The organism is Amycolatopsis sp. cmx-11-51 (assembly GCF_047608665.1).
Classification (GTDB): Bacteria; Actinomycetota; Actinomycetes; order Mycobacteriales; family Pseudonocardiaceae; genus Amycolatopsis.
This window is the reverse complement of the sequence record NZ_JADNQO010000006.1, coordinates 229,233-285,581: the sequence shown is the minus strand read 5'-3', so window position 1 is coordinate 285,581 and position 56,349 is coordinate 229,233. Positions and strand designations below refer to the sequence as shown.

Sequence of the window (56,349 nt, the reverse complement as noted above, 5' to 3'; positions counted from 1 at the left end):
TGCGAATCGACGAGCGGCATCGGCGCGAACCGGATCGACGAACCCTGGACGGCGACCTCGGTGACACCCGCCGCGCGGCAGGTGTGCCGGAACGCGGCGACCGCGAGCAGGCGCCGCACCGCCGCGGGCGGCTGGCCGTAGCGGTCGACGAGTTCTTCGCGCACCGCGTCGAGCCCGGGCCGGTCGGGCGCGGCCGCGATCTTGCGGTACGCCTCCAGCCGCAGCCGCTCGCCGGGGACGTAGTCGTGCGGGATATGCGCGTCCACCGGGAGATCGACCCGGACATCGGCGAGTTCTTCCTCTTCCGCCGTGTCCGCGCCGGCGTGCCGCCGGAACGCGTCGACCGCTTCGCCGACGAGCCGCACGTACAGATCGAAACCGACGCCCGCGATGTGCCCGGACTGCTCCGCGCCGAGGATGTTGCCCGCGCCGCGGATCTCCAGATCCTTCATCGCGACGGCCATTCCCGCGCCCAATTCGGTGTTCTGCGCGATGGTCGCCAGCCGGTCGTGCGCCATTTCGGTGAGCGGCGCCTCCGGCGGATACAGGAAGTACGCGTACCCACGCTCGCGTCCACGCCCCACCCGGCCGCGCAACTGGTGCAGCTGCGCGAGACCCAGCAGGTCACCGCGTTCCACCAGCAGCGTGTTCGCGTTCGAGATGTCCAGCCCGGTCTCGACGATCGTGGTGCAGACGAGCACGTCGTACTCGTTCTCCCAGAAACCCTGGATGATCTTCTCGAGTTTGTCCTCGTTCATCTGCCCGTGCGCGGTGACGACGCGCGCCTCCGGCACCAGCTCGCGAATACGCTTCGCGGCCTTCTCGATCGAGGAAACCCTGTTGTGCACGTAAAAGACCTGGCCGTCGCGCAGCAGTTCACGCCGGATGGCGGCGCCGACCTGTTTGTCGTCGTACGCGCCGACGTAGGTCAGGATCGGGTGCCTGTCCTCGGGAGGGGTCAGGATCGTGGACATCTCGCGGATCCCGGCGAGCGACATCTCCAGCGTCCGCGGGATCGGCGTCGCCGACATCGTCAGAACGTCGACATGCGTACGCAGCGCCTTGATGTGTTCCTTGTGCTCGACGCCGAACCGCTGCTCCTCGTCGACGATCACCAGGCCGAGGTCCTTGTACCGGATCCCGGTCTGCAGCAGGCGGTGCGTGCCGATCACGACGTCGACGTCACCCGAGGACAGCTGCTCCAGGATCGCGTCGGACTCGACCTTGTTCGTGAACCGGGAAAGACCCCGGATCTTCACCGGGAACGAACTCATCCGTTCGGTGAAGGTGTTGAGGTGCTGTTGCGCGAGCAGCGTCGTCGGCACCAGCACCGCGACCTGCTTGCCGTCCTGCACCGCCTTGAACGCCGCGCGTACCGCGATCTCGGTCTTGCCGTAGCCGACATCGCCGCAGATGACGCGGTCCATCGGGACACCGCGTTCCATATCCGACTTGACCTCGTCGATCGCGGCGAGCTGGTCGTTGGTCTCGGTGAACGGGAAGGCGTCCTCGAGTTCGCCCTGCCACGGGGTGTCCTGTCCGAACGCGTGCCCGGGCGCCGCCTGCCGCGCGGCGTAGAGCTGTACCAGTTCGGCGGCGATCTCCTTGACCGCCTTCTTCGCCTTGGCCTTGGTGTTCTTCCAGTCGGACCCGCCGAGTTTGTTCAGCGTCGGCAGCTCGCCACCGACGTACCGGGAGACCTCGTCGAGCTGGTCGGTAGGGACGAACAGCCGGTCCCCCGGGTGCCCGCGCTTGGAGGAGGCGTACTCCAGCAGCAGGTACTCGCGCGTCGCGCCCGCGACGGTGCGCTGCACCATCTCGACGAACCGCCCGATGCCGTGCTGGTCGTGCACGACGTAGTCGCCCGTCTTGAGGGCGAGCGGGTCGACGGCGTTGCGCCGCCGCGACGGCATCTTGGTACTGAAGTCCTTTGTGGACGTTCCGGCGCCGGAGCCCCGGCCGGTCAGGTCCGACTCGGACAGCACCACGAGTGCGCGCTCCGGCGAGACGAAGCCGTCCGAGAGTCCGCCGCAGGTCACCGTCACGACGCCGGCCGTCAGCGGACCGGTGAGACCTTCCGCCAGCGACGCGGGCACGTCGCCCGCCGACAGCTGCTCGACCGCGCGGGCCGCGGTGCCGTGCCCGGCGACGACGAGCACGGCCGTCCCGCCCGCCGCCGTGTGCGCGCGCAGGTCGGTCGTCGCCCGCTCCACCTCGCCCCGGTAGTTCGGCGCGGCTTCGATCGCGACGCGGTAGACGTCGGGGTCGTCGCTGGCCAGCTGCGTCAGCGTCCACCAAGGGCGCTTCGTCTCCTGAGCGTGCTTCGCGATCTCAGCGAGGTCTCGGTACGCGGACGCGCCGAGATCGATCGGTGCCTGACCGCCCGCGGCGGCCGTGGTCCAGGACGCTTCGAGGAACTCCTGCCCGGTGCGGACCAGGTCCGCCGCGCGGGCACGAATCTTTTCCGGATCCGCCACCAGCACGTGCGTGCCCTCGGGCATCGCGTCGGTGAGCAGGTCCAGCTCGCCCTCGCATAGCACCGGGATGAGCGCCTCCATGCCCTCGACGGGGATTCCGCCGGACAGCTTGGTGAGCATCTCGGTGAGCTGGGCGTCCGCCTCGTACGTCGTCGCCAGCTCGGCGGCCTTGGCGCGCACCTGCTCGGTGAGCAGCAGCTCACGGCACGGTGGCGCGCTGACGTGCTGGATCTCTCCTGGCAGCGACCGCTGGTCGGACACCGCGAACGCGCGGATCTCACTGACCTCGTCGCCCCAGAACTCGACGCGCACCGGATGCTGCGCCGTCGGCCCGAACAGGTCGAGGATGCCGCCGCGCACGGCGAACTCGCCGCGCTTCTCGACCATGTCGACCCGCGTGTAGGCCAGCTCGACCAGCTGGTCCAGCAGCCCTTCGAAGCTCTGTTCCTTGCCGACGACCAGGTCGATCGGAGGGAGCGAACCGAGCCCGGGCGCCATCGGCTGGATGAGGCTGCGGACGGTCGCGACGACGACACGCAGGTCGTCGGCACCCGTCTTGAGCCGGTGCAGCACCTCCAGCCGTCGTCCGACGGTGTCCGCGCGCGGGGACAGCCGCTCGTGCGGCAGCGTCTCCCAGGACGGGAAGTCGGCGACGGCGCCTTCGCCGAGGAACGACTTCAGCGACGCGGTCAGTTCGTCGGCCTCGCGGCCGGTGGCGGTCACCGCGAGCACGGAGCGCCCGGCGCCCTCGTCCGCGGCGAGGGCGCCGGCGACCAGCTGGCGGGTGGCGATCGCGCCCTGCAGTTCGAGCAGCGGGGCGCCGGCCCGTTCGACGACCCCGCGAAGGGCCGGATCGGGAAGGATGGAATGAAGGAGTCCGGACAATGGAGCGTTTGTCACCGTCCTAGCCTACGTGGGGCCACCGACAGTTCGCCGCGCCATTACCTGGGGAGTGCTTCGACCACCTTCGGAAGCTGCTCGTCGAACTCGGCCGGTTCCTGCGTGGCGATGCGGATCAGCACGTGTTCGGCACCCGCGTCCGCGTATTCGCGAAGCCTCTCGGCGACCTCCTCGCGACTGCCCGCGATCTGCACTTGGATCTTCTCGACGAAGTCCAGCGGAGCGCCGTAGTTCCGCCACGCGTAGTCCTCCAGCCGTTCGCGGGCCCGGATCGGGTCGTCCTCGATGAGCACCGTCGCGAAGAGCGCGGGCGTCACCGGACGTACAGCTGCTTCGCGGATCTTCGCGAGGCCATCGACGTAATCGGTGACGTCGGGCGGGTACGGCAGCCAGCCGTCGTAAAGCCGCCCCGCGCGCTCCAAGGCGCCTGGCGTGAACGCGGCCAGCCACACCGGCGGACCACCGGGCCGGTGCGGCTCCGGGTACTCCGGAAGCAGGTCGTAGTGCAGGACCTCACCGTGGAACGGACCGCTCTCGCCGCTCCACACGTGCCGCCACAGCGCGACGATGTCGTCGAGCCGCGCGCGGCGGCGCTCCCACGGGACGCGGGTGAAGGCGAACTCCGGTTCGCTGCGCCCGGCGAACCCGGCGCCGACGCCGAGGGTGATCCGGCCCTGGCTGATCAGATCGAGGGAAAGGATCGCGTTCGCGGACAGCAACGGATCCCGCAATGCCGGGAGCAGCGCGGCGGTGCCGAGAATGACCCGTTCGGTTCTGGCGGCGAACGCGCCGAGCAACGTCAAGGGATCGATAGGGGCCTTCGCCAAGGTGTCGCCGACCCAGACCGAATCGAGGCCGAGGCGTTCGGCTTCGACCGCGATGGCGACCATTTCCGGCGCGGTGCGCCCGGCGTCGAGGATGGACCGATAAGTGGGGACGACCAGACCGAATTTCATGCCAGGAGCATCTCCGCGCCGGGGAATCGGCTCAATTCCTTCGAGGGAATGGCGGCACCGAGTGCGTCTCGGCCAGGATGGCGACCATGGTTTCCGGATTCGGCCCCGCGCTCCGAGGCTGGCGCGAGCGGCGCCGGCTGTCCCAGCTGGAACTGGCACTACGGGCCGGGACCACCCAACGGCACGTGAGTTTCCTGGAAGGCGGCCGGTCGATCCCAGGCCGCGGCCTGGTGCTGCGCGTCGCCGAATCACTCGAACTCCCCCTCCGCGAACGCAACGGTTTGCTGCTCGCGGCCGGTTTCGCGCCCGGTTTCCCCCAAACGTCGCTGGACGACCCCGTACTCCTTCCAGTCCTCGAAGGCATGCGGCGGCTGCTCGACGGGCACCGCCCGTACCCGGCCATCGTGGTCGACCGGTACGGCGTCCTCGTCGCCCGCAACGACGCGCTCGACCTGCTCTTCGAGGACGTGGCCCCGGAACTCCTGGAGGAACCGGTCAACACCTTGCGGGTCGCGCTGCATCCGAACGGGATGGCGCCGCGCGTCCGGAACCTGGCGGACTGGGCCCGGCACATTCTCGAACGGCTGACTCAGGAGATCGCGCACGCGCCCGACGAGCGACTGACCTCGCTGCTGGCCGAACTCGAAAGTTACGTTCCGGCTCCCGAACCGCCCGGACCCGATCACCTCGGGTTCGCCGTCCCGATGAGGTTGTCCACTTCGGCGGGCGAGCTGCGGCTGATCACGGCCATCACGACGTTCGCGACGGCCACCGACGTCACGGTGTCGGAACTGAAACTGGAGACGTTCCTGCCCGCCGACGCCGAAACGGCGAAGATCCTGACCGGATGACCGGTTCGTTCCTCGCGGGCGATTGAGCACGATGGCATGCTGATGCCATGCGCACTACCGCCGTCGTCGCGATCATCACCCTGTCTTTACTGGTCACGGCCTGTTCCGGGGCGTCGAGCGAACCGGTGCAGAGCGCGCCGCCGGTCACCTCGAAACCCGCCGTGACGAAACTGAAGGTCGAGCAGGTGACCGCCGGGCTCGAACACGGCTGGGACGTCGGCTTCCTGCCGGACGGGAAGATCCTCGTCACCCAGCGCCCCGGGAAGCTGGCCCTGATCGACAACGGCACGAAGCGCGACGTCACCGCCGATTTCTCCGACGTCCACGTACGCGGCGAGGGCGGCCTGATGGGAATGGTGATCAGCAGGGACTTCGCGACGTCGCGCGAGTTCATCACCTGCCAGACCCACAAGGAAGCTGACAACGCCGTCGACATCCGGCTGGTCACCTGGAAGCTGTCCGAGGACAGCGCGAGCGCCACCAAGGTCAAGGACCTGCTGACCGGGCTGCCGGTGACCTCGAGCGGACGGCACTCGGGCTGCCGCCCGGCGTTCGGCGCGGACGGCGCGCTGCTCGTCGGCACCGGCGACACCGCGCGCCCCGCCTTCCCACAGGATCGCAAGAACCTCGGCGGCAAAGTGCTGCGCGTCGACGCGAAGACCGGCAACCCGTTGCCGGACAACCCTTTCATCACGTCGTCGGACCCGAACGAACAGCGCGTGTTCACCTACGGGCACCGCAACGTCCAGGGCGTCACGGTCCGGCCGGGTTCCGGGCAGGTGTTCACCGCCGAGCACGGGCCGACCATCGACGACGAGGTCAACCTGGAACGCGCCGGCGGGAACTACGGCTGGGACCCGTCCAAGGGCGGCACCGAAACCAGCTATGACGAAGGCGTTCCGATGACCGACACGCGGCGGTTCCCGGACGCCGTCAGTCCTGTGTGGACGACCGGCGAGATCACCGAGGCGATCTGCGGTGCCGAGTTCCTCACCGGATCGCGGTGGGGTGCGCTCGAAGGCTCGCTCGCCGTGACCGCGTTGAAGGGGCAGAAGCTGCTGCTGTTCCGCCTCGACGACGCGGGCAAGGTCACCGAGGTGACGCTGCCGCCGGAGTTCGACGACAAGTTCGGCAGGCTGCGTGCCGTCCGCAGCGCGCCGGACGGCGCACTCTACGTGACGACCTCGGAAGGCAACGACGACAAGCTGCTGCGCGTCACCCCCGGCGCCTGACGGCCGAGGTACGCGCTCGCTCCACCGCGTCCGGGTCGGCGGCGTCGAACGGGACAGGGTTCGCGCCGAGCAACGTCGCGGCCTCGGTGAGGACCTGCTCGCGGCGGCCGGTGTTCGTCACCCGGTCGCCCCGAGCGGCGAACGCCGCGACCGCGTAACCGATTCCCGCTCCACCGCCGGTGATCACTAGGCTCCCGCCATGACGAAGATTGACCCGGCGACGACGGCGCTCGTCCTGATCGACCTCCAGACGCGGATCGTCGCGTTGGAGACAGTCCCCCTCGAAGGCGCTGAAGTCGTCTCGAACGCCGTCCTGCTGCGAGACGCCTTCACCGCGGCAGGCTCCCCGATCGTCCACGTGCGGGCGCACCGGCCGGACGTCGACGAACAGCCACCCGGCAGCGAACTGGTCGCCGAGTTGACACCGCGCGACGGCGAACACCTGATCACCAAGCACACGATGGGCGCGTTCTACGGCACCGGACTCGACGAAATCCTGCGCGGGTTCGGCGTGAAGACGCTGGTGCTCGGCGGGATCGCCACGGAGTACGGCGTCGAATCGACACTGCGTGCCGCGTCCGACCACGGCTACGAGACCATCGCCGTTTCGGACGCGATGACCGGTATCGCCGCGATCTCCCACGAATCGGCGATCACCAAGGTGTTCCCGAGGCTGGGCGAAGTCCTGACGACCGCCGAGACCGCCGCGGCGCTGGGCTGAGCCGTGATCGACAAGATCGCGTGGCTCCACCTGCGGGACGGCCGGATCCTGAGCACCCGCTCACGCGGCAAGTCCGTCTTCTACCTGCCCGGCGGCAAACGCGAAGCCGGCGAAACCGATACGGAAACACTCGTCCGCGAGGTCCGCGAGGAACTGACCGTCGAGATCACCGCGGCGAGCATCGCGTCCGCCGGGGTCTTCGAGGCACAGGCCGACGGGCACAAGGCAGGCGTCGTGGTCCGGATGACCTGCTACACCGCCGAATTCACCGGAACGCTCGCGGCCAGCAGCGAAATCGACGAGGTCGCCTGGCTCGGCTACGCGGACAGGGACCGGGTCTCCGCGGTGGACAAGATCATCTTCGACCACCTGCGGAAGACCGGCCTCCTGCGCTGAACCACTTCTTGAGGTCGTCCAGGCACAGCACCTGTTTGTCCGGGAGCAGCCCCCCGCATTCGGCGTTCTCGATACTGTCCGCGTCGTTGACGTCACCCTTGAGACAGGCGCCGACTTCGGCGCTCGACGCCGTGAAAGGATCCGCGACGAAAACCCCGACCAGGACGATGACGCCGAGGATACCCAAACGGATGACGGGCTTCAGCCACGTCTCTTCCGCGGCACCAGCGGTTGCACGGCGGGCGCAAGATAGTTTTCCACGATGTTCCCCCAGCTGAACGATCTCTACGGGGGACCTACCGCTCACCGGCCGGGAAACGTCACCGCCACGCGACTGACACCTCAGTACACGCGCAGCCTCGGTTTGTGCTCCAAATTGGACAGACCGTTCCAGGCCAGGTTGACCAGATGCGCGGCGACCTCGTCCCGCTTCGGTTTCCTGGCGTCGAGCCACCACTGCCCGGTCAGCGCGACCATCCCGACGAGCGCCTGCGCGTACAGCGCGGCCAGCTTCTCGTCGTAACCCCGCGCGGCGAACTGCTGCGCGAGGATGTGCTCGACCTGGCTGGCGATGTCGTTCAGCACCGTGGAGAACGTGCCCGTCGAACTCGCGACCGGCGAATCCCGCACGAGGATGCGGAAACCGTCGCGGGAATCCTCGACGTAGGAGAGCAAAGCGATCGCCGCCTGCTCCAGCATCACCCTCGGGTGTCCACCGTGGAGGGTCGAGACCATCCTGTCGAGCAGGAGCTGCGTTTCACGGTCGACGACGACGGCGTAGATGCCTTCTTTGCCGCCGAAGTGCTCGTACACCACCGGTTTGGAGACGTTCGCGCGGTGCGCGATCTCCTCGATGGAAGTGCCTTCGAAACCCTTCTCCGCGAAGAGGGCTCTGGCGACGGTGAGAAGTTGCTGCCTGCGCTCGGTCCCCGTCATCCGCACCCGGGCCACCGGAGCGACAGGACGCGCCCCGGTGACCACTTCACGTTTGGTTCGCCGTCTCCCCGCCATTGCAGAAGACTAACGTGACCTCGCTATTTGCTGTCGGCGGCGATGCGCGCGAGGCGCTGCGGGGTCGGCCAGCGCACGTCGTAGGCCCAGCCGAACTTCTCGAAGATCCAAATGAGCCGCGCGGAAAGATCGATCTGACCGCGTTGCACACCGTGCCGAGCCGAGGTCGGGTCGGCGTGGTGCAGGTTGTGCCACGACTCGCCGAAGGAGAAGATCGCCAGCGGCCAGAAGTTGGCCGACTTGTCGCGGGCGGCGAACGGGCGCTCGCCGATCATGTGGCAGACCGAGTTGACCGACCAGGTCACGTGGTGCAGCACGCAGACGCGCACCAGCCCGGCCCAGAAGAACGCGGTCAGCGCGCCCCAGAACGACCAGGTGATCAGGCCGCCGAGCACCGCGGGCAGGACCAGGGTGAGCAGGCTCCACAGCCAGAACAGGTCGTCGACCTTCTTGATGGCCGGATCCTTGACCAGGTCGGGCGCGAAACGCTCCGCGTTGGTCTGGTCGCGCTCGAACAGCCAGCCCATGTGCGCGTGCCAGAACCCCTTGGCGATGGCGAGCGGCGAGCTGCCGAACAGCCACGGCGAATGCGGGTCGCCGTCGCGGTCGGAGAAGGCGTGGTGGCGCCGGTGGTCGGCGACCCAGGTGATCACGGGGCCCTGGACGGCCATGCTGCCGGCGATCGCCATCGCGACGCGCAGCCACGGCTTGGCCTTGAACGAGCCGTGCGTGAAGTAGCGGTGGTAGGAGACGGTGATACCGAGTCCGCTGATCGCGTAGAACACCACGAAGATGCCGACGTCGACCCAGGTCAGTCCCCAGCCCCAGGCGAACGGGACGGCCACGAGCAGCGCGGCGAGCGGGAAGATGACCCCGAGGTAGACCGAGAGCTGCACGGCGCTCGATCGGTGTCCGTCGATTACCGGCTTGGGGCCCTTCGCGGGCTTCTGAGAACGGTCGAGGGTAGCCGTCATGCAGTCACTTCTTTTCTACGCGCAACCCTTGAGGGTTTCCCTAAGGGTGACCTTACCTACGATGCCGTAAGTTACGGTACAGGAGGTTTCGTCCCTTGTGGAGTGCTCGCGACTGTGACGCAACCCCCGGGCGCACAGGGAGGTCTCCGGCATGGCTATCCTGACCAGGATCGATCCGCCGTAGTGTAATCGGCAGCACTTCAGATTTTGGTTCTGACAGTTCAGGTTCGAATCCTGGCGGCGGAGCAGACGAACAGATGACCAGCGGCGTTTTCAACGGTGGGGGTGTGTGCGGCTGACCGAGGACGCGACGACCAGTAGCAGGCGGCCGGCGCTTGCGGAGATGTCCGACGCCTGGCTCTACGGTCGCGCGCGCGAACTCGGCGCGGCCATCCAGCGCGTCAGCTTCGCCGAGCAGCTGGACATCGTCACCAGCCTCGACGAACTCCTCGACGAGACACAGCGCCGCGGCGAACCTCTGCTGGTCGCCCAGCTGCTGCGCTACTCGGCGATGGCCAGGCTGGTCACCCGCGGTCTCGCCGCCGAAGCCGAACCCAGGCTCGACGAGATGCTCGCGCACACCAGACGGCACGGTCTCGCGCTGATGCGGGCCGACGCGCACGCCATGCGCGGTCGCCGGCTGGTGATCGCCAAGCAGGAGGACGCCGCCCTCACCGAGATCGCCAGGGCGCTGGCCATCCTCGACGACTCCGCGGTCCCGGACCGCCAGGTCGGCAGGCGCAACTGGGACAGGATGCTGTCCACCACTCTGGTCGACTGCTGGCTGGTGCTGAACCAGCTGGGCGTCTACGAGGCGGCCGAAGAGGCCATCGCCCGCGCCGCGCAGGCGATCCGCGACAGCGCGAGCCCGCACGAGATCGCGCTCCAGCTGATCAACCGGGTCAAGATGCTGCTGGGCTGGGGCCTGCGGCTCGAACGCATCGAGCGGTACGACGAGGGAGCGGACAAGTTCCGCACCGCCGCGTCGATGGCGCAGGCCGCCGAAGGCCCGTTCACCGAGTCGCTGTTCCCCCGCAAGGCCAACGTGCCCGCGATCGACCAGGTCGGCGTGCTCGCCGCGGCGGCCGCGCTGGCGTCGCCCGATTCGTCTCATATCGAGCGGCTGAACGCGCTGCTGAATCCGGAACTGGTGTTCCCGCACGAACGCGAGATCATCGCCATCGCGCTGGCCCGCTGCTTGGACAACGCCGGCCGCCGCGAAGACGCGTTGCAGGTGCTCAAAGAGGTCCGCGAGGACAACGAGGACGGCTCGCTGCCGTCGATGCGGCTGAACCTCGCCCGCGAGCTGGCCAGGCTCGACACCACCCCGGACTACGCGTCGGGCGCGAGCCAGTCCCTGATCGACTACGCGACCATCCTCGAATCGGAGATGTGGTCGCTGCGGGAATCACAGATCGCCACGCTCAACGCGCGCCGGGAACACGAACGGCTGTCCGCCGAGCACGGCGCGATCACCCAGCAGGCCTTGCAGGATCCGCTCACCGGACTCCCGAACCGCCGCGCGCTCGACGAAAAGCTGCGTTCGCTGGCGTCGTCCGCGGACGCCCAGCCGCTCGCCGTCGCGCTGGTCGATCTCGACGGTTTCAAGGATGTCAACGACAAGCAGTCGCACGCCGAAGGCGACAACGTGCTCCGTGTCATCGCGAGCACGCTGCGCGACGCCCTGCGCGGCGACGACGTCGTCGCCCGATACGGCGGAGACGAGTTCATCGTGCTTCTACCTGGGGCTCCGGCGTCAGCGGCGAAACAAGCACTGGGCCGTTCTGTGAATGCCGTCGCATCTTTGCCGCACCATCTTTCGCACGGTGTCACGCTCTCCGTCGGCCTTGTCTCACTCCGCCCGCAGGAGCGGGCCGAGCAGGTCCTGGCACGTGCCGACGCGGCCATGTACCAGGCGAAACGCGGCGGCGGGAACCAGGTGTCGTCGGTGAACTCGATGGCCATCGATCCGATGACCGGATGGCCCGGTGAGGATGCTCCGACCGACCCCGCGTGGGACGCCGGGCAGCCCACGTAGGATCAACGCCCGACAACCACCGTTGGTGAAATGTTGGGAGTGCCGTGACCGGCCCGCTGAGCACGTTGATCCTCGCCGCGGGTGAGGGCACCCGCATGCGTTCGTCCACCCCGAAGGTGCTGCACCCGATCGCCGGCCGTCCGCTGGTCGAGCACGCGGTCCGGGCGGCGGCGGGGCTGAGCCCGGAACACCTGGTCGTGGTCATCGGCCACGGTCGCGACTCGGTCGGCGCGCAGCTGGCGAAGGTCGGCGAAGCGCTCGGGCGCGAGGTCGTCACGGCCGTCCAAGAGGAGCAGAAGGGCACCGGGCACGCCGTCTCGTGCGCGCTCTCGGCACTGCCGGGCGGACTGACCGGCACCGTCGTCGTCAGCTACGGCGATGTCCCACTGCTCGACACCGAAACACTCGCTTCCCTGGTCACGGAGCACACCTCGGCCGGTAACGCGGTCACCGTGCTGACCGCGGTCGTGGAGAACCCGACCGGTTACGGCCGGATCATCCGCGACGAGAACGGTGTCGTCACCTCGATCGTCGAGCAGAAGGACGCCACCCCCGAACAGCACGAAATCGCCGAAATCAACTCCGGCGTCTACGCCTTCGACGCTTCGGTGCTGGTCGATGGTCTCTCGAAGCTTTCGACCGACAACGCGCAGGGCGAGCTCTACCTCACCGACGTCCTCGGCATCGCCCGCGGCGACGGCAAGGGGGTCGGCGCGCTGGTCATCGACGACCCTTGGGTGACCGAAGGCGTCAACGACCGTGTGCAGCTCTCCGTTCTCGGCGCCGAACTGAACCGGCGCATCGTCCGCGGCTGGCAGCGGGCGGGCGTCACCGTCGTCGACCCGTCGAGCACGTGGATCGACGCGGGCGTGACCCTGTCGCGCGACGTCGTCATCGAACCCGGCGTGCAACTGAAGGGCTCGACGTCGGTCGGCGAAGGCGCGCAGATCGGCCCGGACAGCACGCTGGAGAACGTCTCCGTCGGCACGGGCGCGTCGGTGGTGCGAACGCACGGTTCCGATTCGGAACTGGGCGATGGCGTCAAGGTCGGCCCGTTCACCTACCTGCGTCCCGGCACCAAACTGGGGACCAAGGCCAAGCTGGGCGCCTTCGTCGAAACGAAGAAGGCGGACATCGGCGCCGGGACGAAGGTTCCGCACCTGACCTACGTCGGCGACGCGACCATCGGCGAAAACAGCAACATCGGTTGTTCCAGCGTTTTCGTCAATTACGACGGCGTGAACAAGCACCACACCACGATCGGCTCCCATGTGCGGCTCGGCGCGGACAACACGTTTGTCGCCCCGGTGACCATCGGCGACGGTGCCTACAGCGGGGCAGGCACCGTGATCAGGCAAGACGTGCCCCCGGGCGCGCTCGCCGTCTCCACCGGGCCGCAGCGCAACATCGAAGACTGGGTGACCCGGCGCAGGCCGGGCACACCCGCGGCGGAAGCAGCTTCCGCCGCGAAGCAGGACACCACCGCCGTGTCCGATTCAGATAAGGGAAACGACGGGGAGTCGCCAGCATGAGTTCGAAGTCCGGCACACCGAAGAAGAACCTGATGCTCTTCTCCGGGCGCGCACACCCGGAGCTCGCCGCAGAGGTCGCCAAGCACCTCAACGTGACGGTCGTCCCGCAGACCGCGCACAACTTCGCCAACGGCGAGATCTTCGTCCGGTTCAACGAATCGGTGCGCGGGACCGACGCGTTCGTGATCCAGAGCCACCCGGCGCCCATCAACGAATGGGTGATGGAGCAACTGATCATGGTGGACGCCCTCAAGCGGGCGAGCGCCAAGCGGATCACCGTGATCATGCCGTTCTACCCGTACGCGCGGCAGGACAAGAAGCACAAGGGCCGCGAGCCGATCTCCGCGCGCCTGATCGCGGACCTGTTCAAGACCGCGGGCACCGACCGGATCATGACGGTCGACCTGCACACCGCACAGATCCAGGGCTTCTTCGACGGCCCCGTCGACCACCTGCTCGCGCAGAACGTGCTTGCCGCGCACATCAACAAGACCTACCACGGCGAGAACATCACCGTCGTCTCGCCGGACTCGGGCCGCGTGCGGCTCGCCGAGAAGTGGGCGGCGCAGCTGGGTGATCGGCCGATCGCCTTCATCCACAAGACCCGCGACCCGGACAAGCCGAACCAGGCCGTCGCCAACCGCGTCGTCGGCAAGGTCCGCGGTCAGCTGTGCGTGTTGATCGACGACATGATCGACACCGGCGGCACGATCGTGAAGGCCACCGAGGCCCTGCTCGACGAAGGCGCCGCCGACGTCGTCATCGCCTCGACGCACGGCATCCTGTCCGACCCCGCCACCGAGCGGCTGTCGAACTGCAAGGCGCGCGAGGTGATCGTCACCAACACGCTGCCGATCCCCGAGGAGAAGCGGTTCCCGGGCCTGACCGTGCTGTCCATCGCGCCGCTGCTGGCGCAGGCGATCCAGCAGGTCTTCGAGGACGGGTCGGTCACGTCCCTCTTCGACGGCAACGCCTGATCCCATCGAAGCGAGGGACCTTTGCTCCCGCTCTCTTCCGGAGAGTGAGAGCAAAGGTCCCGTGCTTCGTTTTCAGCTCCTCGCGAAACGACGCGCGCCGGACCTCCCGGCGTGACTAGGTTGCCGTCCATGGGGAAATTTAAGTTCGGCGTGAACCTGTGGGGCGCCGAGAACCGCGAAGATTGGGTCGCGAAGTGCCTCCGCGTCGAGGCCCTCGGATACGACGTCATCTCCGTGCCCGATCACCTCGGGCCGGGACGGAACGCGCCTTTTCCAGCCTTGACCATGGCTGCCGCAGTGACCCAACGGCCGCGCGTAGGCACTCTCGTCTCCAACGTGTCTTTTTACAACTTCGCGCTCTTCGCACGCGAAGTCGCCACAACGGTGAAGATGACCGATGACCGGCTGGACCTTGGCCTCGGCTCCGGCCACATGAAATCGGAATTCGACAGTGCCGGCCTGCCGTGGGTTCCCGCCAAGGAGCGCATCGAGTATCTCACCAAGAGCCTCGACCACCTGCGTGAGCACTTCGACAACGAGGGGATCACGCCCCCGCCGCTGCTCCTCGCGGGCAACAGCGACGGCGTGCTCTCTCTCGCCGCCCGTCACGCCGACATCGCCGGCTTCGCGGGTCTTCGTCAAGCACCAGGAAAACCACCGGGCACCTTCCAACTCGACGACGCCGAGCGCATGGACGAACGTGTCGCCTACTTTCGCTCACACACGAACGGCCGGGATCCCGAACTGAACATGCTCGTCCAGCGAGTCGTCGTCACGGCCGACCGGCGCGCGGCCGCCGAATCCTGGCGTGTCGACGACGAGGACGGTCTCGACGTGGACGCCCTGCTCGAAACGCCCCAATTGCTGTTCGGGACGGTCGACGAGATCGTCCGGCAGCTCCAGGAACGTCGCGAACGGTACGGCTTCTCCTACATCACGGTGTTCGAGCCGATGCTGGAAACGTTCGCGCCGGTCGTGAAGGAACTGTCAGGTCAGTAAGCGACGCAGAAGCGCTGGCGGCGGTGCTCTGGCTTGTCGATCTCGTCGACGAACGCGATCGCGTAGTCGGCACCGCTGATCTTCGACCTGCCGTTTTCATCGTTCAGGATCACATCGCTCCCGAGTCGGAAGTCGCCGATGCGCTCTCCCTCGGTCCACGCGCCGAACTCGGGGGCCGGGCTGAGGTAGAACCATTCGACATCCTCGGGAAGCGCCCGGAACGCTTCCAGCACCTCGACGTGTGCCCCCGCTTCGCCCTTGTACTCGTCCGGGAACTCGGGGGTGTCGATCAGCCGGGGCCCGCCCTCGGTCACGTACAGACTGCCCGCCCCGCCGACCACCCCGATCCGCGCGCCGTTGTCCTTCGCGACCTGAGCGATCGAGGGCACCGCCTCGAGCAGGCCACTCTGCCCCTGGACCGCGATGACCAGCACGTCGGCGCCCTTGGCGACTTCGGCGAGGAAGGCCTCGTCGTACAGCGATCCGGCCCTGGTCCCCTCACCTTCTGCGTTCCTCGCTATCGCCAGGACCTCGTGACCGCGATCGCGTGCTTCCGCGACGACCTTCGTGCCCGCGTACCCGGTTCCTCCGAACACAACCAATTTCGCCATCACGTTCTCCCTTTCATCGGTGACGACCCCGATGTTAAGAACGCGAGATCGGCTACTTCAACGTATGCAACGCACCCCGGGGTGAGCGTGCAGGTCAGCCGCCCAGCGTGGCGAACTCGGACTTGAGCTTTTCACGGGCACCGTTGACGTCGACGGGAGCCCGGACCTCACCGCGGGCCGACGGTTTCGCCTGGACCTGGTAGCTGGCGTTCCGATTCGGCAGTCTGAACTTGACCTCACAGGTCATGCTCGTCGTGGTGTCCGGTGCCGCGTTGGCGTCCGCCGTGCAGGTCTGCCCCCCGAGGGACTGGGCGGTGAACTCGACGGTCAGTGTCAGGCGCACGGGTGTCCCGCTCACGCCGCCGATGACGGTGTTGGCGACGTCGATGGTCGCCCGGCAGCTTCCGACGAAGTCCGTACAGTCCAGTTTGTCGTTGACCACGCTGACGCTGACCTGGGTGAGCGCGTCGAACGGTTGCCCGACCCCGCCGATCGCGCCGTCCAGATCGGTCTGGAGCTTTTTGAGCGCGTCCCCGGCGAGCGGCTCGACCCGCATCTCGGCACCGAGCGTCTTGCCGCCGGCGGCGTCGACGAGGGAAGGCGCGAAACTGACCACGCGATGCGGCGCCGCGGTGGTCACCTGGAGCGCCCCAGGCCCACTCCGGATGTCATAGACCTCGGTTCCGTCGGGCAACTTCGACCGAACCGGATCGGTCAGCGGTTTCATCGCGGACACCGCGGTCCGGAGTGTCGACGCCGCCTTGCGCGGGTTGAGCACCTCGACGGCGTTCACCGGCAGGTCCGTGCTGTCGGTCCGGACCCAGTTGGTGCCGTACTGGTCACTGTTGCCGAGCCCGTGCGCCTTCCAGTACTCCGGCGTCGCCGCGAGGTACAACTGCTTGTCGGCCGAGACGACCTGGACGGTCTGGCCGTCGACCGGCAGCGCGCCGTGTGCGCTGCCGTTGCGGGTGATGCGAAACAGCAATTCGGCGGGTTTACCCGAAGCATCCTTGATTGTCGACTTATAGACAACCGCGGGTGCCTGCTCCAGCGCCTTCAACGCGCTCTCCACAGCGCCACGCTGCTCGGCGCGCCGGTCGACCCGCTGCTGCTCGGCGGGCGAGATCCCCGCGGCCCCGTCGATCGCGACGTCACAACCGGCCACGAAGCAGCACAAGAAGGCGACCGCGCCGATCCTCAACCGTCGTGCCGGCATTCCGCCCCCTGTGTCTCGCGTGCGAAGAGATCACACCTTAGGAAAGGGGTCACGCACCACCGCATCCGCGGGTTCCCAAAGCAGCTGTCACCGACTTGTCACCTGAACGAGCCACCCGGCGGGACCCCGGCACGACAGGTTGGTCTACACTTTCCCGGTCTCGGCGAGGCGGGTTCCGTGAGCACCTGGTGCCCGACGTGATCGACGCGGCGGCTTGAGTGGCCACACGCGATCGAGCACGCCCGTGGAACTCGCCGCCGAACACCAGAACCGACCCGAACCATCCCCACCTCAGCATGATTTCGCTGAACATGTTGGTGAATTGAAGGAGTGCTACACCGTGTCCGAGGTACGCCTATCCGTTGAGCCCCGCACCGAATTCGGCAAGGGTGCCGCGCGCCGCACGCGTCGCGCCGGCAAGATCCCCGCGGTGCTGTACGGGCACGGCTCGGACCCGCGCCACTACGCCCTGCCCGCCCTCGAGTTCGCCCGCGTCGTGCGTGAGAACGGCGGCAACGCCGTCATCACCCTCGAGCTCGAGGGCAAGAGTGAGCTGGCGCTGACGAAGACCATCGTCGTCCACCCGCTGAAGAACTACATCGAGCACGTCGACCTGCTGGTCGTCATTCGCGGCGAGAAGGTCACCGTCGACATCCCCGTCGTCGTCACCGGCACCCCCGGCCCGGGCACCCTGGTCACCACCGACCTCGACGCCATCCAGATCGAGGTCGAGGCACTGCACATCCCCGAGCAGGTCGAGGTCTCGGTCGAGGGCGTCGTCGCCGGCACCCAGATCAACGCTTCGGACGTCATCCTGCCGAAGGGCGCCTCCCTGGTCACCGACCCTGATGCCCTGGTCGTCGCCGTGAACGAGTCGCCGTCCGAATCCGCGCTCGAGGGCGAAGACGCCGACGCCGAGGCGGAGACCACCCCCGCCGAGGACGCCGAATAAAGTCACTCGCGTGACCGAAGCAGTACTTCCCGGGGCCAGCGAGCAGATCCTGCTCGCCGGCCTCGGCAATCCCGGCCCTCAATACGCTGGCAACAGGCACAACGTCGGCTTCATGGTGCTCGACGAACTCGCCGGCCGTGTCGGCGGCAGGTTCAAAGCCCACAAAAGCGGCGCCGAGGTCCTCGAAGGCAGGCTCGCCGGGCAGCGGGTGGTCCTGGCGAAGCCGCGCTCGTACATGAACCTTTCGGGCGGCCCTGTCGTCGGCGTGGCCCGGTTCTACAAGATCCCCCCGGCCGGTGTCGTGGTCGTCCACGACGAGCTGGACGTCGACTTCGGCGCGCTCAAGATGAAGCTGGGTGGCGGTGACAACGGCCACAACGGCCTCCGCTCGATCACCAAATCCCTGGGCACGAAGGACTACTACCGCGTCCGTTTCGGCGTCGGCCGCCCTCCAGGACGGCAGGATCCGGCGGATTTCGTGCTGAAGGACTTCTCGACGGTCGAACGCAAAGAACTCGCTTTCGAGGTCGATCGCTGCGCCGACGCCGTTGAAGCGCTGATCAGCACCGGTCTCGTCGCAGCCCAGAACACCTTCCACGCTGGGTGAACCCGATCACATGGCGGTGTGTTACAACTCGTCACTCGAAGGCGTTCACCACGCCCCTGATCGAGTCGTGAAATAGCGCGAGCTCTTCCGGGGAACTCTCAAACCCGTTAGGACGGAATGCGGAGATCACATTCCCACCGAAACCGGAGAGAGTTTCATGTCGTTTACGGCCGAAGACATCACCGGCGCCACTTTTCCGAACGCCCCGATCGGGCGGCGCGGATACGCCAAACACGAGGTCGACAAGTTCCTGGAGCGGATCGCAAACACGATCTCGGACCGGGACGACCTGACGGCGGCCGAGGTCCACCACGTCATGTTCTCGCGTCCACTGATCGGGAAGCGCGGCTACGACGAACGCGAAGTCGACGATTTCCTCGACAAGATCGAAGGGCAACTCGCCCAGCGGACCGGCCAGCAGGTACTCGGTGTGCCCGGCGTGCGTGAGGAGAACCAGGCGACCGCCGAACGCGCCGTTCCGGACCGCGGCCTCGTCGATTTCCTGCGGGAACGCTAGTGCCCGTCACCTCGTTCGAGGCGAGAACCCGGCAGTTCGACCGGGCGCCGATCGGCGCCCGGGGCTATCACGAACCCGCGGTCGATGCCTTCCTCGAACGGGTCGCCGCCACGCTCGACGGCGACGACGACCTGTCGGTTTCGGACGTCCACAACGTGGCGTTCGCCAAAGCACCGCTCTCGAAACGAGGCTACGACCCAGCAGCCGTTGACGCGTTCCTCCGTGACGTCGAAGGCACACTGGCCGGGCGTTCCCAGTCCGCCGGCTACTACATTGCGCCGGCTTTGGAACACACTCACACCCGCAGGCCGCTCTGGCGACGCCGCTGACCCACGGAAACACGGCGAGAGGGCCGGCCCGCGATCCTCGCGAGTCCGACGCTCCCGTGTCAGGTGGTCGCCGCGTTCTTGGCGATCTTGTTCGCGAACTGGGTGGCGGTCGCGGCCCGCTTCACCTTGCCCGACGGTGTCTTGGGCAGACTTCCCGCCGGAAGCACCACAACCGCGAAGGGCCGCATGTCGACCGCGTCGCGCACCTTGGCCGCGACTTCCTTCGCCAACGCCTTCTCGGTGTCCGGATCCCCGGCGAGTTTCGATTCGACGACGACGGCGAACCGCTCCCGGCGGCTACCCGCGTCGATCCGCACGGCCACGGCGTTCCCAGCTCGAACCCCCTCGACCGACATCGCCGCCCGTTCGATATCGGTCGGGTACAGGTTCCGGCCACCCATGATGATGACGTCCTTACGACGACCGCAGATCACGATCATGCCGTCGATCAGGTAGCCGAGGTCACCGGTGAGCAGCCAGCCGCTCTCGTCCTGTGTCGCGACCGGACCCTCCATGGTCAGGTACCCCGGCGTCACGGCCTCGCCGCGCAGACGGATTTCTCCGACCTGGCGCTCGCCGAGCACAGTGCCCTTGTCATCGACGATCTCGGCCTCGAGCCCGTCGAGGGGCGGCCCGAGCACCGCGAAGGAACGGACGTCGTCGGTGCCGCGCCTCGGGTCATCCTCGGGCACCGGCACCGCACGGTTGTCCGCCTCTAGCGCCTCGGCTTCGACGACGTCCAGCGTCAGTCCGGTGAACAGCGGAGCAAACGAAACCGCAAGAGTCGCCTCCGCCATGCCATACGCCGGAAAGACGCATTCGGCAGGCATCTTGAACCGCGCTCCCGCCTCGACGAAGGTCTGCACCGCTGTTTCATCGATCGGCTCGGCGCCGTTCAGCGCGATCCGAAGCTTCGAGAGGTCGTAAGTGTTGTCGTCCTCTTCCCGAGCCATCCGCCTGCCCACGATCGCGTAGGCGAAGTTCGGCGCGGCCGTGGTCGTGCCGTTGTACTTGCTGATCAGCTGCGGCCAGATCAACGGGCCCGACAAAAACTCGAGCGGCGTGATCTTGACGAGTTCGACACCGAACGTCATCGGGACCGTCAGGAAACCGACCATCCCCATGTCGTGGAAGGTGGGCAACCACGAAACCATCACATCGACGTCAAAGTCGAACTCGGCGCGATCGACCATCGCCTTGACGTTCGAATACAGGTTTCCGTAGGTGATCTGAACGGCCTTCGGATCGGCCGTCGACCCACTGGTCAGCTGTAGGAGCGCCGTGTCGGATTCGCCCGTCGGAACTGGCTCCGCCAGCGGTTCGGCCTCGAGCAACTCAGTGATCACCTGGAAGGCGATGCCGTGCTCGGTGAGCACCGGCGCCAGCTGGTCGAACGGCTCACCGAGCAGGACCAGATCGGACCCGATCATCCGCAGCACGCGAACGGTGTCCTCGGCCCACTCGGCGAGGTCGGTGCGCTGGGTGGGCTGGTGCAGCATCGTCACGCTGCCACCGGCGAGCCACACCGCCTGCACCGTCGGCGCGATCAGCGACGGCGCCGCCGCCAGGACCGCCACCGCCTTGCCGGACTCGAGCCCGGCGAGCACCAGGCCCCCGGCGACCCGCTTCGCCTGCTCGTGAATCTCAGCCCAGGTCCGCCGAACCGGCTCCTTGGGCTCCCCCGTGACCATTCCTCGCTGCTGACCTCGCCCCGCCGCGGTGGCGACGAGCGTGTCCACGAACCGACTCATGCGCGTCACAGTACTGTCCGCCCTTGGAACACCCGCTCGCCGTCGAGTGAACTCACTCGATCGCTTCGGAGGTCTCGAGCCACTGGGCCTCGACCTCCTCCTTCTCCGTTTCAACGGCTTTCAGTTCAGTGTTCAACTCGATGAGCTTCGTCGGGTCGGTCGCCGCCACGAGCAGCGCCGCGTGCAGCTTCTTTTCCTTGGCGTGCAACTGGTCGAGCTTGCGCTCGAGGCGGGACAGTTCCTTCTGTGCCGCCCGCTGCTCCGCGGCACTCTTCTTGAGCTCGGAGGACTGCCCGCTGCCCGACTTCCGGTCGGCACCGGCCTGCTCCAGGCTCTTGACCCGCCGGTCGAGGTACTCCTCGATGCCGCCCGGGAGGTGGGTCACGTGTCCGTCCCCGAACAAGGCGACGATCGTGTCGCAAACGCGTTCCACCAGGTACCGGTCGTGCGAAACGACGACGAGGCTGCCCGGCCACGAATCGAGCAGGTCTTCCAGCTGCTGCAAAGTGTCGATATCGAGATCGTTCGTCGGTTCGTCGAGCAGCAGCACGTTGGGCTCGGCCATCAGAAGCCGGCACAGCTGCAGGCGGCGCCGCTCACCACCGGAAAGGTCTTCGACCGGAGTCCACTGCCTGGACGCGGGGAACCCCAGCTTTTCGGCCAGCTGCGACGCGGAGAGCTCCTGTTTGCCGAATACGACCCTTCCGGAGACCTCTTCGATCGCCTGCAGGACGCGCAGATCACCCGGCAGATCGTCGAGCTCCTGCCGTAGGTGCGCGAGGCTGACCGTCTTCCCCTGGATACGGCGCCCCGTCTCGGGCTCTTTGTCCCCGTCGAGCAGCTTCAGCAGCGTCGTCTTGCCGGATCCGTTGACGCCGACCAGGCCGATCCGATCGCCTGGCCCGATCCGCCAGGTGACGTGATCGAGCAGAGTGCGGTCACCGACGGTCAAAGTTGCGTCCTCGACCTCCAGCACGGTTTTCCCCAGCCGTCGGCGGGCGAACGCCTGCAGCTCGACTGAATCACGTGGCTCCGGCACGTCGGAGATCAGTGCCTCCGCCGCCTCGACGCGGTAGCGCGGCTTCGAAGTCCTGGCCTGCGGACCGCGACGCAGCCACGCGAGCTCCTTGCGGGCCAGGTTCTGCCGCTTCTCCTCGGCCGTCGCCGCGAGCCTCGCCCGCTCGGCCCGGGCGAAGATCCAGTCCGCGTACCCACCTTCGTACTGCTCGACGCGACCGTTGGAGACCTCCCAGGTCACGCTCGCGACCGTGTCGAGGAACCACCGGTCGTGGGTGACGACCACGACCGCGATCCTGCGGTTGAGCAGGTGATCCGCGAGCCAGCGCACACCTTCGACGTCGAGATGGTTGGTAGGCTCGTCGAGGACCACGAGGTCGAGTTCACCGGTGAGAGCCGCCGCCAATGCGACACGGCGGCGTTCGCCACCGGACAGGTTCGCCGTCGACGTTTCGACACCGAGAGCAGTGATCCCCAGACCATCCATAATGGACCTGACCCGCGCGTCAGCGGCCCACTCATGTTCGGCGCCGTAGCGCTCCAGCACGACGTCTCCGACTGTGCTGCCGACCGGGAGTTCGGTTCGCTGGGTGACCACGGCCATCCGCAAGCCACGGACTTGACTCACCCGTCCCGTATCCGGCTCGCTGATCCCCGCGAGGACCTCCAGCAGCGTCGTCTTCCCGCCCCCGTTGAGACCGACGACGCCAATGCGCTGCCCCTCCGCAACGCCGAGCGAAACACCGTCGAGCAGCGGGCGCACCCCGAAGGACTTGCTCACCGACTCCAGGTTGACCAAGTTGGCCATGCCTCAGCCGATCCTTTCCAAAAAGCTTGCACCACAACGAATTAGTCGACGTCCATTTCGGACATCCTCACGCGTGTACTCGAGGCGGAGCCGGCCGCGGCGCATCGTCTCCGCCTACCAGCTTGGCGCCGGGAACCGGCCCGTGTGCGACACGCACCGTGCGACAGACCCCCGCACCGGACAGCTCCGCGGCGACCTCGACTGCAGACTGGGCATCCGCGCACAGAAAAGCGCAGGTCGGCCCAGACCCGGACACGGTGCCGGCGAGCGCACCCGCGTTGACTCCCGCCCGCAACGTGCGACGCAGCCCGGGACGCAACGAGACGGCGGCCGCCTGCAGGTCATTGCCGAGAAGCAGTGCCAGCTGCCGCGGGTCACCGGACGCCAGCGCCTCGACCACCGGAGTATGCGAACCGATCCGAGGCGGACTGCCCTCTTCACGCAACCTGTCCAGTTCTCCGAACACCCGAGGGGTCGAAAGACCACGCTGATCGAACGCCAGAACCCAATGGAACGTGTGCCTCGACAACACCGGCACCAGTTGCTCGCCTCGGCCGGTACCCAACGCTGTCCCACCGTAAAGGGCGAAAGGAACATCGCTCCCGAGCTTGGCGGCGATACCCGCCAGTTCGTCTCGGGAGATGTCGAGCTTCCAAAGTGACGCGAGCCCCACCAGGGTCGCGGCCGCGTCAGCGCTGCCCCCGGCCATCCCGCCGGCTACGGGGATGCCTTTGCGAAGCACCACTCGGACCTTGGACTCGCCGTCGGCCTTGCCGACGTGGGCCGCCAGCGCCTGCGCCGCCTTCCACGCGAGGTTGTTGGCCCCGGTCGGTACGGAACCTTCTCCTTCGCCATAGACCTCGACGCCCGGGTCCTCGGTGACCGCCACGGTCACCTCGTCAGTGAGAGAAAGCGCCTGGAAAACGGTCACCAGCTCGTGGTAGCCGTCCGGGCGTACGTCACCGACCGACAGGTGCAGGTTGACCTTGGCGGGAACCCTGACGGTTACTGGGGGCGGTACGACGGCGAGCACGAGTCAAGCCTACGTGGCCGCTCCACTTGTGCTGCCACCAGGAGAAAAGAGAACAGGACGAGTCAGACACGAAAGGGCCGCCCTGGACGGATTTCGTCCTGAGCGGCCCGGTCGTGGAGGAGTCAGGCAGCGACGCCCTGCGGCCCGCGGACCGGGTGGGTCACGTGGCCACCGCGTTCGGCGATCCAGGCGAGCGCGGCATCCGCGCGCTCACCGCGCACACCGAGACGGAACCTGCCGACCGGCGTGTCGCCGATCCGGGTCAGGCCGCCCCCGATGGTGGCGAGTTCGACGTCGAAGCGACCGGCGGCCTCAGGCAGCAGCGCACCGACCGATGCGAAACCGACAAGCACGACGTCCACCGCGCGGTCGTACTTCGACGTCTGCGCCCGTCCGGTCTCGATCGAGGGCAGCAGCGCCTGCGCGGTCCGGCTGGTCGGGTCGGAGACCAGGTCGAGCACGGTTCCACGTTCGATGATCGCCCCAGCCTCAAGAACCGCGACGTCGTCGCAGACACGGCGGACCACACCGGCATCAGGAGTGGTGAGCAGCACGGTGACTCCGAGCTCGGCGCGCGCGCGGTCGAGCACGGTCAGGACCGCGCCGGACTCTTCGGGCTGCACACCGGCGGTCGGGTCGTCAGCCAAGAGCACGGACGGCCCGGCTGCCAGAGCCTTGGCGATGGCCACTCGGCGCAGCTGCCCCTCGGTCAGATCACCCGGCCGCTGCCCCGCTCGCGGGGTGAGTCCGACCAGATCGAGCAGGTTGCCGACCCGGTTACGGCGCTGCGGCCCGTCGAGGCCGAGCTGTTCGAGCGGCGACGCGATGTTGCCGGCGATGGTGCGCTCGGCGAGCAACTCCGGCTTGGTGCTCACGACACCGACCTGCCGACGGATCTCCCGCAGGCGGCGGCCGTCAAGGGTCCCGGTGTTCAGGCCGTCGAGGCGGACCACGCCCCGGTCCGGGCGCTCCTGAAGTCCGATGCAACGAGCGAGGGTCGACTTGCCGGAGCCGGCCGGACCGACGACTCCGAACAACGAGCCTGCTTGGATGTCCACGCTGACATCGCGCAGGGCGACGACGGGATTTCCGTTGAGGGGAAAGGACTTGGACAGGTTTTCGACAGTGATCACGAAGGGCTCCATGCAAAGGGGGCGCTGCTTCTTTCGAGCGCGCCAACCGTCACCGAGTGACCGTCCAGAACGGACGGGCTTCAGAGGTAAGGGAAAGACTCAGGCAGTAACGGTGGAGCGTCGACACGCACTTACCGTGCGGCGACCTTCATCGACGACGCGTCGCCTGGTCAGCAGGAGCGGGTGGGTGACCCTGTTCATTAGGCACAGCCTCCATCGGTCCTGGCGGTAGCACCTGCCCTGTTGAGGGTGGTTGCTGCGACTTCGGCGAGCCAGGTCTCTCAGTCGCTCGGGATGGCTCACTGAGTAAAACCGATCCCACTAGATGAAAGCAAGCGCGTAGGCGCAGATCACACGTCTGGTCGTGTCCATAATACAGGATTTGCTGTCCGCATCCTGAGACCACGGCTGAGGTCTCAGGATCGCGTCAGGCCGCTGCCTGCTAAGACAGGTTGGACCAGACGGATCGAGAAGAGGATTTACGCTGTCGTGCTGACCTCAGCCGAGACTCGCCCGCGCGGCGCCGGTCACACCTGCGACGGCGATCAGTCAGTCGCTGCCGCGATACGGGCGAACTGGTGAACATCCAACTGTTCACCGCGGGTCTTGGGGTCGATACCCGCCTTTTCGAGCAACTCCCCCGCACGTTCGGCGGAACCGGCCCATGACGCCAAAGCCGCCCGCAGCGTTTTTCGCCGCTGCGAGAAAGCGGCATCGACCACGGCGAACAGCCGCTTCCTCTCCACGGACGACACCACTTCGCCTCGCTCGAAAGCGACGAGGGCTGAATCCACGTTCGGAACAGGCCAGAACACCGAGCGAGGTACCGCGGCGACCTTACGTGTCTTCCCGTACCACGCGAGCTTGACGCTGGGCACTCCGTAAGTCCGACTGCCAGGGCCGGCCGCCATCCGGTCGGCGACTTCGGTCTGGACCATTACGAGACCACTGGTCAACGAGGGCAGCTCGGCGAGCAGATGCAGCACAACAGGAACGGCGACGTTGTACGGCAGATTCGCGACGAGCGCCGTCGGCCGTTGAGGCAGGTCGTCCACCGTGATCCGTAGAGCGTCCGCTCCGACAACCGTCAGCCTTTCGGCCCCACCGCGTTCGGCCACGGTGTTCGGGAGCCGCCCGGCCAGTACGGGGTCTATTTCGACCGCGACGACCTCGGCACCGGTCGCGAGCAGCCCGAGTGTCAGCGAGCCAAGCCCCGGCCCGACTTCCAGCACGACGTCACCTTCGCCGACTGCCGAAATGTCGACGATCCGGCGCACCGTGTTGGGATCGTGCACGAAATTCTGGCCGAGCTTCTTGGTCGGCCGTACGTCCAGCTCGGCCGCCAGCGCCCTGATCTCCGCAGGCCCGAGCAATTCAGTCACTCGACGATCGTAGCCAGCCTTCGTAAGCCGCGATTGGCCGGTGGACGACCACCCCAGCCCCAGTCGGCCCCGAGGACAGCGCCAGCCTCCGCTTGGCCGCAACTCGCTCGCGCCATCCTCACGGATTCTCCCAGCTGACCCGTGTCATACGCCAGGGTGATCGGTGCAGGTTCACATCGCCGGAGCGTGATCAACGTGCACCCGATCGATACCGTGCATTCGTTCGACTCAACCTCGACAATCGAGGGATGACCAGCACAAACATTCCCAAGGCCTTCCCGCTGAATCTGCCGGAAGGTGACGCCGATCTGCTTCTCGACGAGTTGCAGACACGGCTACGCGAAGGGCGACGCCTGGTCGCCGAAGTCGGCCAGATCCTGGCCGAGATCGAGTCACGCGGTGTCCGAGACCTCTTCGGATACAACTCGATCGCCGTCTTCTACGAGCACGTGGCCCGGGTTCCCCGAGCCGAAGCGAAGAAGGTGACGGCTCGAGCACTCGCACTCAACTCGAGACGCGCGCGCGACGGGACCTCGACTCCACCCGTCGCGCCTTTGACCGGAGCCGCGGCCGTCACAGGCGCATTGGCCGAGGGCAGCATCGACCGAATCGTCACGGTTCTGCGGAGACTCCCAGAGCACATCGCCGCGAACGTCCGACTCGACGCCGAGAGGGACCTGGTCGATCTCGCCAGCGTCGCGAGACCGCGCGACGTGACGATGGCTGGAACCGACGTGCTCGCACGTCTCAACCCAGATGGGAACGACACCGAGGACCCCAACCCGAAGACCCGGCGAAGCGAGTTCTGGTTGCGTCAGAAACGCACTGGCCGTTGGGACATGCGCGGCGACCTCGATCCCGAGACAGGCGCCCGCCTGAACGCGCTTCTAGTCCCACTCGCGCATCCGGTCCCGAACGGAGAAGCCGACACCCGCACTCCGGCGGAGAGACGCGGCGACGCTTTCACAGAAATCGTCGGCGTTGCGGAAGCCGGCCCGGATATCCCTTTGCCTCGGCAGAGGCAGGAGCCGGTCGCTGAGCGGCCGCAGCCCGCGAAGCCCACCGAGAAGCCGACGGACCAACCCACGACCGGCCAAACACGGAATGAGAGCCAGCAAAGCCAGCACCGCGACGACAGCAGCGTGCGAGCAGAGACCGCCGCTGAACGATCTAGGGCCGCGACCCACCTAAGGTCTCCGCGCTGGTGGTCACGGCGGCCGAGATTCGGCGCTACACAGCCTCAGCTGCCCAAGACGGCCTGAAGGCCACCTTGTGGGCAGTTAGAAAACCCACACGATGACCTTCAGGGGGGAGGGAGAACGATCTGGCGGTCAGGCCTTCTTGCCACAGTGCGGCCAGGCGCCGTAGCCACCGCGGCTGTCGCGGAGCTTCTCAGCGACAGCGATCTGCTGGGCCTTGCTGGCCTGGTGCGGGTAAGCGGCGTACTGCGAGCCACCGTAGGCATCCCAGGTGCTCTTGTTGAACTGCAGGCCACCGTAGTAGCCGTTGCCGGTGTTGGCGGCCCAGTTACCGGTCGACTCGCACTGCGCGATGCGGTCCCAGGCGCCGGCGTCACCGATGACCGGATCGGCGGGCTTCTTCGTACCGACCTTGACGATCTTAGGCTTGGCCTCGGTGATGACCTCTTCCGAGACCTTCTCGCGGCCGACCTCTTTGCCATTGCGCTTGGTGACCTTGTAGGTCACGGTCTTCTGGCCCGGGGTACCCGGGTCTTCGACCTTGGTCTTGCCCTTTTCGAGCTCCGGGTCGTCGACCTTCTGTTCGGGCGGTGCGATTTCCTCGTTCTGTTTGACCATGGTGACGCCGGTCCGGCTGACGTGGACCTCGGCACCGTCGACCAGCTTGACGTCGAGACCACCGATGGCCTCATCGTCCGGGCCGAGGGTCATCCGCAGCTCACCGAGGAATTCCTTGGTGGTGACCGAGTTGGTTTGAACCTTGCGCGGTTCGTTCGCGCCGTCATAGACGGTGACGTTCTTGAGGGTCTTGACCTCGACGGTGGCGCCCTCGAGCGGAAGTTCACCGTTCTGCGGCATCGAAGTCCAGGTACCGGACTTCGCGAGATCGGAACGGCCGAGCTGGTTCAGGGCTTCGCTGAGGTTGGTCGCGCGAACCCAGGATTCCTGCGATACGCCATCGACGACCAGATTGAGCTTGCGGCCACGCTCCAGCTTGATGACGCCGCCGTCGCCCACCGCGGCCTGAGGCGAGGGCGAGAGAGAGTCGTGCGCGCCGACCGAAAGACCGGCGTCTTCAAGGACTTCGCCGACCGTGTCGCCGAAACTGTGAACGGTCTGCTGCTGACCATCGATGTCGAGCGTGACGCTCTTGTTCATCGCGATCGCGGCCGCGCCGCCACCGCCGAGGGTGAGCAGTACCGCCATGACGGTTCCCTTGAGGAACCGCTTCTTCCAGACGCGGGTCGCGCTCGAGATGACCTCGTCCTTGGTCGCGGCCTTCATCGGCGCGCCCGCGGTGCGGTCCTCGGCCACTTCGTCCGGAATGACGATCGGCGGCAGCATGGTGGTCTCGGCGCTGATGAGGCGGATCAGCTCGTCGACGTCGACGTCGATCTCGGCCATCAAGGTGTCGGCGTCGGGACCGAGCGCGGCCAGGATGTCCTGGTGCGTGATGCGCGGGTCATCAGAGTAGTCCAGCTCGCCGTAGTGAGTGTCGCGGTCGAGCACGGCAACCGAACCGGCGGAAGCGAAGGTGTTCGTCTCCGCGCCGAGGCGCGAGGCATCCTGCCTACTGCTACCAGTCACTGGGTCGTTCCCTTTCCCAAGACGTCAAGGAGCTCGACTACTGCTCCACAACGTCCTTCGTCTCGATGCGCACTTCGGCACACCTCTAGAAGTCCGACACCCGCAGCCAGCGCCATCGTCACAGTTCCAGGCTGTACCGCTCCTGGTTCCGCTTCCCCGACGTGCACTGACGTGACTGTGGGCGTAACAGCCGGAAACCGCATGAGCGGATACCGACCGGCACGATCACGGGACAGTAACGAACCTCGTCGGGTTGCGCAAACACCCCTCGGAGTGTCGTGACGTTGGTCACTCATCAGAGTGGCCCATTGCTGATCACTAATGTTGCAATCCGTTCAACTGGGGGTGACTGTCGGCAAACGGAAGACCCGCTCAGCGGTCACTCGTACCGATTCGGCCACCTCGTGCACCGCCTCGCCCCTGAACGAGGCCAGGTGACGAACGGTGTAGGCGGCGCAGTAGGGCTCGTTCGGTCGTCCACGGAACGGATGGGGGGTCAGAAACGGCGCGTCCGTTTCGACGAGGTACTGGTCCGCCGGAACGATCCGTGCCGCCTCATGGAGGCCTCGGGCGTTGCGAAAACTGACCGTGCCGGCGAACGAAAGCACGTATCCAGCATCGATGCAGCGGCGAGCGACCTTTTCATCCCCCGAGAAACAGTGGAAGACGACTTGCTCGGGCGCCCCCTCTTCCTCAAGGATCCGAAGGACGTCGTCGTGAGCCTCTCGATCATGGATCATCAGCGGCTTGCCGATCCGCTTGGCGAGATCGATGTGCCACCGAAAGGCGTCCTGCTGAGCGTCATGGGGCGAGTAATCCCAGTAGTAGTCGAGGCCGGTCTCACCGACCGCGACCACTCTGGACTCTTTCGCGAGACTCTCCACTTCGGATTTCTCGGCCTCGCCGAAATCCTTGGTACGCGTGGGATGGATCGCGACGGCGGCCCAAACGCGAGGGTCCCAAGTGGACGCTTGCGCGGCCCAGCGGGCGGCCGCGAGATCGTCCGCGACGGTGATCACCCGCGAAACACCGGCGCGTTCGGCGCGATCGACCATGGCTGTCACATCAGCCGCGGTGACCGCGCCGCACGCGTCGAGGTGGGTATGCGCGTCCACCACCGAAACCGGCAACCTGTCCGGGATCGGTGGTAGCTCCTTCTTCTCCGCAGCCATCAGCTGATCACTTCGAGATCGGTGCCCATTCGGGCCCGGTCTCGCCGAGCTCCGGGTCCAGTTTGGCGAACAACGGGGTCGGCTTCTCCAGCGGCTTGCCGACCTCGATCGGCACGGACTTCCAGCGCGCCTGCTCGGTCTTGTAGTCCCCGGTGATGATGGGGTTGATCCGGCCGGGGATGTCGAGGTCCTCGACTTCCCGCAGTTCGGGCTGGGCCGCCCAGACACCGGAACCGCCGAGTGCTTCGTACACCTTCTGAGCCGAGTGGGGCAGGAAGGGAGTCAGCAGCGTGTTGGCGTCTGAGACGACCTGAAGCGCGGTGTGCAGGACACTGTCACGGCGAGCGGGATCGTCCTTGAGCTTCCAGGGCTCCTGATCCGAGAGGTACCGGTTCGCGGCGGTCACGACGCGCATGGCCTCACTCGCCGCCGCCTTGAACCGCGACCGCTGAAGGTGGGCGCCGGCGGTGTCGAATGCCTTGCGGGAGAGCTCCTTTAACTCCTCGTCGACCGCGGTGGGGGCGTCCGGACGCGGAATGGCGCCGACGTTCTTGTGGGCCATCGAGATGGACCGGTTGACGAGGTTGCCCCATTCGTTGGCCAGCTCGAAGTTGGTCCGGCGGACGAACTCGTCCCAGGTGAAGTCGGTGTCCTGGGTCTCGGGGCCCGCGACCGAGATGAAGTACCGCAGGGCGTCCGGACCGAAGTCGCGCAGGAAGTCGTGGACGTAGATGACCGTGCCGCGCGAGGTCGAGAACTTCGAGCCACTCATCGTGAGGAACTCGCTGGAGACGATCTCGTCGGGCAGGTGCAGCTTGCCGTACTTGCCCGGCGCTCCACCGCGGTCGCCCTCGCCGTTGTGACCGAAGAGCAAGGCGGGCCAGATCTGGGCGTGGAAGGTGATGTTGTCCTTGCCCATGAAGTAATAGGAGCGGGCGTCCGGGTTGCTCCACCACTCCTGCCAGGCGTCCGGGTCGCCGGAACGGCGTGCCCATTCGACGCTCGCGGAGAAGTAGCCGATGACCGCGTCGAACCAGACATAGAAGCGCTTCATCGGCTGGTCGCGCCAGCCGTCGAGCGGGATCTTCACGCCCCAGTCGAGGTCGCGGGTGATCGGCCGAGGGCGCATGTCGTCGATCAGGTTCTTGGTGAAGTTGAGGACGTTCGGGCGCCAGTCGGTCTTGCTGGACAGCCATTTGCCCAGCGTGTCGACGAACGCGGTCAGGTCGAGGAAGTAGTGCTCGGTCTCGACGAACTTCGGCGTTTCACCGTTGATCCGCGACTTCGGGTTGATCAGCTCCCCGGCGTCGAGCTGGTTGCCGCAGTTGTCGCACTGGTCACCGCGCGCACCGTCGTAGCCGCAGATCGGGCACGTGCCCTCGATGTAGCGGTCGGGCAGGGTGCGGCCGGTCGAAGGGCTGATCGCGCCCCGTGTGGTCTTGGGAACGACGTAGCCGTTGCGGTGCAGCGCGAGAAAGATCTGCTGCGTGACGTCGGCGTGGTTACCCGTGGTGGTGCGGGTGAAGAGGTCGTAGGTGAGACCGAGTCCTTGCAGGTCTTGGCCGATCTGACGGGTGTACTTGTCCGCCGTCTGCTGGGAGGTCAGGCCTTCCTTGTCCGCCTGGACGGTGATCGGGGTGCCGTGTTCGTCGGTCCCGGACACCATGAGCACCCGGTTGCCGGCCATTCGCTGGTAGCGGGAGAAGACGTCGGACGGGACGCCGAATCCGGACACGTGGCCGATGTGGCGGGGGCCGTTGGCGTAGGGCCAGGCCACCGCAGTCAACACTGGGGTGCTCATGCTTGTTTAGCCTACGGACGTCGTCTAAGGCATTGTTGTTCGGGAGAGGATCGGAGGTCTCGGTGTCCGCCACGCGTCTGCTGGTACTGGGTGTCGTGCGCATGTACGGGAAGGCACACGGCTACCAGGTCCGGCGCGAGCTTCTCTCGTGGGCGGCCGACAAGTGGGGCAATGTCCAGCCGGGGTCGATCTATCACGCGTTGAAGAAGATGACCGCCGAAGGCCTCCTGGAACAAGTCGAGGACATCGAAGCGGGCGGCGGGCCCGATCGGATCGCGTACAAAGTGACCGACGACGGAGAGACCGAGTTCCTCGTGCACCTTGGCAGGGCGTTGTCGAGCGACGACGCGACCGGGTACACGCTGTCGGCGGCGGTCACGTTCATGCCGACGCTGCCTCGCGTCCAGGTGCTGGCCTTGCTGAAACAGCAGCTGGCGAATATGGAAGCGCACGCTCAGTCGACCCACTACGCCCGTGAGCACGCGATCGACTTGGGGAAACCACCGCACGTCAGCGAGCTGTATCGCCTGTGGAGCGTGCACGCGGAAGCGAACGTGACCTGGATGAGGGACCTGATCGGCCGTCTCGAAGCGGGCGAGTACGTGATGGCGGGCGAAGGCGACGACAAGGCCGTGTTCGGCGCACCGCCCAAGTAATCAAATTTGACTATGAGCCGACACCTAAGGCACAGTGCGTCCGTCGGCTAGTCAAATTTGACTAGCTGGGCATCGGAAAGGGGTTCACATGATCAAGGCACGCGGCCTTGAGCGGCGTTTCCGCCGCAAGGGCCGCAATGGGGGCGAGGTCCACGCGGTCAAAGGCGTCGATCTCGATGTTTCGGCCGGAGAACTGGTCGGCTTCCTCGGACCGAACGGCGCGGGGAAGACCACGACGCTGCGCATGCTCACGACGCTTCTCAAACCCACCGCCGGCGAGGCGACGGTAGGCGGCTGCGACCTGCTCGCCGACCCACTGGGGGTGCGCCGGCGAATCGGTTATGTCGCCCAAGGTGGCGGTACGGCGCCGGAAAGCAAGGTCGTCGAGGAGATCGAGTTCCAAGGACGGCTGTACCGGATGAGCAAGGCGGACGCGCTCGCGCGCGGGGTCACCCTCGCCGAGCAACTGGACCTCGCCGGACTCGACCAGCGGGCGACCAAGACCTTGTCGGGCGGGCAGCGCCGCCGTCTCGACATCGCGCTCGGGCTGATCCACTCACCCGGTCTCGTCTTCCTCGACGAGCCGTCGACGGGGCTCGACCCGCAGAGCCGCGCGAACCTGTGGGACCACATCCGCAGGCTGCGTGACGAACAGGGAGTCACGGTCTTCCTGACCACGCACTACCTCGACGAGGCCGACGCGCTCTCCGACCGGCTGATCGTCATCGACGACGGGAAGATCGTCGCCGAAGGCACGCCGGATTCGCTGAAGGCGAGAGTTTCCGGCGACAGTGTCGTCATCGGGGTCTCACCGGAATCGGCGCCGGAGACCGCGGAGGTCGCGGGCAGGCTCGAAGGGGCGCACGAAATGGCCGTCACCGACGGCGCGGTGCGGTTCCGGGTGCCGCGCGGGGACACCGCGATGCCCGAGTTGCTACGGGCGCTGGACGCACGGGGCATCACGATGACGTCCATGCAGGTCCATCGGCCGACGCTCGACGACGTCTTCCTGACCTTGACGGGCCGAAGCCTGCGCGACGCCGAAGAAGACGCACCGGTCGATGAGGCTCCGGAAAAGGAGGCCACGCATGTTGCATGACACCTGGTTGATCTTCCGCCGGGACATGGTCGCGGCGTTGCGCAACCCGACGTGGATCATGATCGGCATCATGCAGCCGCTCCTCTATTTGTTCTTCTTCGGGCCACTGCTGGTGAAGGCGCTCAACGCACAGGGCCTGTCCGATGTGGACGGCTGGATGATCTTCACTCCGGCGATCATCGCGCAGCTCGCGCTGTTCGGCAGTTCCTTCGTCGGGTTCGGCCTGCTCGCGGAATACCGCTCGGGCGTGGTCGAGCGGATGCGGGTCACGCCGGTCAGCCGGGTGGCGTTGTTGCTGGGCAAGGTGCTCGCGAACGCGTTGCAGACCATCGTCCAGGCGTTGATCATCATCGCGCTGGCGTATCTGGTCTTCGACCTGAACGCGCCGTTCGGCGGCGTCGTGCTCAGCTTGGTGATCGTCTTCCTTCTGTCGATCACGCTGGCGTCGTGCTCGTACGCGCTGGCGCTGACCCTCAAGAGCGAAGACGCCTTCCCTGCTTTGCTCAACGCGGTTCTCATGCCGTTGCTGCTGCTTTCCGGAATCCTGATCCCGATCACCGCGGGCTCGGCGCCGGATTGGCTGTACACGATTTCCCGGATCAATCCGTTCCGGCACGTGGTGGATGTCGAGCGGAACAGTTTCCGCGGCGACTTCTCGATGGACGCGCTGTTCACCGGGAGCGTCGTGGTGCTGGTCATGGCGGTTCTGGCCATCTGGTGGGGCTCACGAACGTTCCAACGCGAAAACGCCTGAGACACGCTGTACCGAAAGGTCACCTTGCGACCGCCCCGCGGACGTAAGGTGACCTTTCGGGCGTACTGGGGCGAAATTCGAGGACAGGTGGCTTTGATCGATCCGGAAGGTGAACACGGTGTCACTCTGTCCCATCGGGAGACGGTGACGGACTGGGCGGCGGTGCGTGGCGCCGACATCCGGTTCGCCTCGGTCACCGTCAGCGAGAACACCAATTGGCGGGACGTCGCCGCGGAGCGCAATCTGGCGGGCGCGCAGCACGCCGGAATCCACACCGGCGCACGGCACTACGCGCGTCCCGGAGCCGTCCACGATCAGGCGGACCATTTCGTGCGGACTGCGAGCGCGCTCGGCGCCTTCGCGCCCGGTTCGCTCGCGCCGGCGCTCGAAGTGGAGGCACCCAGCGTCGACGACCGGTTCATCAAGGCCTGGATCAAACACGTCAGGCACGCGGCACGCGTCGAACGCGTCCTGGTGTACGCGGGACTCGACTGCTGGACGAACCGCCTGCACCCGGACAAATGGGCGGACAGCGAAGTGGTGTTGTGGATGGTCAGGCACAACGAGATCCCGGGAAGGCCGGGTTGGTTCCACTCGCGACTGGGATTGCACCAGCACGGGTTCGGCACCGGGTTGCCCGGCGTGAACGGACCGATCGCCCAGGACGCCGTCGTCTACCCCTTCGCGCTCGGGGACGTACTTCTGTAGCGATCCACCGGTGACGGCGGGTGCGCGCCACGTCACCCAGGTCGGCGCACGTGGTCGCGGATGTCACTTTCCGTTCGGCGCGGGTTGCCTTTTCGTCCACTCGGGCAGCGACAATGTCGCGTGCGGTTGATGTGCCGGAGACTGCGGACGGACGTCGTGCCCGAGCGGGCGCTGACGGCTCTTGGGGTACGCGCCCGGTCACTCGGGCTCGCGCCCCCGGCGGCGCTCTGCGGAGACTGGTTCTCTTCGCGCGCGGTCATCGCCCTGAACGCTTCCCTGACTCCTGTTCATGACGTGGCCGAGGCGTTCGCGATCCCCACTCGGATGCCGCCGATTCGGGACGCGGTGCCCGGTGCGGTCGGGGGTGGCTGGTTCGGTTATCTGAGTTATGACCTGACCGATCCCTCGGGCCGTTCCGGCGGCCTTCCTCCAGCGGTCTGGGGCTGGGTCGACCGGGTGCTGCGGCTGGACGCGGACGGGTCTTGGTGGTTCGAGGCCCTGGTTCCCGATGGCGACCCGGATCCGGTCGACGAAGTGTCCGAGGTGGAATCCTCGCTCGCGGAACTCCCCGAAACGACGACTTGGAGTTCCAGTCCGCTGTCGCGTCCGCTACCGTCGGAGCACTACGACGCGGTGAAGGCGTGTGTGCACGCGATCGAAGCCGGCGAGCTGTTCCAAGCGAACATCTGCGCCCGCTTCAGCGGAGGATTCGACGGCGATCCGATCGCGTTGTTCGCGGAAGGTGTGCGCTGCCTGCGAGCCCGCCGGGCGGCGTACGTCGCCGGCGACTGGGGCTCGGTCGTGTCGTTCTCCCCTGAACTTTTCCTTTCCAGGCACGGGCAGCATGTCCGGTCGACGCCGATCAAGGGCACCCTGCCGCGAAGGAACGCCTCTGACGAACACCTCGCGCAGCGACTGCGGGAATCTACCAAGGACGTCGCCGAGAACGTGATGATCACGGATCTCGTCCGCAACGACCTCGGCCGGGTGTGCGCCACCGGCAGTGTTCGCGTCCCCGAACTGCTCAAGGTCCGGCCCGCGCCAGGCGTCTGGCATCTTGAGTCCACTGTGGAGGGACGGATCGCCGATGGAGTGGACGACGGGGACCTGCTCGCGGCCACGTTCCCCCCGGGTTCGGTGACGGGCGCGCCGAAGATCCGGGCACTGGACCTGATCGCCGAACTGGAACCCACGGCGCGCGGCGTCTACACGGGTGCGGTCGGACTCGCTTCGCCGATCGCCGGGCTGGAGCTGAACGTCGCGATCAGAACCTTCGAAATCCACGACGGCACGATCGCGCTGGGGGTCGGCGGCGGGATCACCGCCGACTCCGACAGCGAAGCGGAATGGCAGGAATGCCTGCACAAGTCCGCTCCGCTGGAGCGCCTGCTCGGCTGAGCTACTTGGTGGGATCCAGAAGGAGCTTGCCCGCCGTACCGCGCGAGCGCAGGGCCTCGTGGGCGGCGCGCGCGTCGGACAGCGCGTACTCGCCGCCGGCGACGGCGCGAATCTGACCGGCGAGCGCCAGCGAGAAGAGTTCTTCGAGCGTGCGGCCGAAGACGTTCCCGGGAAGTTTGAAGGCGTGCGGCAGCCACATTCCGGACACGGTGGTGCTGTGCCCGAGAAGGTTGCGGGCTTCGATCGGCTTCGGCTGCTCGCGGCTGGCCATCCCGTAGAACGCGAGGCGGCCGAACGGTGCGAGCGCCGCGATGCTCTGGTCCGTGACGGTGCCGCCGGTCATGTCGAGAACGACGTCGACGCGCTTGCCGCCGTTCGCCTCGCGAAGCGCGTCGGTCATGTTTTCGGCGCGCGAATCGATGGCGACATCGGCGCCGAGTTCGAGGGCGAGGCCCCGCTTCTCGTCGCTGCTGGCGGTCGCGATGACCCGGCTCGCGCCCCAGGCCTTCGCGAGCTGGACGGCGATGGAGCCGACCCCGCCCGCGGCCGCGTGCACGACGACGGATTCGCCGGGCTCGAGGTGGGCGTTCTTGCGCAGCAGGAGCGAGGCGGTGGTGCCCTGGACGATGAAGGAGAGCGCGGTCAGGTCGTCGATGCCGTCGGGCACGGCGAAGGTGGTGACCTCGTCCGCCACCGCGCGCTCGGCATAGCCGCCACCGCCGTTGAGCAGCGCGACGACGCGCTTGCCGTCGGCGGTGCGGCCGACGACCTCGCCGCCGGGTACGAGCGGGAGCTTGCTCGGCGCGAGGTAGGAGTTCTCGGCTTGGTGCGTATCGGCGTAGTTGACGCCGATACGGTCGACCCCGACAAGCAGCTGACCCGGGCTGGGAACGGGATCGGGCAGGTCGACGAGGTTGAGCACCTCGGGTCCGCCGAATTCGGTCACCTGTACTGCGCGCATCCGCATCCTCCTCGTCGAGATGAGACATCGTTGCATATGTCTCATCCCTGAGACGTAGCGTGATATGTTTCACGCATCGAAACCGCACTCGAACGCCAGCTGACTTCGCCGCGCCCGGACGCCCTGCGCGCGTTCACGACCGCGCGTGCCTGGTTCCTGGCGGGCCGCCGGGTGGACATGCGGGATCTCGCGGGCGAGCTGGGAATCAGCCGGGCCACCCTGCACCGCTGGGTCGGCGGCCGGGATCAGCTGCTCGGCGAGATCCTGTGGTCGATGACCGTCGAGGTCTTCGAAGCGCGGGCTTCCGGCAAGCTCGGGCGGGGCGCGGCAGGGATCGCGGAGCTCATCGGCACCTTCGTCCGGACCGTGAACGACTCGAAACCGTTCCGGGAGTTCCTGCGCGCCGAACCGGAGCGGGCACTGCGGATCCTGACGACGAAGGCCAGCGTGGTCCAAAGTCGCGCGATCGCGAAGATGCGCGAGTTCCTGGACGAAGAGGTCACGGCCGGACGGCTCACCCCACCACTGCCGGTCGAGGACCTGGCCTACCTGCTGGTGCGGATCGGGGAGTCCTTCATCTACACCGATGTCATCACCGGCGCCGAGCCCGATGCCTCGAAGGCGTACGCGGCCGCGGCGGCCTTGCTGTCCTAGCTCTTGGTACGGGACGCGAGAACGGCGTCGTAAAGCTCCTTCTTGGACACCCCGGTGGCTTCGGCGACCTCGGCGGCGGCGGACTTGAGGCGTTCGCCCGCCGCGACCCGCGACGAGACTTCCGAAACCAGGTCCACGACGCTCACCGAACGCGGCGGCGCCCCCGCGAGAACGACAGTGATCTCACCTTTGACCCCGTCACTTGCCCAGGCGGCCAAATCCGGCAAATTACCGCGTTTGACCTCTTCGTAGGTTTTGGTCAACTCACGACAGACAGCGGCGCGACGGTCGGGGCCCAGGACGTCGGCCGCATCGGAAAGCGTGCTCGCCAGGCGATGGGGCGACTCGAAGAACACGACCGTACGGGGCTCGTCCTTCAGCGAACCGAGCCATTTCGCGCGTTCACCGGGTTTGCGCGGGGCGAATCCCTCGAAACAGAACCGGTCACACGGCAGGCCGGACAGCGCGAGCGCCGTGGTCACCGCGGACGGGCCCGGGAGACAGGTCACCGGCACTGCAGCCTCGACGCAGGCCGCCACCAGCCGGAAGCCGGGGTCCGAGACGCTCGGCATCCCGGCGTCGGTCACCAGGACCACCGTCTCGCCCGACTGAAGCGATTCGAGCAGTTTCGGCAGACGGGCGATCTCGACATCCTCGTAGAAGCTGACCACCCGTCCGACCGGGGAAACGTCGAGTGCGGCGGTGAGCGAGCGCAGGCGCCGGGTGTCCTCGGCGGCGATCACGTCGGCCGTCGCGAGGGCCTCGGACAGGCGCGGCGAAGCATCGCGGACGTCTCCGAGCGGGGTGGCTGCCAGCACGAGGCGTCCTTCTGTCATTCCCGAAGGTTAACCGGTTCGCAGATCCGGACACCGAGTTCACTCTTCCGCCCGTAGGATCATGCCCCGTGACCGCGCTGCTGACCCGTGACAATGAGAGCGTGCGGCCGGATCCGGTCGACGCGCTCCGGCCACCGAGCGACCGGGAGGCCACCCTCCTCGGCCGCGGCATGCCGACCGACCGCCTCCGCGGCTGGATCGTCACGCTGGTGCTGACACTCATCGGTGGCATCGTCCGGATCCAGAACCTGGCGACACCCACGGACAAGGGCACCCCTGTCTTCGACGAGAAGCACTACGTCCCGCAGGCGTGGCAGATACTGCGCAACGGCGGTTACGAAGACAACTACGGCTACGAGCTGATCGTGCACCCGCCCCTGGCGAAGCATCTCATCGCGATCGGCGAGTGGATGTTCGGCTACAACGCCTGGGGCTGGCGGATCATGCCCGCGCTGGCGGGCACGCTGATCGTCTTCCTCACCATCCGGATCGCCCGGCGGCTCACCCGTTCGACGCTGCTCGGCGCGGTCGCCGGAATCCTGGTGATCAGCGACGGCGTGCTGCACCTGCAGTCGCGGATGGGCATGCTCGACATCTTCATCGCCGTGTTCGTGCTCGCCGCGTTCGCCTGTGTGCTGTGCGACCGCGACCAGGTGCGGCGGCGGCTGGCCGTGGCCGTCCGCGAAGGCTGGATCGACGAGTCCCGGTTCGGTCCGAAGCTGGGTTTCCGGTGGTGGCGCTTCACCGGCGGCCTGATGATCGGGCTGACCTTCGGCGTCAAGTGGTCGGCGCTGTACTACATCGCCGCGTTCGGGCTGCTCACCGTCTTCTTCGACGTCGCCGCGCGCCGCGCTGCCGGGGTGCGGCGGCCGTGGGTCGGCACGCTGCGCCGCGACTTGCTGCCCGCGCTGTGGGCGATCGTCGTCATCCCGATCCTGGTGTACCTCGCCTGCTACTGGGCCTGGTTCGCGAGCGAGACCGCGACCGACCGCAATTACGTGGCGATCAAGGACCTCGACCCCGGTTTCTGGGCCTGGATGCCACCCGCGCTGCGGTCACTCGGCGAGTATTCGATGAACGTCCTCGACTTCCACGCGAACCTGGTGACGCCCAAGGACAAACCACATCCGTGGGAGTCGAAGCCCTGGACCTGGCCGATGGGGCTGCGGCCGATGCTCTACGCGTACGCGGGCGGCACCGACGCGACCGGCTGTGGCGAGTCGACCTGCATCCGGGCGACGATGCTGATCGGGACGCCGGCGATGTGGTGGCTGGCGCTGCCGATGCTGGGCTGGAGCCTGTGGCGGTCGGTCTTCCGCGCGGACTGGCGCTACGCCGCCGTGCTCGTCGGCTATTTCGCCGGTTTCCTGCCGTGGTTCACCAACCTCGACCGCCAGATGTACTTCTTCTACGCGACGCCGCTGGCGCCGTTCCTGATACTCGGGTTGACGCTGATCCTCGGCCAGATCCTCGGCGCCGCGAAACGCGGATTCGAACGCCGGGGCACCGGTATGCTCGTCGTCGCCCTCTACGTGGGCCTCGTCGTGGCCAATTTCGCCTGGTTGTGGCCGATCCTCAACGGCAATGCGATCACCAACGAGCACTGGAACGCCGAGTTGTGGCTTCCGTCCTGGAAGTGACCCTTGCCTGTCGGCCCAAGGCCCAGCGAAACACCTGAAAGCGACTTAGACTCCCGACCGAATTGAGTATTTCTGGGGGTCGTCATGTCTCGTTGGCCGTATCTCGTGGTCATCGCCCTGCTGCTCGCCGGGTGTTCCAGTGCCGTCGACGGAAAAGCCTTCCGCGAGGGTTCCGCACCAGCGGCGAGCAGTGGTGATGCCAAATATCCGCGGTACGATCCGCCCGCGGACGGATCGGGGTTCAGTGATCAGGTACTCGACCAGCCGCTGGGCCTGCCCGCGAAACAGGGTGAAGAAGGCTGCGGCTGGCTGGAGTCGATCAAACCGGACCTGCGGCCGCTCGGCCTGGTCAGCACCAAGGGCGTGCTCAGCGGCTGCCAGTTCGTGTTCCCGAACAACAAGGGCGCGCAGGTGCACGCGTACAGCCCCTACAGCTGGATCACGCAGGACTCCCCGGTGATGGAACCGGTGGAGATCGCCGGGATCAAGGGCCGGAAATACGCCTTCGACCCGGATCCGGTGACCTTCTGCTCGGTCAACATGGACGTCCGCGCGTACGCCTCGATCGCTGTCGACGCGTACGACGTCGACAGCGACGAAGCTGGGGTTCGGGCCGAGCACTGCGAACTGGCGAAGAAGGTCGCCGAAGTGGTCCTGAAGAAATTCGTTCCGCTCGCCGGAGGCACGCCACCACCGAGCACCGTTCAGGAACCGCCGACGGAGGCACTGGAGAACGCGGACGTCTGCGAAGTCGTCAAGTTCACTCATGCGAACTATGCCGGCGTCAACGCGGGCCGCGAAGGCGCTCAGAAGGGTGAGAGTCCGCTTGGACCGACTTGCGCTCACGACGTCGCCTACGCGAAGGCCGTCGGCATGTACACGACCGGCACAGGCGGTCTCGAAGCCGTGCCCCCGAAAGCGGGCGCGGACGTACGGAACGGCGAATTCGGCACACTGAAGGCCAGGTTCGAGCAGACCGAGGAGACCTGCGCGGTGAGCGTCCAGCTCACCAACGGGCAGGTCGTGCAGGTCGATTTCGTCGGCAAGAAGAAGGAAGCGATGAAGCGGACCTGCGTCTCCGCTCAGCTCATCATGGCAGCGGTGGTACTCGATCTGATAACCGGCGACGCGTAAGGCGGGCGCGGGCGAAGACCCCGGCCGCGACCAGCGCGGTGACCGCGACGATGCAGGCGAGCGACACCGCCGACGGCCGCAACCGGGGATCCGGTAGCTGCAAGAGCAGCGCGAACACCGGAGACAATGTCGTGTTCAGTGCCGCGGTGATCGGTCGGTGTGTCGTACGCCGACCTGAATGTAGATACATGCAGATGTCTTCAGTGGACCAGAGCGCCCGTCAAGGTCGGGATTTCCGATTCAGCTGTGACACTTAGGGCTTGATTGTTACTCTCCCCTGGTCAATAGCAGTTCGACAGGGGGCACCATGACGATCCGACCGCTCGGAGCGGCCTGTGCGGCCGCGGCGTTGCTCTTGATCGTGAGTTGCGAGGAGCAGACGCCGGGAACCGCGTCGCCGCAGACTTCGGCTGTTCCGAGCACTGCGGAGACACCGGCCACCAGCGCGAGCACGACCGCGCCGCCCAGCGCTTCGAGGCCTTCGGCGACGTCCGCCTCGGTGGCCACCAAGCCCGCCACCGGGAGCGCGGCGGCGCACACCCCGGACGGGGCCGCGAGCACGATGGAGGACTACCACCACGCGCTGGGCGCCAAGGACCTCGAAACGGTCTGCCGGATCACCGCGCCGGCCTTCGACGGCGGAATGAAGGAGTGCCGCAGCCTCACTCCGATGCAGTTCGAGATGTTCTCGGAGGACGACCTCAAGAAGTTGAAGCTCACCCGCGTCGACCGCGCGAAGGTGCAGAGCAAGGGCCCGGACAAGGTCGTCGTCCCGCCGGGGGCGATCTCACCGCAGGCGGCGATGATGGCGGGCGACCCCAAGACGTTCACCATGGCGTGGCGCGACGGGGCCTGGGTCATCATCGCCTGAGGGAGAGCAAGGGACCTTTGCTAGCGTTCGTTAGTGTGCTAACGAACGCTAGCAAAGGTCCCTTGCTCTCTTTTCACAGGTCAGCGTTGGTGACGCTGCGGCTGCGGCTGCTGGTGACGCGTTTGCTGCGGTTGCTGCTGCTGCGGAGGGCGGCGTGGCACGATCTGGGTCACCGGGCCGTCCGGTGACTTGCCGGCACGGGCGAGCCAGCCTTCGACGTCGCGTCGCACGGCGGCGAGCGTCGGACGGCGGCGGGGCTCCTGGTCGAGTGACGCGATGAGGATCCGGGCGTGCGCGCTGCGGTTCGGCAGCTTCGAGACCGGTTCGGCGCGGGCGGCGGCCATCAGCGCGGCCATCGGGGTCTCCCGGGTACCGCGCGGCGGCTGGCCAGACAGCGCGTAGCTGACCGTCGCGGCGAGCTGCCAGGCGTCCGACGCCGGGCTCGCCGGGGAGCCCATCGCCTGCTCGGGGGCGACGAAGTCCGGCGTACCGATCATCATCCCGGTCGCGGTCATCTTCGAGTCGCCCTGACTGCGGGCGATGCCGAAGTCGATGAGGTGGGCGAGCCCGTTGCGGTCGAGGATGATGTTCGACGGCTTGAGGTCGCGGTGCAGCACACCCTTTTCGTGCGCCGCGGCGAGCGCGCCCGCCATGGTCGACCAGAGCCGTCCGGCGGCGATGTCGTCGAGCGGGCCCTGCGAGTCGACGATCTCGGACAGCGACTTGCCTTCGAGGTACTCCATGACCAGCGCGAGCCCGTCGGGCTCCTCGACGAGGTCGTAAACGCGGACGCAGTTGGGATGGTTCACGACGGCCAGTGCCCTGGCCTCGCGCTGCATCCGCTCCTCGGTGTCACGATCCGGCGCGTGCGCGATCTTCAGCGCGACAGTGCGGTTGAGCTGCGTGTCGATCGCTTCCCAGACGGTGCCGAAGCCGCCGTGGCCGAGCCGCCGGACACGCTTGTAGCGGCCGCCGCCGGAGTTGCGGGAACCCGGAGGCGCCGGGACCGGGCCCGGTGCCGCGGCCAGTGCGGGCGGCGGTTCGGGTGCCTGCGCCAGTGCCGTCGCCGGGTACTGCTGCTTGGGCGGCGGGGGCGGCGACTGCGGCGCGGGCGGTTCCGGGCGGTACGGCTCGATCTTCTGCCGGGGCTGCGGGTCCGGCCGGTTGATCACCGACCACGGCGGCGGGCCGACCAGTGCGACCGGGATCAGGCCAAGGACGCTGAACGGCAGGAAGCCGAGCCAGAAGTGCACGGCGGTGTTCGCGCCCATGCCGACGCTCGCCAGCACCATCAGCACGAACGGGATCCAGAAGAACCGCGAAGGCCACTTCGGGCCGCGACGGAAGGCGGTGCGTGCCTGCAGCATCACGAACAGCAGCGACAACGCGGGCAACCCGACCAGCAGGATCAGGTAGAAGATGTAACCCAGCTGCATCCCGTTCGGATAGAACAGGACCTCGTACACGTTCTGTCCCCGGCCGAGGTACGCGCTCTGCGCGCCGACCAGCGGGCTGTAGTCGGAGTTGAAGGTCGACAGGTCGCTTTTGGAGAAGCCGGATTCACCGCCCGACTTCGTCGAGGCGGCCTCCTGGTAGACCTGCGAAACGCCGGTCGCCAGCAGCCACGGCAGCAGGAAGACGGCGATCGCGCCGATCCCGCCGAAAATGGACAGGGTCACCACGTCGTAGCGATTGCCGGTGCCTTTGCGGATGATCGCGATGATCATCGCTCCCAGTGCGGGCAGCAGCGCGACCAGCGCTCCCGCGGTGCTCGTCGCCCACACCCAGTCCCCTGGCCAGATCCCTGGCCCGAACAGGCTGTGCGCGAACGAAAGCAGCGCGCTCGCTAGTCCCATGGACCCTGCTCCCCTCGCTAGTTGAGACCGTTTCCGGCGGTTTCCCCCGGTTCAGCTTAGGACGCCCTGGGCCCTCACGGGGTTGCCGGGTTGTCGCGGGCGTCTCCCTGCCGTTACCACCAGGCGTTCACCCGGTGGTGAGTCCATGATGGAGCCCGTACCCGAGCGCGAAGGAGCATTCGATGTACTCCGAGTCGTACCGGCGGAGCCTCGAAGACCCGGAAGGTTTCTGGCTCGACGCCGCGCGGGCGATCGACTGGACCCACCCGCCGACGCGGGCACTCGACGCGTCGAAGGCGCCCTTCTACCGCTGGTTCCCGGATGGGGAGCTGAACACGGCGTTCAACGCGCTCGACAGGCATGTTCGGGACGGCCGCGGCGACCAGGCCGCGCTGATCTGGGATTCCCCGGTGACCGATTCGGTTCGCCGGTTCACTTACGCGGAATTGCTGGACGAGGTCGCCCGGTTCGCCGGCGTGCTCGCCTCCCTCGGTGTCGCGAAGGGCGACCGCGTCATCGTGTACATGCCGATGGTCCCCGAGGCCGCGATCGCGATGCTCGCGTGCGCCCGGCTCGGCGCGGTGCACTCGGTGGTGTTCGGCGGGTTCGCGCCGAAGGAACTGGCGGCGCGGATCGAAGACGCGAAACCGAAGGTCGTCGTGGCCGCGTCGTGCGGGATCGAGCCGACACGGGTCGTGGAGTACAAGCCGATCATCGACGAGGCACTCGCGGGCACGGTCCATCAGCCGGACAAGGTCGTGGTGCTGCAGCGAGAGCGCGCCCGCGCCGAACTGGGTGAACGCGACGTCGACTGGGCCGAACTGGTCGCGCAAGCCTCTCCTGCCGATCCGGTGCCGGTCGCGGCGACCGATCCGCTGTACATCCTGTACACCTCCGGCACCACGGGGAAGCCGAAGGGCGTCGTGCGCGACACCGGTGGGCACGCGGTCGCGCTCGCCTGGTCGATGGACGCGATCTACGACGTCCATCCCGGTGACGTGTGGTGGACGGCGTCGGACGTCGGCTGGGTCGTCGGCCATTCCTACATCGTGTACGCGCCGCTGCTCATCGGGGCGACGTCGGTGATGTACGAGGGCAAGCCGGTCGGGACCCCCGACGCGGGAGCGTTCTGGCGGGTCGTCGCCGACCACGGGGTGAAGGCACTGTTCACCGCGCCGACGGCGTTGCGGGCGATCAAGAAGGTGGACCCGGACGCGGACGAAGTGAAGAAATACCAGCTCGACGGGTTCGAGACCTTGTTCATGGCAGGTGAGCGGCTCGATCCGGAGACGTATCACTGGGCGCACGGGAAGCTCGGCGTGCCGGTGATCGACCACTGGTGGCAGACCGAGACCGGCTGGCCGATCGCGGCGAACCCGCGCGGTCTCGAGCCGATGCCGGTCAAGCCCGGTTCCGCGACGAAACCGGTTCCGGGCTGGGACGTGCGGATCCTGGACCAGGTGGGCGAGTTGCTCCCCGCCGGCCGGGAAGGCGCCATCGCCATCAAGCTGCCGCTCCCGCCGGGTTCGCTGCCGACCCTGTGGCAGGACGACGAGCGGTATCACGAGGCGTATCTATCGCAGTACGACGGCTACTACCTGACCGGCGACTCCGGATACGTCGACGAAGACGACTATTTGTTCGTCATGGGTCGCACCGACGACGTCATCAACGTCGCGGGTCACCGGCTGTCGACCGGTTCGATGGAGGCCGTGCTGGCGTCCCAACCAGCCGTCGCCGAATGTGCAGTGATCGGGGTCCGGGACCAGCTCAAAGGCCAGCTTCCGCGTGGTTTCGTGGTGCTGAAATCGGGGGTCGACGCCGATGCCGGGACGCTCAAGGCCGAGTTGGTCGCGCTGGTGCGGCGCGACATCGGCCCGGTCGCCGCGTTCCGCGACGTGTCCCTTGTGGACGCGCTGCCGAAGACGCGGTCCGGCAAGATCCTGCGGAAGACCATGCGCGGCATCGCCGACGGCCGCGACGAAGCGGTGCCCTCGACGATCGAAGACGCGGGCGTTCTCGATGCCCTGAAAGCGGTCTTGCGCGGCGAGTGACCGGTGACCGGTACGCCACCGTAGTCCGATCGGGTGTTGTCGGCTTTGCCCTATTGGTCTATACCTCTAAGAGCAGAGAGTCTCCAGTTACCCCGACCGGAGGTGCTCCATGAGTAAACGCCTGTCCACCACCGTGCTCGGCGTGGCCGTCCTGAGTCTCGTGACTCTCGGACTGCCCGCGACGGCGAGCGCGGACCCCGCGGCGGCGCGGCACGCGAAGGCCGAACGGACCGTGACCGACGTCGTCCCGGTACCGGTCGACGCGAAGGCCGACCCTCGCGCGAACTTCCGGCTCGGCCCCGCGACCGTCATCCGCACCGACCGCGACGGCAAGCAGGTCGCCGAATACCTAGCCGGACTGCTCCGGCCCGCCACCGGATACCGGTTGCCCGTCGTCAGCGGCCACCGCGGCGGCGGCCCCGCCATCTCACTCGAAACCGGTCACGCGGGCGGCCGCGTCGGCACCGAGGGTTATCAGCTCAAGGTCTCCCACTCCGGCGTGACGCTGAAGGCGAACACCGACGAGGGTTTGTTCCTCGGCGTGCAGACGCTGCGTCAGCTGTTCCCGTCGGCGATCGAAGCGAAGACCGTCCAGCACCGCTCATGGGTGGTCTCGGGCGGCACCGTGCTCGACTACCCGCGTTTCGGCTACCGCAGCGCGATGCTCGACGTCGCGCGGCATTTCTTCACGCCGGCGCAGGTCAAGCTCTACATCGACCAGATCGCGCAGTACAAGATCAACACGCTCCACTTGCACCTGAGCGACGACCAGGGCTGGCGGATCGAGATCAAGAGTTGGCCGAAGCTGGCGACCGTGGGCGGGCAGACGGCCGTCGGCGGCGCTCCCGGCGGGTATTACACGCAGGAACAGTACAAGGACCTCGTGCGCTACGCGGCTTCGCGGCACATCACGATCGTTCCCGAGATCGACATGCCGGGACACACCAACGCGGCCCAGCACTCCTACGCCGAACTGAACTGTGACGGCGTCGCGGTGCCTCCGCGCACGGACATCGAGGTCGGCTACAGCTCGCTGTGCATCGGCAAGGACATCACCTACAAGTTCGTCGACGACGTCGTTCGCGAACTGTCCGCGATCACCCCCGGGAAGTACATCAACATCGGTGGCGACGAGGCCCACTCGACCACTCCGGCGGACTACCAGACCTTCGCCAAGAAGGTGCAGCCGATCGTCGCGAAGCACGGCAAGCTGATCACCGGCTGGCACGACATCGCGAAGACGACACCGCCGGTTTCGGCCGTCCCGCAGTTCTGGGGAACGACCGGCACGGACGCGAACGTCGCCGCGGCGGCGGCGCGCGGTAACAAGATCCTGATGTCGCCCGCGAACAAGGCGTACCTCGACATGAAGTACCACCCCCAGACCCCGCTCGGCCTCGACTGGGCCGCGTTGATCGAGGTCAAGGACGGCTACGACTGGGATCCGGCCACGTATCTGCAGGGCGTGACGGAGAAGAACGTCATCGGCGTCGAGGCACCGCTGTGGTCGGAAACGCTGATCACGAGTGACAACATCGAATTCATGGCGTTCCCGCGGCTTCCGGGGCACGCCGAGATCGGCTGGTCACCCAAGGCGTCCCGCACCTGGGACGCGTACCGGCTCCGGCTGGCGAAGCAGAGCCCGCGGTGGGTTCGGCAGGGAATCGACTTCTACCGGTCGACGCAGGTCGACTGGAAGTAGCCGGTTCAGCTCGCCGCGGCGTCGAGGCGGGCGGTGATGGCGGCACGGGCCAGCGTGTAGGGCTCCGTGCCGCCGAACATCACCGAATCCGCGTTCGCGGCCCGGCCGAGGGCGTGCAGTTCGAAGGCCAGCCGGTTCACCTCGACGGACTCGTGAAGGTGCCCGGCCCTCTTCGCCTCCACGACGGTCGACCGGATGAATTCGGCGAAAGCCCGGCTCGCGTTCGCCACCGCGTCGTGGACCCGGCCGGTCCGCGCGTCGAATTCGGCGCCGGCGTTGAAGAAGAAACAGCCGCCGGGGAACACCCGGCGTTCCGAGTAGTCCAGCCAGTTCGCGCACAGCGCGCGCAGCCGCGCGATCCCCCGCTCGACCTCCATGGTCGGCCCGACGACGTTCTCGGCGAAGATCGCGCTCGCCGTCTCGACCGCCGCGAGCTGGAGTTCCACCTTGGAACCGAACAACGCGAACACCCCGGATTTGCTCAGTTCCAGCTCGGTGGCGAGCCTGCCGAGAGACAACCCTTCGAGCCCTTCGACGGAAGCGATGTCGACGGCGCGCCGCAGCACGATCCGCCTCGTCGCGTCGCCGCGGGCCACCCGGCCGTCAACCGGCATTCCGTTCCCCCCGCCGCCGTTTCGCTGATTCCAGGCCGCCACGGTACTGCCGGGAAAGCGACGGCGCCGCGAGTACCCGGTCCAGCAACGCCCAGTACGCGGCCTGGCGCTGGTCGTCCAACTGGGCGACGTTGGTGAACGACGCGACGTAGATCTCGGCGATCGTCGGATTCACCGGATCGCGTTCTTCGAGCGTCATGCGCCCCGAAGTCGGGACCTCACCCGGCCGAAGCACCCGCAGGTACCAGCCGCTGCGGCCGGAATCGATCATCGCCGGGATGACGTCCTTGCGGCCGGTCTTCATCGCGAGCTTGAAACACGGCGTACGCGGCTGCGAGACCTGGACCAGCGCGTCTCCCCATGACCAGACGTCGCCGACGCGCACGTCGTGTTCGTCGGCGCCCGCCACCGACGCGTTCTCCCCGAAGTCGCCCGTGACCACCGGGAAGCCTTGCGCCGACCAGGCCGCGTAGTGCGTCGCCGGATAGACGTAAACCGCTTTGTCGACGCCGCCGTGGACGGTGCGATCCGCCTGGTCGTCACCGGCCAGATTGATCTCGTCCAGTTTCAGGGACGGCGCGTCCACCCGTGCTTTCGCAATCGCGCTGAACACCGGGACCTCGCGCTTCATCCCGAGTACGGACGGCCGCCCGACGAAGACCTCGTTCACTTCGAGTGTGCTCACAACCTCGAAGGTAGCACGATCGTTCGTTTACCTGAGTAGACAGCGTCCACATCAGTTTGATAGACAGTGTCTACAAAGTGAACTCGCGGTTACGGAGACCTGGATGGGTTATCAACGTTTCGTCGTGCTCGGCGACAGCTGCGCCGAAGGGCTGGCGGACCCGCATCCGGCGGGCGGCCACTACCGCGGCTGGGCCGACTTCGTCGCGGGACGCCTGGCCGAGGACGAGCCCGGTTTCCGCTACGCCAACCTCGCGGTCCGCGGGCGCAGGCTCGACCAGATCCACGCCGAGCAGACCGAGGCGGCGAGCGGGCTCCAGCCGGATCTGATCGCGTTGTTCGGCGGCGGCAACGACGTGATGAGCCGCGGCTGGGACGCACGCACGGTCGCCCGCCGCGTCGACACGGCCATCCGCGCCTGCACCGAGATCGCGCCGGCCGTCGTCACCTTCACCCTCAGCGACATCTCCCACCGCATGCCGATGGGCCACCGCATGCGCCCGCGCATCACCGCGCTGAACGACGCCATCCGCGAAGCGTCCGTCAGCTACGGCGCGACACTCGTCGACCTCTGGCCGGACCACGCCGCGCACGATTCCCGCTATTTCGGCCCGGACCGGCTGCACCTGTCCGAGCAGGGCCATCGGCGCCTGGCCGGGCACGTGCTCGGCAAACTCGGCGTCGCGCACGACCCGGCCTGGCTCGAACCGCTCCCCGGTTCGGCCGGACGACCCGGCCTGAGGGACGACCTGCGCTGGGTGACCAGGGAGGTCCTCCCGGTCGCGATGAGCCGGTTCCACAACCGGCTCATCGGCCGCCAGCCGGGTGACGGCTTCCTGCCCAAGCGACCGGACCTCCTGCCCGTCCTCGAGGAGAGCCGGTCGTGGGCGCCCGAACCCGCCTGATCGACACCGCGGCGAACCTGCTGGCCGAAGAAGGGGTCGGGGCGGTGACGCTGCGAGGAATCGCGAAGGCGGCCGGTGTCTCGCACGGAGCGCCCTTGCGGCATTTCCCCGGCCGCGCGGCCTTGCTCTCGGCCGTCGCCACCCGCGGCTACACCGAACTGCTCGGCCGCGGCGACGGCCTGCCGGACGGGACCCCCCGGCAGCGGCTCATCGCCGCCTGCCACGGCTATCTCGACTTCGCGCTGGCCAATCCGGCGATGTTCGAGCTGATGTTCCGCCGGGACCTCATCGATCCGGACGATCCCGAACTCAAGCGAGTGAGCAGCGCGGTGTTCGACTTCTTCGCCGCGCTGGTCGCCGAGGTCCAGAACGGCGATTGGCATCCGACCACCGATCAGCGGCTGCTCGCGTCCTCACTGTGGGCGTCGCTGCACGGTCTCGCCCAACTGTGGCTCTGGGGCGGACTGGCGGGTGCGAGCTTCGCGCCGACACCGGAAAGGGCGCTGGCCGTCACGCTCGACGTCTACCTTGGCTGAGGCTCGGCGAAGAGGCCGCCCGTTCCGGTATCCCCTCCCAGAAGGCCCTCTTACCCGGAGTGGGTCATCCTCTTCCCGAGTCGGGGGGATGGAGATGTCCATCCTGGTCCAACGTCAACCGGACTGATCACCGAGCGGAATCCCCGCGAGTCGGAAGTCGGGGTAAACCTTGGCGGTATAGCACCAGGGTAGTACCGCGAAAGTCGCAGGAATTGGGCGCCTTGACGCTCCGGCGGTAACTTTCGGAAGTGCCGTCCTTCGTTCAGCCCTTCCAGCTCTTCCGCGCACGGCCGCTGCTCACCGACTGTCTGATCACCGTGGCCCCGGCTACCCTCCTCGCACTGGGCGCGGCACCTCGCGGTACTGATCGCCCTCCCGCTGGTCGTCCGCCGCCGTCATCCGATCGCGGTCCTGCTCGCCTCGGTTTCGACCATGACCGTCTACACCGCGCTGGGCTATCAGGCCACCCTGGGCGAACCGGCGGCTTTCATCGCCGCGTACACGGTGTGGGCGCGGTACCCGCCCGCGAAGGCGGTGGCGCCGACCATCGTGTGGGTCGTCCTTTTCGAGCTGGGTCTCGTGCTCGGGGAGGTGCCGTCCTTCGTGGTCGACACGACACGCCTGGTCGCGCAGTGCGCGGCACGATCATCGTCGGACGGCTCGGCTGCCTCCGCGCGGACAAGATGGTGGAACGCGCCGTCCGCGCGGAACGGAAATCCGGCTCGAAGCGGAACAGGCTGTCATCGAGGAACGCATCCGCGTCGCCCACGAGTTGCACGACGTCGTCTCCCACCACATTTCGGTGATCTCGGTGCAGGCGAACCTCGCGCTACGTCTTCGAAAACGACCGAAGCGCTCGGCGAACTGCGGCGTCTGCTGGGGGTGCTGCGCCCGCCACAGCGTGAACCCCACGAATACCGGCCCCAGCCCGGCCTCGCCGACCTTCCCCGCGCTGGTCGCCCGTGTGCGTGAGCCGGTCTCACGGTGACGACGCGGACCATCGGCGAACCGCGGCGGCTTCCTCCCGGCCAGCAACTGTGCACCTATCGCATCGCCCAGGAAGCGCTTACCAACGTGCTGAAACACGCGACGAAGGCATCCGCGGAACTGACCCTCGAATACGGCGAGGAAGCGCTCGTGCTGGGTGTCCGCAATTCCGCTTCCGAGACACCGCCACCCAATTCGACGGGACAAGGCCTGATCGGAATGCGCGAGCGGACGAGAATGTACGGTGGTTCGATCGAAATGGGGCCGGCCGGATCCGACGGTTTCGCGATCGAACTGACCCTTCCCCCATCTGCCGCAGGAGCGAACCCGGTGACCAGTGTGCTGGTGGTCGACGACCAGGATCTCGTCCGGGCGGGCTTCGTGGCCCTCGACGCCGTCCCCGACGTGCGGGTCACCGGTGAAGCGCGAAACGGGCTCGAAGCCGTCGAGAAAGCACGCGCGCTGCGTCCCGACACGGCCCACCGTCGAGCGGGTGCGCGTACGCGATCTCCGGGCGCAGGAGGTCGATCTCGTGCGCGGCGACACCGAACCATTGGAAGAAGGGGACGCCGCGGCCATCGGGATGCCCGGTGGCGCAGATGTCGTGGCGGACGTAGTCGTCGAACAGCGAGGCCGTCCGCGTTCCCCCGCCGATCTCGTCCGCCGCTTCGTGGATCTCGACCGACAGCCCCGCCCTGACCAGCAAGACCGCCGCCGTGAGCCCGTTCGGACCGGAACCGACCACAGACACGTCGATCGGCATACCACCCCCTTGCCGGGATCCGAACAGCTCGCCCGAATATTGTCGGACCCCTCTCCTAGGTTGATCCGCTTCAACCCAATCAGGAAGGGGGGCCATGCCCGATCACGACACGCTGCTCGCGCGCGTCCGGAAACTTCTCGCGAAGGCGGAGGATCCGGCGGTCACCGAGGCCGAAGCCGAGTCCTACAACACCAAGGCCGCCGAACTGATCGCCCGGTACGGCATCGATCAAGCACTGCTGGCCGACTCCGGGGCGACAGCCGACGAGATCACCCAGATCATGATCCCGCTCGACAACCCCTACAGCCGTGACAAGGCGGGACTGCTCACCAACATCGCGCATCCGCTGCGCTGCCGGGCCCTGCTGCACCGGCTCGGCCAGTCCGTCACCGCGGTGACCGTGTTCGGTTTCCGCAGCGATCTGGAGCGGACCGAGTTGCTGTACACGAGCCTGCTGCTGCAGGCGACCACCCAGCTGACCAGGGTCCGCCCGGGGAACCGCGTGTTCGCGGGCGAATCACTGGCCGCGTACCGGCGCACCTGGCTGCACGGATTCTCCGGCGCGGTCTACGAACGGCTCCGCAACAGTGAAGACACCGCGGCCCGCACCCACACCGCCACCGCGGGCCACCGCTCAGCCGAACTGGTGATCCAGGACCGGACGGCTATGGTCAAGCAGGCATACGACGAGCAGTACGGCGATCTGCGCTCGGCACCACCGAGGCGACTGTCCGGCAGCGGCTACCTCGACGGGCACTCCGCCGGCGAGCGCGCCAACCTCAACACCACCGGTCTCACCGGACGGCGCCGCGCGCTGCCGGTGCGTTAGTCACTACCTGACCTTCGCGCGTTCGGGCAGCGGGCGGGCACTCCCGTCGATGGGGATCTCGTCCGGTTCCGGAGGCCGTACAGTGTGCACATACGCCTCTTCGAGGCACTGTGAAGATCGAAGTTCCGCCGAGCGGCCGTGAGCGACATGGACCCGTTGGGCCCGCCTCGGACGACGTCGGCGTCGTGGTCGTCTTGCTCGTCGTCTACCAGAGACAGATCAGGCAGATCTCGAACCCGCCGCACTCGTTCAACGTGAGATAACCGCACAGGGACAGGCGCACGGCCCGTTCCTTGACTCGAACTCCTTCTCCATATCGGAAAACTACCTCGTGAGAGCCCATGTCCTCGGGTCTACTGAGGGCATGATCGTGATCGAAGACCTGGCCACCCGGCCCGGCCTGCGCGAGCCCGAGCTAGGTCTCGGCGGCGTCGGCGGCGAATTCCTCCAGCACGACCAGACTGGCCTGCTGGCGAAGTCGTCCCATCTGGCCGCTCGCTGGCCGGAGTACTTCCTCGTGCTGCTGGAAAACGGCGTCCCGGTGGCGAGAGCGGCCGCCGTCCCGGTCGGGTTCCCGACGGCCGAGCGCCCGGAGCTGCCGGATCACGGCTGGGACGCCGCCCTGATCTGGGCCGCGGAAGACCTGATGAGCACCCGTGAGACGAATACGCTGATCGCACTCGAAGTGCTGGTCGCGCCAGGCCGCCGTGGTGGCGGCCTGGCCACGAAAGCGTTGGAAGCACTGAAGAAGCGTGCCTCGGAGACAGGCATGCGCAAACTCGTCGTGCCGGTCCGCCCGGCAGGGAAGGAGAACGAACCCGGACTGTCCTTTGAGGACTACATCGCTCGCCGTCGCCCGGACGGGCTGCCGGAGGATCCGTGGCTGCGTACGCACGAACGGCTCGGTGCCCGGTTCGTGAAGGTGGCGCCGTTCGCGATGACGGTCACGGGCACCTTCGCACAGTGGAAAGCGTGGACCGGCGTCGAACTCCGGGACGGCCTCACGACCGTGCCGGGCGGGATCGCGCCGGTTCTCGCCTCCTCGGCGCTGGACGTCGGCGTCTACGTGGAACCGAACGTCTGGCTGGAGCACCTGGTAGTCCGAGCCAGCACCTGCTAGATTTCTTTGGCATGTGCAGGAGCTCGGCATGACCGCCACCGGACCCTCCGGCGACGAGCTGCTGCGGCTGCTGGGGGCACTGGCGAATCCGCACCGGCTGCGGATCGTCGCGGCGCTCCGCGCGGAGCGCGCGTACGTGAGCCAGCTGGCGCGAGAACTCGGCATCAGCCGGGCGTTGTTGCAGCTCCACCTGCGCAAGCTGGAGGCGGCCGGGCTCGTTTCGGCCGCACTGGAGCTGTCGGAGGACGGGAAGGCGATGAAGTTCTACGAGGTGAAACCGTTCCTGGTCGAGTTGAGCCCGGACACCATCGCCGCCGCGGCCCCGACGCTCACCTCACCGGACACCGTCGATCAGGGGGAACGACCGTGAAGTGGTATCAATGGCAGGAGGTCGCCGGGCTGATCGGCATCTTCGTGTTCCTCACCGTGGTGATCACGGTGGTCGTGTGGCAGTTCGGCGCGACCATCCGGGCCAGGGGCGCGCTCGCGCGTGAACAGGAATACCGCAGGCTCGCCGAAAAGGCCGTCCAGGCGCAGGAAGAGACCGAACGCAAACTCACCGAACTCGACGGGCGCCTCGCGGATCTCCAGAAGAGTGTGGGCTCGGTCGAACGGATCCTCAAGGAGGTCGACTGACCACCGGCCGGTAAAAGACCCTGGGCCGCCGAGCGGCAACTCGACGGCCCAGGAAAGAAGAAGCAAAAACCTCGCCCGAGGCATCTCACTCCTTCACGCAAAGGACTGTAGTTCATGCTGCCCGAAAGAATCGCCGCCTGGTCCGTGCGGCACCGCGCGCTCACCCTCGTCGGCTGGGTCGCCCTCGTGGTCATCGCCCTGCTGTCAGGAACGCTGCTGGACGGCGAAGGCCGCCGGAGCACCGATCCCGGCGAATCCGGCCGCGCGCAGACCGCCTTGAACGCCCAGAGTACCTTCGATCCCTTACGAGAGAACGTCCTCATCGAGGCGAAGGACCCCGGCTCACCGCCGTTCGCCGCGAACGAAGAACTCCGGCGGGCGACCGAAGACCTGGTCACCACACTCACCCGAGCCGGCTCCGTCACCGACGTCCGATCACCGCTGGCCTCCGACGGCGCCGAGCGGATCTCGGCCGATGGCGCGTCCGGTCTCGTCGGCTTTTCGATCGCCGGCGAGGAGAAGGACATCCGCCCGAACTTCGAGACCGCGGCCGCGCAGGTCGGCGTGGTCGCCGCCCGGCATCCCTCGGTCCGGTTGGGCCTGTCCGGAGATCTCAGCCTGTCGTCCGTGGTCGACAAGGGCATCCGGGAGGACGTCGAGCGCTCGGAGTTCCTTTCCCTCCCGATGACGCTGGTGATCCTGCTGATCGTCTTCGGGGCGCTGGTCGCGGCGTCGGTCCCGTTGCTGCTGGCGGGCACGAGTGTCGCGGCGAC

At 67.2% G+C, this 56,349-nt stretch carries 53 protein-coding genes, 1 tRNA gene, 1 pseudogene and 1 riboswitch (2 of these 56 running past the window's edge); of the genes and pseudogenes, 33 read left to right on the top strand and 22 right to left on the bottom strand.

Annotated features, from left to right (window positions below; translation table 11 throughout):
* Together mfd and ACM6LU_RS23075 are read right to left on the bottom strand one after the other, a co-directional pair.
* Positions 1–3,362, bottom strand: the 5' portion of a protein-coding gene (mfd, locus tag ACM6LU_RS23080) for a transcription-repair coupling factor (protein ID WP_414939908.1). 193 nt of this gene lie to the left of the window's left edge; 3,362 of the gene's 3,555 nt are visible here — the first part of the coding sequence; it begins with the start codon at positions 3,360–3,362; its stop codon lies beyond the left edge, outside the window.
* A 56-nt stretch (positions 3,363–3,418) separates the two neighbouring features.
* Entirely contained in the window at positions 3,419–4,333 is a 915-nt protein-coding gene (locus tag ACM6LU_RS23075; protein WP_414939813.1) for an LLM class flavin-dependent oxidoreductase, read from the bottom strand.
* Between the two features lie 86 nt (positions 4,334–4,419).
* On the opposite strand from ACM6LU_RS23075, the gene ACM6LU_RS23070 reads away from it, so the two are divergent.
* Together ACM6LU_RS23070 and ACM6LU_RS23065 are read left to right on the top strand one after the other, a co-directional pair.
* Complete coding sequence (locus ACM6LU_RS23070) at positions 4,420–5,184, top strand: helix-turn-helix domain-containing protein (RefSeq protein WP_414939812.1); 765 nt, start codon at positions 4,420–4,422, stop codon at positions 5,182–5,184.
* Positions 5,185–5,231: 47 nt separating this feature from the next.
* Positions 5,232–6,416, top strand: a complete 1,185-nt coding sequence (locus ACM6LU_RS23065) for a PQQ-dependent sugar dehydrogenase (protein ID WP_414939811.1) — start codon at positions 5,232–5,234, stop codon at positions 6,414–6,416.
* A 13-nt stretch (positions 6,417–6,429) separates the two neighbouring features.
* Here ACM6LU_RS23065 and ACM6LU_RS23060 read toward each other — a convergent pair.
* Positions 6,430–6,603, bottom strand: a pseudogene (locus ACM6LU_RS23060) (3-oxoacyl-ACP reductase); the annotation flags it as partial.
* Between the two features lie 12 nt (positions 6,604–6,615).
* Between ACM6LU_RS23060 and ACM6LU_RS23055 the strand changes: the two are divergent.
* Positions 6,616–7,137: an isochorismatase family protein gene (locus ACM6LU_RS23055; RefSeq protein WP_414939810.1), complete on the top strand. Its 522-nt coding sequence runs from the start codon at positions 6,616–6,618 to the stop codon at positions 7,135–7,137.
* 3 nt (positions 7,138–7,140) lie between these two features.
* Positions 7,141–7,533, top strand: a complete 393-nt coding sequence (locus ACM6LU_RS23050; RefSeq protein WP_414939809.1) for an NUDIX hydrolase — start codon at positions 7,141–7,143, stop codon at positions 7,531–7,533.
* A gap of 342 nt (positions 7,534–7,875) precedes the next feature.
* On the opposite strand, the gene ACM6LU_RS23045 is transcribed toward ACM6LU_RS23050, so the two are convergent.
* Together ACM6LU_RS23045 and ACM6LU_RS23040 are read right to left on the bottom strand one after the other, a co-directional pair.
* Positions 7,876–8,469, bottom strand: a complete 594-nt coding sequence (locus tag ACM6LU_RS23045; RefSeq protein WP_414939907.1) for a TetR family transcriptional regulator — start codon at positions 8,467–8,469, stop codon at positions 7,876–7,878.
* Positions 8,470–8,567: 98 nt separating this feature from the next.
* A complete protein-coding gene (locus ACM6LU_RS23040; RefSeq protein ID WP_414939808.1) occupies positions 8,568–9,518 on the bottom strand; it encodes an acyl-CoA desaturase in 951 nt (316 codons plus the stop codon).
* Between the two features lie 174 nt (positions 9,519–9,692).
* Between ACM6LU_RS23040 and ACM6LU_RS23035 the strand changes: the two genes are divergently transcribed.
* From ACM6LU_RS23035 to ACM6LU_RS23015, 5 genes are all read left to right on the top strand, one after another.
* A tRNA-Gln gene (locus tag ACM6LU_RS23035) sits at positions 9,693–9,764 on the top strand.
* A gap of 43 nt (positions 9,765–9,807) precedes the next feature.
* Positions 9,808–11,556 carry a diguanylate cyclase domain-containing protein gene (locus ACM6LU_RS23030; protein ID WP_414939807.1) on the top strand — a complete coding sequence of 583 codons (1,749 nt, stop codon included), beginning with the start codon at positions 9,808–9,810 and terminating at the stop codon, positions 11,554–11,556.
* A 44-nt stretch (positions 11,557–11,600) separates the two neighbouring features.
* Positions 11,601–13,088: a bifunctional UDP-N-acetylglucosamine diphosphorylase/glucosamine-1-phosphate N-acetyltransferase GlmU gene (glmU, locus tag ACM6LU_RS23025; RefSeq protein ID WP_414939806.1), complete on the top strand. Its 1,488-nt coding sequence runs from the start codon at positions 11,601–11,603 to the stop codon at positions 13,086–13,088.
* The gene (locus ACM6LU_RS23020; protein ID WP_414939805.1) at positions 13,085–14,065 is read left to right on the top strand and encodes a ribose-phosphate diphosphokinase; all 981 of its coding nucleotides are present in this window, start codon (positions 13,085–13,087) and stop codon (positions 14,063–14,065) included. The genes glmU and ACM6LU_RS23020 overlap by 4 nt, the downstream gene beginning before the upstream one ends.
* A 129-nt stretch (positions 14,066–14,194) precedes the next feature.
* Positions 14,195–15,064, top strand: a complete 870-nt coding sequence (locus tag ACM6LU_RS23015; protein WP_414939906.1) for a TIGR03621 family F420-dependent LLM class oxidoreductase — start codon at positions 14,195–14,197, stop codon at positions 15,062–15,064.
* Here ACM6LU_RS23015 and ACM6LU_RS23010 read toward each other — a convergent pair.
* Complete coding sequence (locus tag ACM6LU_RS23010; protein WP_414939804.1) at positions 15,058–15,675, bottom strand: NAD(P)-dependent oxidoreductase; 618 nt, start codon at positions 15,673–15,675, stop codon at positions 15,058–15,060. The genes ACM6LU_RS23015 and ACM6LU_RS23010 overlap by 7 nt on opposite strands.
* A gap of 94 nt (positions 15,676–15,769) precedes the next feature.
* Positions 15,770–16,891: a hypothetical protein gene (locus tag ACM6LU_RS23005; protein WP_414939803.1), complete on the bottom strand. Its 1,122-nt coding sequence runs from the start codon at positions 16,889–16,891 to the stop codon at positions 15,770–15,772.
* Between the two features lie 340 nt (positions 16,892–17,231).
* Here ACM6LU_RS23005 and ACM6LU_RS23000 point away from each other — a divergent pair, with 340 nt between their 5' ends.
* From ACM6LU_RS23000 to ACM6LU_RS22985, 4 genes are all read left to right on the top strand, one after another.
* On the top strand, positions 17,232–17,843 hold the full coding sequence (locus tag ACM6LU_RS23000; protein WP_414939802.1) for a 50S ribosomal protein L25/general stress protein Ctc: 612 nt from the start codon (positions 17,232–17,234) through the stop codon (positions 17,841–17,843).
* Positions 17,844–17,853: 10 nt separating this feature from the next.
* Positions 17,854–18,450 carry an aminoacyl-tRNA hydrolase gene (pth, locus tag ACM6LU_RS22995; RefSeq protein ID WP_414939801.1) on the top strand — a complete coding sequence of 199 codons (597 nt, stop codon included), beginning with the start codon at positions 17,854–17,856 and terminating at the stop codon, positions 18,448–18,450.
* A gap of 157 nt (positions 18,451–18,607) precedes the next feature.
* Positions 18,608–18,967, top strand: a complete 360-nt coding sequence (locus ACM6LU_RS22990) for a DivIVA domain-containing protein (RefSeq protein WP_414939800.1) — start codon at positions 18,608–18,610, stop codon at positions 18,965–18,967.
* A complete protein-coding gene (locus ACM6LU_RS22985) occupies positions 18,967–19,296 on the top strand; it encodes a DivIVA domain-containing protein (RefSeq protein ID WP_414939799.1) in 330 nt (109 codons plus the stop codon). The genes ACM6LU_RS22990 and ACM6LU_RS22985 overlap by 1 nt, the downstream gene beginning before the upstream one ends.
* Positions 19,297–19,355: 59 nt before the next feature.
* On the opposite strand, the gene ACM6LU_RS22980 is transcribed toward ACM6LU_RS22985, so the two are convergent.
* From ACM6LU_RS22980 to rsmA, 5 genes are all read right to left on the bottom strand, one after another.
* Positions 19,356–21,047: a fatty acyl-AMP ligase gene (locus ACM6LU_RS22980; RefSeq protein WP_414939798.1), complete on the bottom strand. Its 1,692-nt coding sequence runs from the start codon at positions 21,045–21,047 to the stop codon at positions 19,356–19,358.
* 52 nt (positions 21,048–21,099) lie between these two features.
* Positions 21,100–22,872 carry an ATP-binding cassette domain-containing protein gene (locus tag ACM6LU_RS22975; protein WP_414939797.1) on the bottom strand — a complete coding sequence of 591 codons (1,773 nt, stop codon included), beginning with the start codon at positions 22,870–22,872 and terminating at the stop codon, positions 21,100–21,102.
* 67 nt (positions 22,873–22,939) lie between these two features.
* On the bottom strand, positions 22,940–23,905 hold the full coding sequence (locus ACM6LU_RS22970) for a 4-(cytidine 5'-diphospho)-2-C-methyl-D-erythritol kinase (protein WP_414939796.1): 966 nt from the start codon (positions 23,903–23,905) through the stop codon (positions 22,940–22,942).
* A 122-nt stretch (positions 23,906–24,027) separates the two neighbouring features.
* Entirely contained in the window at positions 24,028–25,038 is a 1,011-nt protein-coding gene (locus tag ACM6LU_RS22965) for a methionine ABC transporter ATP-binding protein (RefSeq protein WP_414939795.1), read from the bottom strand.
* A gap of 210 nt (positions 25,039–25,248) precedes the next feature.
* A riboswitch (SAM riboswitch) is annotated at positions 25,249–25,339 on the bottom strand.
* A gap of 244 nt (positions 25,340–25,583) precedes the next feature.
* Positions 25,584–26,420: a 16S rRNA (adenine(1518)-N(6)/adenine(1519)-N(6))-dimethyltransferase RsmA gene (gene rsmA, locus ACM6LU_RS22960; protein ID WP_414939794.1), complete on the bottom strand. Its 837-nt coding sequence runs from the start codon at positions 26,418–26,420 to the stop codon at positions 25,584–25,586.
* A gap of 248 nt (positions 26,421–26,668) precedes the next feature.
* Between rsmA and ACM6LU_RS22955 the strand changes: the two genes are divergently transcribed.
* Complete coding sequence (locus ACM6LU_RS22955) at positions 26,669–27,682, top strand: DUF222 domain-containing protein (RefSeq protein ID WP_414939793.1); 1,014 nt, start codon at positions 26,669–26,671, stop codon at positions 27,680–27,682.
* 69 nt (positions 27,683–27,751) lie between these two features.
* Here the strand turns inward: ACM6LU_RS22955 and ACM6LU_RS22950 are convergent, their stop codons facing one another.
* The 3 genes from ACM6LU_RS22950 to metG all read right to left on the bottom strand — a co-directional run bounded on the left by ACM6LU_RS22950 (position 27,752) and on the right by metG (position 32,179).
* The gene (locus ACM6LU_RS22950) at positions 27,752–29,128 is read right to left on the bottom strand and encodes a transglycosylase family protein (RefSeq protein WP_414939905.1); all 1,377 of its coding nucleotides are present in this window, start codon (positions 29,126–29,128) and stop codon (positions 27,752–27,754) included.
* A 413-nt stretch (positions 29,129–29,541) separates the two neighbouring features.
* Positions 29,542–30,378 carry a TatD family hydrolase gene (locus tag ACM6LU_RS22945; protein WP_414939792.1) on the bottom strand — a complete coding sequence of 279 codons (837 nt, stop codon included), beginning with the start codon at positions 30,376–30,378 and terminating at the stop codon, positions 29,542–29,544.
* A 7-nt stretch (positions 30,379–30,385) separates the two neighbouring features.
* On the bottom strand, positions 30,386–32,179 hold the full coding sequence (gene metG, locus ACM6LU_RS22940) for a methionine--tRNA ligase (RefSeq protein ID WP_414939791.1): 1,794 nt from the start codon (positions 32,177–32,179) through the stop codon (positions 30,386–30,388).
* A gap of 62 nt (positions 32,180–32,241) precedes the next feature.
* On the opposite strand from metG, the gene ACM6LU_RS22935 reads away from it, so the two are divergent.
* From ACM6LU_RS22935 to ACM6LU_RS22915, 5 genes are all read left to right on the top strand, one after another.
* The gene (locus ACM6LU_RS22935; protein WP_414939789.1) at positions 32,242–32,835 is read left to right on the top strand and encodes a PadR family transcriptional regulator; all 594 of its coding nucleotides are present in this window, start codon (positions 32,242–32,244) and stop codon (positions 32,833–32,835) included.
* 88 nt (positions 32,836–32,923) lie between these two features.
* Positions 32,924–33,934, top strand: a complete 1,011-nt coding sequence (locus ACM6LU_RS22930; protein WP_414939788.1) for an ATP-binding cassette domain-containing protein — start codon at positions 32,924–32,926, stop codon at positions 33,932–33,934.
* The gene (locus ACM6LU_RS22925; RefSeq protein ID WP_414939787.1) at positions 33,924–34,688 is read left to right on the top strand and encodes an ABC transporter permease; all 765 of its coding nucleotides are present in this window, start codon (positions 33,924–33,926) and stop codon (positions 34,686–34,688) included. The genes ACM6LU_RS22930 and ACM6LU_RS22925 overlap by 11 nt, the downstream gene beginning before the upstream one ends.
* Before the next feature lie 93 nt (positions 34,689–34,781).
* Positions 34,782–35,396 carry a glycoside hydrolase family 25 protein gene (locus ACM6LU_RS22920; RefSeq protein ID WP_414939904.1) on the top strand — a complete coding sequence of 205 codons (615 nt, stop codon included), beginning with the start codon at positions 34,782–34,784 and terminating at the stop codon, positions 35,394–35,396.
* A gap of 120 nt (positions 35,397–35,516) precedes the next feature.
* Positions 35,517–36,794 carry an aminodeoxychorismate synthase component I gene (locus ACM6LU_RS22915; RefSeq protein WP_414939786.1) on the top strand — a complete coding sequence of 426 codons (1,278 nt, stop codon included), beginning with the start codon at positions 35,517–35,519 and terminating at the stop codon, positions 36,792–36,794.
* Position 36,795: 1 nt separating this feature from the next.
* Here the strand turns inward: ACM6LU_RS22915 and ACM6LU_RS22910 are convergent, their stop codons facing one another.
* Positions 36,796–37,755: a quinone oxidoreductase family protein gene (locus ACM6LU_RS22910; RefSeq protein ID WP_414939785.1), complete on the bottom strand. Its 960-nt coding sequence runs from the start codon at positions 37,753–37,755 to the stop codon at positions 36,796–36,798.
* 177 nt (positions 37,756–37,932) lie between these two features.
* Here ACM6LU_RS22910 and ACM6LU_RS22905 point away from each other — a divergent pair, with 177 nt between their 5' ends.
* The gene (locus tag ACM6LU_RS22905) at positions 37,933–38,409 is read left to right on the top strand and encodes a QsdR family transcriptional regulator (RefSeq protein ID WP_414939784.1); all 477 of its coding nucleotides are present in this window, start codon (positions 37,933–37,935) and stop codon (positions 38,407–38,409) included.
* Here the strand turns inward: ACM6LU_RS22905 and rsmI are convergent.
* Positions 38,406–39,245 carry a 16S rRNA (cytidine(1402)-2'-O)-methyltransferase gene (gene rsmI / locus ACM6LU_RS22900; protein WP_414939783.1) on the bottom strand — a complete coding sequence of 280 codons (840 nt, stop codon included), beginning with the start codon at positions 39,243–39,245 and terminating at the stop codon, positions 38,406–38,408. The two genes, ACM6LU_RS22905 and rsmI, sit on opposite strands and share 4 nt — an antisense overlap.
* Before the next feature lie 68 nt (positions 39,246–39,313).
* Between rsmI and ACM6LU_RS22895 the strand changes: the two genes are divergently transcribed.
* The gene (locus tag ACM6LU_RS22895; RefSeq protein ID WP_414939782.1) at positions 39,314–40,885 is read left to right on the top strand and encodes a dolichyl-phosphate-mannose--protein mannosyltransferase; all 1,572 of its coding nucleotides are present in this window, start codon (positions 39,314–39,316) and stop codon (positions 40,883–40,885) included.
* Between the two features lie 84 nt (positions 40,886–40,969).
* Positions 40,970–42,019, top strand: coding sequence for a hypothetical protein (locus ACM6LU_RS22890; protein ID WP_414939780.1), 1,050 nt, complete (start codon positions 40,970–40,972; stop codon positions 42,017–42,019).
* Between the two features lie 267 nt (positions 42,020–42,286).
* Here ACM6LU_RS22890 and ACM6LU_RS22885 read toward each other — a convergent pair whose 3' ends face one another.
* Positions 42,287–42,526, bottom strand: coding sequence for a hypothetical protein (locus tag ACM6LU_RS22885; RefSeq protein WP_414939779.1), 240 nt, complete (start codon positions 42,524–42,526; stop codon positions 42,287–42,289).
* On the opposite strand from ACM6LU_RS22885, the gene ACM6LU_RS22880 reads away from it, so the two are divergent.
* Entirely contained in the window at positions 42,519–42,890 is a 372-nt protein-coding gene (locus ACM6LU_RS22880; protein ID WP_414939778.1) for a hypothetical protein, read from the top strand. The two genes, ACM6LU_RS22885 and ACM6LU_RS22880, sit on opposite strands and share 8 nt — an antisense overlap.
* Before the next feature lie 80 nt (positions 42,891–42,970).
* Here the strand turns inward: ACM6LU_RS22880 and ACM6LU_RS22875 are convergent, their stop codons facing one another.
* Positions 42,971–44,746 (bottom strand): serine/threonine-protein kinase, encoded by a 1,776-nt coding sequence (locus tag ACM6LU_RS22875; protein ID WP_414939777.1) that lies wholly within the window; start codon positions 44,744–44,746, stop codon positions 42,971–42,973.
* A 182-nt stretch (positions 44,747–44,928) separates the two neighbouring features.
* Between ACM6LU_RS22875 and ACM6LU_RS22870 the strand changes: the two genes are divergently transcribed.
* Together ACM6LU_RS22870 and ACM6LU_RS22865 are read left to right on the top strand one after the other, a co-directional pair.
* Positions 44,929–46,800, top strand: a complete 1,872-nt coding sequence (locus tag ACM6LU_RS22870; RefSeq protein WP_414939776.1) for a propionyl-CoA synthetase — start codon at positions 44,929–44,931, stop codon at positions 46,798–46,800.
* Positions 46,801–46,909: 109 nt separating this feature from the next.
* Positions 46,910–48,502 carry a family 20 glycosylhydrolase gene (locus tag ACM6LU_RS22865; RefSeq protein ID WP_414939775.1) on the top strand — a complete coding sequence of 531 codons (1,593 nt, stop codon included), beginning with the start codon at positions 46,910–46,912 and terminating at the stop codon, positions 48,500–48,502.
* Between the two features lie 5 nt (positions 48,503–48,507).
* On the opposite strand, the gene ACM6LU_RS22860 is transcribed toward ACM6LU_RS22865, so the two are convergent.
* Positions 48,508–49,116: a TetR family transcriptional regulator C-terminal domain-containing protein gene (locus ACM6LU_RS22860; RefSeq protein WP_414939774.1), complete on the bottom strand. Its 609-nt coding sequence runs from the start codon at positions 49,114–49,116 to the stop codon at positions 48,508–48,510.
* Entirely contained in the window at positions 49,106–49,801 is a 696-nt protein-coding gene (locus ACM6LU_RS22855) for an MOSC domain-containing protein (RefSeq protein ID WP_414939773.1), read from the bottom strand. Before ACM6LU_RS22855 ends, ACM6LU_RS22860 begins: the two co-directional genes overlap by 11 nt.
* Positions 49,802–49,904: 103 nt before the next feature.
* Between ACM6LU_RS22855 and ACM6LU_RS22850 the strand changes: the two genes are divergently transcribed.
* From ACM6LU_RS22850 to ACM6LU_RS22840, 3 genes are all read left to right on the top strand, one after another.
* Positions 49,905–50,705 (top strand): SGNH/GDSL hydrolase family protein, encoded by an 801-nt coding sequence (locus tag ACM6LU_RS22850; RefSeq protein ID WP_414939772.1) that lies wholly within the window; start codon positions 49,905–49,907, stop codon positions 50,703–50,705.
* Positions 50,684–51,241: a TetR/AcrR family transcriptional regulator gene (locus ACM6LU_RS22845; protein ID WP_414939771.1), complete on the top strand. Its 558-nt coding sequence runs from the start codon at positions 50,684–50,686 to the stop codon at positions 51,239–51,241. The genes ACM6LU_RS22850 and ACM6LU_RS22845 overlap by 22 nt, the downstream gene beginning before the upstream one ends.
* Before the next feature lie 772 nt (positions 51,242–52,013).
* Positions 52,014–52,229, top strand: a complete 216-nt coding sequence (locus ACM6LU_RS22840; protein ID WP_414939770.1) for a hypothetical protein — start codon at positions 52,014–52,016, stop codon at positions 52,227–52,229.
* Positions 52,230–52,640: 411 nt separating this feature from the next.
* Here the strand turns inward: ACM6LU_RS22840 and ACM6LU_RS22835 are convergent, their stop codons facing one another.
* Positions 52,641–52,991 carry an NAD(P)-binding protein gene (locus tag ACM6LU_RS22835; RefSeq protein ID WP_414939769.1) on the bottom strand — a complete coding sequence of 117 codons (351 nt, stop codon included), beginning with the start codon at positions 52,989–52,991 and terminating at the stop codon, positions 52,641–52,643.
* Between the two features lie 94 nt (positions 52,992–53,085).
* Between ACM6LU_RS22835 and ACM6LU_RS22830 the strand changes: the two genes are divergently transcribed.
* The 5 genes from ACM6LU_RS22830 to ACM6LU_RS22810 all read left to right on the top strand — a co-directional run.
* Positions 53,086–53,820, top strand: coding sequence for a DUF2786 domain-containing protein (locus ACM6LU_RS22830; RefSeq protein WP_414939768.1), 735 nt, complete (start codon positions 53,086–53,088; stop codon positions 53,818–53,820).
* A gap of 364 nt (positions 53,821–54,184) precedes the next feature.
* Entirely contained in the window at positions 54,185–54,940 is a 756-nt protein-coding gene (locus tag ACM6LU_RS22825) for a GNAT family N-acetyltransferase (protein ID WP_414939766.1), read from the top strand.
* Positions 54,941–54,968: 28 nt separating this feature from the next.
* Positions 54,969–55,310 (top strand): ArsR/SmtB family transcription factor, encoded by a 342-nt coding sequence (locus ACM6LU_RS22820; RefSeq protein WP_414939765.1) that lies wholly within the window; start codon positions 54,969–54,971, stop codon positions 55,308–55,310.
* Entirely contained in the window at positions 55,307–55,576 is a 270-nt protein-coding gene (locus ACM6LU_RS22815) for a hypothetical protein (protein WP_414939764.1), read from the top strand. Before ACM6LU_RS22820 ends, ACM6LU_RS22815 begins: the two co-directional genes overlap by 4 nt.
* Positions 55,577–55,690: 114 nt before the next feature.
* Positions 55,691–56,349 carry the 5' portion of an MMPL family transporter gene (locus ACM6LU_RS22810; RefSeq protein ID WP_414939763.1) on the top strand. It continues 1,522 nt past the right edge of the window, so only the first 659 of its 2,181 coding nucleotides appear in the window; the start codon lies at positions 55,691–55,693; the stop codon falls past the right edge of the window.

What these genes read in the sequence shown, in the direction of transcription:
- ACM6LU_RS23075 (WP_414939813.1), bottom strand. Translation starts at nt 4,333, where the DNA reads ATGAAATTCGGTCTGGTCGTCCCCACTTATCGGTCCATCCTCGACGCC.
- ACM6LU_RS23070 (WP_414939812.1), top strand. Translation starts at nt 4,420, where the DNA reads ATGGTTTCCGGATTCGGCCCCGCGCTCCGAGGCTGGCGCGAGCGGCGC.
- ACM6LU_RS23065 (WP_414939811.1), top strand. Translation starts at nt 5,232, where the DNA reads ATGCGCACTACCGCCGTCGTCGCGATCATCACCCTGTCTTTACTGGTC.
- ACM6LU_RS23055 (WP_414939810.1), top strand. Translation starts at nt 6,616, where the DNA reads ATGACGAAGATTGACCCGGCGACGACGGCGCTCGTCCTGATCGACCTC.
- ACM6LU_RS23045 (WP_414939907.1), bottom strand. Translation starts at nt 8,469, where the DNA reads ATGACGGGGACCGAGCGCAGGCAGCAACTTCTCACCGTCGCCAGAGCC.
- ACM6LU_RS23040 (WP_414939808.1), bottom strand. Translation starts at nt 9,518, where the DNA reads ATGACGGCTACCCTCGACCGTTCTCAGAAGCCCGCGAAGGGCCCCAAG.
- ACM6LU_RS23020 (WP_414939805.1), top strand. Translation starts at nt 13,085, where the DNA reads ATGAGTTCGAAGTCCGGCACACCGAAGAAGAACCTGATGCTCTTCTCC.
- ACM6LU_RS23015 (WP_414939906.1), top strand. Translation starts at nt 14,195, where the DNA reads ATGGGGAAATTTAAGTTCGGCGTGAACCTGTGGGGCGCCGAGAACCGC.
- ACM6LU_RS23010 (WP_414939804.1), bottom strand. Translation starts at nt 15,675, where the DNA reads ATGGCGAAATTGGTTGTGTTCGGAGGAACCGGGTACGCGGGCACGAAG.
- ACM6LU_RS23005 (WP_414939803.1), bottom strand. Translation starts at nt 16,891, where the DNA reads ATGCCGGCACGACGGTTGAGGATCGGCGCGGTCGCCTTCTTGTGCTGC.
- ACM6LU_RS22990 (WP_414939800.1), top strand. Translation starts at nt 18,608, where the DNA reads ATGTCGTTTACGGCCGAAGACATCACCGGCGCCACTTTTCCGAACGCC.
- ACM6LU_RS22980 (WP_414939798.1), bottom strand. Translation starts at nt 21,047, where the DNA reads ATGAGTCGGTTCGTGGACACGCTCGTCGCCACCGCGGCGGGGCGAGGT.
- ACM6LU_RS22975 (WP_414939797.1), bottom strand. Translation starts at nt 22,872, where the DNA reads ATGGCCAACTTGGTCAACCTGGAGTCGGTGAGCAAGTCCTTCGGGGTG.
- ACM6LU_RS22955 (WP_414939793.1), top strand. Translation starts at nt 26,669, where the DNA reads ATGACCAGCACAAACATTCCCAAGGCCTTCCCGCTGAATCTGCCGGAA.
- ACM6LU_RS22945 (WP_414939792.1), bottom strand. Translation starts at nt 30,378, where the DNA reads ATGGCTGCGGAGAAGAAGGAGCTACCACCGATCCCGGACAGGTTGCCG.
- metG (WP_414939791.1), bottom strand. Translation starts at nt 32,179, where the DNA reads ATGAGCACCCCAGTGTTGACTGCGGTGGCCTGGCCCTACGCCAACGGC.
- ACM6LU_RS22930 (WP_414939788.1), top strand. Translation starts at nt 32,924, where the DNA reads ATGATCAAGGCACGCGGCCTTGAGCGGCGTTTCCGCCGCAAGGGCCGC.
- ACM6LU_RS22925 (WP_414939787.1), top strand. Translation starts at nt 33,924, where the DNA reads ATGTTGCATGACACCTGGTTGATCTTCCGCCGGGACATGGTCGCGGCG.
- ACM6LU_RS22910 (WP_414939785.1), bottom strand. Translation starts at nt 37,755, where the DNA reads ATGCGCGCAGTACAGGTGACCGAATTCGGCGGACCCGAGGTGCTCAAC.
- ACM6LU_RS22905 (WP_414939784.1), top strand. Translation starts at nt 37,933, where the DNA reads ATGCGGGATCTCGCGGGCGAGCTGGGAATCAGCCGGGCCACCCTGCAC.
- rsmI (WP_414939783.1), bottom strand. Translation starts at nt 39,245, where the DNA reads ATGACAGAAGGACGCCTCGTGCTGGCAGCCACCCCGCTCGGAGACGTC.
- ACM6LU_RS22890 (WP_414939780.1), top strand. Translation starts at nt 40,970, where the DNA reads ATGTCTCGTTGGCCGTATCTCGTGGTCATCGCCCTGCTGCTCGCCGGG.
- ACM6LU_RS22875 (WP_414939777.1), bottom strand. Translation starts at nt 44,746, where the DNA reads ATGGGACTAGCGAGCGCGCTGCTTTCGTTCGCGCACAGCCTGTTCGGG.
- ACM6LU_RS22870 (WP_414939776.1), top strand. Translation starts at nt 44,929, where the DNA reads ATGTACTCCGAGTCGTACCGGCGGAGCCTCGAAGACCCGGAAGGTTTC.
- ACM6LU_RS22865 (WP_414939775.1), top strand. Translation starts at nt 46,910, where the DNA reads ATGAGTAAACGCCTGTCCACCACCGTGCTCGGCGTGGCCGTCCTGAGT.
- ACM6LU_RS22860 (WP_414939774.1), bottom strand. Translation starts at nt 49,116, where the DNA reads ATGCCGGTTGACGGCCGGGTGGCCCGCGGCGACGCGACGAGGCGGATC.
- ACM6LU_RS22850 (WP_414939772.1), top strand. Translation starts at nt 49,905, where the DNA reads ATGGGTTATCAACGTTTCGTCGTGCTCGGCGACAGCTGCGCCGAAGGG.
- ACM6LU_RS22835 (WP_414939769.1), bottom strand. Translation starts at nt 52,991, where the DNA reads ATGCCGATCGACGTGTCTGTGGTCGGTTCCGGTCCGAACGGGCTCACG.
- ACM6LU_RS22830 (WP_414939768.1), top strand. Translation starts at nt 53,086, where the DNA reads ATGCCCGATCACGACACGCTGCTCGCGCGCGTCCGGAAACTTCTCGCG.
- ACM6LU_RS22825 (WP_414939766.1), top strand. Translation starts at nt 54,185, where the DNA reads ATGATCGTGATCGAAGACCTGGCCACCCGGCCCGGCCTGCGCGAGCCC.
- ACM6LU_RS22820 (WP_414939765.1), top strand. Translation starts at nt 54,969, where the DNA reads ATGACCGCCACCGGACCCTCCGGCGACGAGCTGCTGCGGCTGCTGGGG.